At 54.5% G+C, this 57671-nt stretch carries 47 protein-coding genes, 3 tRNA genes and 1 pseudogene (2 of these 51 running past the window's edge); 22 read left to right on the forward strand and 29 right to left on the reverse strand.

Annotated elements, in window-relative coordinates; all coding sequences use genetic code 11:
- Positions 1-2709, forward strand: the 3' portion of a protein-coding gene (gene barA, locus DBR02_RS05205) for a two-component sensor histidine kinase BarA (RefSeq protein ID WP_107533626.1). It extends 51 nt beyond the left edge of the window; only the last 2709 of its 2760 coding nucleotides appear in the window; the start codon falls outside the window, past its left edge; the stop codon is at positions 2707-2709.
- A gap of 50 nt (positions 2710-2759) precedes the next feature.
- Here the strand turns inward: barA and DBR02_RS05210 are convergent, their stop codons facing one another.
- From DBR02_RS05210 to syd, 8 genes are all read right to left on the reverse strand, one after another.
- Positions 2760-3905 (reverse strand): glycerate kinase, encoded by a 1146-nt coding sequence (locus DBR02_RS05210; protein WP_107533627.1) that lies wholly within the window; start codon positions 3903-3905, stop codon positions 2760-2762.
- Between the two features lie 77 nt (positions 3906-3982).
- Positions 3983-5320 (reverse strand): glucarate dehydratase, encoded by a 1338-nt coding sequence (gene gudD, locus DBR02_RS05215; RefSeq protein ID WP_063869329.1) that lies wholly within the window; start codon positions 5318-5320, stop codon positions 3983-3985.
- Positions 5321-5335: 15 nt separating this feature from the next.
- On the reverse strand, positions 5336-6676 hold the full coding sequence (locus DBR02_RS05220) for an enolase C-terminal domain-like protein (RefSeq protein ID WP_107535619.1): 1341 nt from the start codon (positions 6674-6676) through the stop codon (positions 5336-5338).
- Positions 6676-8031, reverse strand: coding sequence for a galactarate/glucarate/glycerate transporter GudP (gudP, locus tag DBR02_RS05225; protein WP_107533628.1), 1356 nt, complete (start codon positions 8029-8031; stop codon positions 6676-6678). Before gudP ends, DBR02_RS05220 begins: the two co-directional genes overlap by 1 nt.
- A gap of 294 nt (positions 8032-8325) precedes the next feature.
- Positions 8326-8775: a flavodoxin gene (locus DBR02_RS05235; RefSeq protein WP_107533629.1), complete on the reverse strand. Its 450-nt coding sequence runs from the start codon at positions 8773-8775 to the stop codon at positions 8326-8328.
- 15 nt (positions 8776-8790) lie between these two features.
- Positions 8791-9576, reverse strand: a complete 786-nt coding sequence (gene truC / locus DBR02_RS05240; protein ID WP_107533630.1) for a tRNA pseudouridine(65) synthase TruC — start codon at positions 9574-9576, stop codon at positions 8791-8793.
- Positions 9573-9902 (reverse strand): YqcC family protein, encoded by a 330-nt coding sequence (locus tag DBR02_RS05245; RefSeq protein WP_107533631.1) that lies wholly within the window; start codon positions 9900-9902, stop codon positions 9573-9575. Before DBR02_RS05245 ends, truC begins: the two co-directional genes overlap by 4 nt.
- A 632-nt stretch (positions 9903-10534) precedes the next feature.
- Positions 10535-11080 carry a SecY-interacting protein gene (gene syd / locus DBR02_RS05250; protein WP_107533632.1) on the reverse strand — a complete coding sequence of 182 codons (546 nt, stop codon included), beginning with the start codon at positions 11078-11080 and terminating at the stop codon, positions 10535-10537.
- A 69-nt stretch (positions 11081-11149) separates the two neighbouring features.
- On the opposite strand from syd, the gene queF reads away from it, so the two are divergent.
- From queF to xni, 5 genes are all read left to right on the forward strand, one after another.
- On the forward strand, positions 11150-11992 hold the full coding sequence (gene queF / locus DBR02_RS05255; protein WP_107533633.1) for an NADPH-dependent 7-cyano-7-deazaguanine reductase QueF: 843 nt from the start codon (positions 11150-11152) through the stop codon (positions 11990-11992).
- Positions 11993-12108: 116 nt separating this feature from the next.
- Positions 12109-13473 (forward strand): nucleotide 5'-monophosphate nucleosidase PpnN, encoded by a 1365-nt coding sequence (gene ppnN, locus DBR02_RS05260; protein ID WP_107533634.1) that lies wholly within the window; start codon positions 12109-12111, stop codon positions 13471-13473.
- 504 nt (positions 13474-13977) lie between these two features.
- Positions 13978-15267 (forward strand): HAAAP family serine/threonine permease, encoded by a 1290-nt coding sequence (locus tag DBR02_RS05265; RefSeq protein WP_107533635.1) that lies wholly within the window; start codon positions 13978-13980, stop codon positions 15265-15267.
- 62 nt (positions 15268-15329) lie between these two features.
- Positions 15330-16697, forward strand: a complete 1368-nt coding sequence (locus DBR02_RS05270; RefSeq protein ID WP_022649219.1) for an L-serine ammonia-lyase — start codon at positions 15330-15332, stop codon at positions 16695-16697.
- A 112-nt stretch (positions 16698-16809) separates the two neighbouring features.
- Positions 16810-17565 (forward strand): flap endonuclease Xni, encoded by a 756-nt coding sequence (gene xni / locus DBR02_RS05275; RefSeq protein WP_107533636.1) that lies wholly within the window; start codon positions 16810-16812, stop codon positions 17563-17565.
- Positions 17566-17621: 56 nt separating this feature from the next.
- Here xni and rlmM read toward each other — a convergent pair whose 3' ends face one another.
- The 4 genes from rlmM to DBR02_RS05295 all read right to left on the reverse strand — a co-directional run bounded on the left by rlmM (position 17622) and on the right by DBR02_RS05295 (position 20644).
- On the reverse strand, positions 17622-18722 hold the full coding sequence (rlmM, locus tag DBR02_RS05280; protein WP_063451919.1) for a 23S rRNA (cytidine(2498)-2'-O)-methyltransferase RlmM: 1101 nt from the start codon (positions 18720-18722) through the stop codon (positions 17622-17624).
- Positions 18715-19110 (reverse strand): DUF423 domain-containing protein, encoded by a 396-nt coding sequence (locus DBR02_RS05285; RefSeq protein ID WP_003862756.1) that lies wholly within the window; start codon positions 19108-19110, stop codon positions 18715-18717. The genes rlmM and DBR02_RS05285 overlap by 8 nt, the downstream gene beginning before the upstream one ends.
- Positions 19111-19149: 39 nt before the next feature.
- Positions 19150-20067, reverse strand: coding sequence for a glycine cleavage system transcriptional regulator GcvA (gene gcvA, locus DBR02_RS05290; RefSeq protein ID WP_063869307.1), 918 nt, complete (start codon positions 20065-20067; stop codon positions 19150-19152).
- A gap of 349 nt (positions 20068-20416) precedes the next feature.
- Entirely contained in the window at positions 20417-20644 is a 228-nt protein-coding gene (locus DBR02_RS05295; protein WP_015571738.1) for a YgdI/YgdR family lipoprotein, read from the reverse strand.
- A 191-nt stretch (positions 20645-20835) separates the two neighbouring features.
- Between DBR02_RS05295 and csdA the strand changes: the two genes are divergently transcribed.
- Together csdA and csdE are read left to right on the forward strand one after the other, a co-directional pair.
- Positions 20836-22041 (forward strand): cysteine desulfurase CsdA, encoded by a 1206-nt coding sequence (gene csdA / locus DBR02_RS05300; protein WP_107533637.1) that lies wholly within the window; start codon positions 20836-20838, stop codon positions 22039-22041.
- Positions 22041-22481, forward strand: a complete 441-nt coding sequence (gene csdE, locus DBR02_RS05305; RefSeq protein ID WP_107533638.1) for a cysteine desulfurase sulfur acceptor subunit CsdE — start codon at positions 22041-22043, stop codon at positions 22479-22481. Before csdA ends, csdE begins: the two co-directional genes overlap by 1 nt.
- On the opposite strand, the gene tcdA is transcribed toward csdE, so the two are convergent.
- A complete protein-coding gene (gene tcdA / locus DBR02_RS05310) occupies positions 22472-23284 on the reverse strand; it encodes a tRNA cyclic N6-threonylcarbamoyladenosine(37) synthase TcdA (RefSeq protein WP_107533639.1) in 813 nt (270 codons plus the stop codon). The genes csdE and tcdA overlap by 10 nt on opposite strands.
- A 75-nt stretch (positions 23285-23359) precedes the next feature.
- Positions 23360-24457 (reverse strand): murein transglycosylase A, encoded by a 1098-nt coding sequence (mltA, locus tag DBR02_RS05315; protein WP_063451923.1) that lies wholly within the window; start codon positions 24455-24457, stop codon positions 23360-23362.
- Between the two features lie 208 nt (positions 24458-24665).
- Here mltA and DBR02_RS05320 point away from each other — a divergent pair.
- The 3 genes from DBR02_RS05320 to DBR02_RS05330 all read left to right on the forward strand — a co-directional run bounded on the left by DBR02_RS05320 (position 24666) and on the right by DBR02_RS05330 (position 25111).
- Positions 24666-24742, forward strand: a tRNA-Met gene (locus DBR02_RS05320).
- 171 nt (positions 24743-24913) lie between these two features.
- Positions 24914-24990: transfer RNA gene (locus DBR02_RS05325), tRNA-Met, on the forward strand.
- 44 nt (positions 24991-25034) lie between these two features.
- Positions 25035-25111 (forward strand) — tRNA-Met (locus DBR02_RS05330).
- Positions 25112-26072: 961 nt separating this feature from the next.
- On the opposite strand, the pseudogene DBR02_RS05335 reads toward DBR02_RS05330, so the two are convergent.
- Positions 26073-26451, reverse strand: a pseudogene (locus DBR02_RS05335) (integrase domain-containing protein); the annotation flags it as partial.
- 886 nt (positions 26452-27337) lie between these two features.
- The gene (locus tag DBR02_RS05345) at positions 27338-27547 is read right to left on the reverse strand and encodes a helix-turn-helix domain-containing protein (protein ID WP_107533640.1); all 210 of its coding nucleotides are present in this window, start codon (positions 27545-27547) and stop codon (positions 27338-27340) included.
- 569 nt (positions 27548-28116) lie between these two features.
- Here DBR02_RS05345 and DBR02_RS05350 point away from each other — a divergent pair.
- From DBR02_RS05350 to DBR02_RS26940, 7 genes are all read left to right on the forward strand, one after another.
- Positions 28117-29340, forward strand: coding sequence for a DUF2169 family type VI secretion system accessory protein (locus DBR02_RS05350; RefSeq protein ID WP_107533641.1), 1224 nt, complete (start codon positions 28117-28119; stop codon positions 29338-29340).
- Positions 29333-30613: a DUF4150 domain-containing protein gene (locus DBR02_RS05355; protein WP_107533642.1), complete on the forward strand. Its 1281-nt coding sequence runs from the start codon at positions 29333-29335 to the stop codon at positions 30611-30613. The genes DBR02_RS05350 and DBR02_RS05355 overlap by 8 nt, the downstream gene beginning before the upstream one ends.
- A gap of 13 nt (positions 30614-30626) precedes the next feature.
- Positions 30627-31739, forward strand: coding sequence for a hypothetical protein (locus DBR02_RS05360; protein WP_107533643.1), 1113 nt, complete (start codon positions 30627-30629; stop codon positions 31737-31739).
- A complete protein-coding gene (locus tag DBR02_RS05365; protein ID WP_107533644.1) occupies positions 31729-32181 on the forward strand; it encodes a hypothetical protein in 453 nt (150 codons plus the stop codon). The genes DBR02_RS05360 and DBR02_RS05365 overlap by 11 nt, the downstream gene beginning before the upstream one ends.
- A 401-nt stretch (positions 32182-32582) precedes the next feature.
- Positions 32583-32915, forward strand: coding sequence for a hypothetical protein (locus DBR02_RS26930; RefSeq protein WP_233157620.1), 333 nt, complete (start codon positions 32583-32585; stop codon positions 32913-32915).
- A 69-nt stretch (positions 32916-32984) separates the two neighbouring features.
- Positions 32985-33164, forward strand: coding sequence for a conjugal transfer protein TraG N-terminal domain-containing protein (locus DBR02_RS26935; RefSeq protein ID WP_254058665.1), 180 nt, complete (start codon positions 32985-32987; stop codon positions 33162-33164).
- A gap of 475 nt (positions 33165-33639) precedes the next feature.
- Positions 33640-33936, forward strand: a complete 297-nt coding sequence (locus DBR02_RS26940) for a conjugal transfer protein TraG N-terminal domain-containing protein (protein ID WP_233157619.1) — start codon at positions 33640-33642, stop codon at positions 33934-33936.
- 369 nt (positions 33937-34305) lie between these two features.
- Here DBR02_RS26940 and amiC read toward each other — a convergent pair whose 3' ends face one another.
- A complete protein-coding gene (amiC, locus tag DBR02_RS05375; RefSeq protein ID WP_107533645.1) occupies positions 34306-35559 on the reverse strand; it encodes an N-acetylmuramoyl-L-alanine amidase AmiC in 1254 nt (417 codons plus the stop codon).
- A 227-nt stretch (positions 35560-35786) separates the two neighbouring features.
- On the opposite strand from amiC, the gene argA reads away from it, so the two are divergent.
- Positions 35787-37118 (forward strand): amino-acid N-acetyltransferase, encoded by a 1332-nt coding sequence (gene argA / locus DBR02_RS05380; RefSeq protein ID WP_006811807.1) that lies wholly within the window; start codon positions 35787-35789, stop codon positions 37116-37118.
- A gap of 34 nt (positions 37119-37152) precedes the next feature.
- On the opposite strand, the gene recD is transcribed toward argA, so the two are convergent.
- From recD to rppH, 12 genes are all read right to left on the reverse strand, one after another.
- Complete coding sequence (gene recD, locus DBR02_RS05385) at positions 37153-38973, reverse strand: exodeoxyribonuclease V subunit alpha (protein ID WP_107533646.1); 1821 nt, start codon at positions 38971-38973, stop codon at positions 37153-37155.
- On the reverse strand, positions 38970-42512 hold the full coding sequence (recB, locus tag DBR02_RS05390) for an exodeoxyribonuclease V subunit beta (RefSeq protein WP_107533647.1): 3543 nt from the start codon (positions 42510-42512) through the stop codon (positions 38970-38972). The genes recD and recB overlap by 4 nt, the downstream gene beginning before the upstream one ends.
- A complete protein-coding gene (gene ptrA, locus DBR02_RS05395) occupies positions 42509-45391 on the reverse strand; it encodes a pitrilysin (protein WP_107533648.1) in 2883 nt (960 codons plus the stop codon). The genes recB and ptrA overlap by 4 nt, the downstream gene beginning before the upstream one ends.
- A gap of 139 nt (positions 45392-45530) precedes the next feature.
- The gene (recC, locus tag DBR02_RS05400) at positions 45531-48905 is read right to left on the reverse strand and encodes an exodeoxyribonuclease V subunit gamma (protein ID WP_063451928.1); all 3375 of its coding nucleotides are present in this window, start codon (positions 48903-48905) and stop codon (positions 45531-45533) included.
- A 12-nt stretch (positions 48906-48917) separates the two neighbouring features.
- Positions 48918-49241 (reverse strand): prepilin-type N-terminal cleavage/methylation domain-containing protein, encoded by a 324-nt coding sequence (locus tag DBR02_RS05405; protein ID WP_107533649.1) that lies wholly within the window; start codon positions 49239-49241, stop codon positions 48918-48920.
- Positions 49226-49624: a DUF2509 family protein gene (locus DBR02_RS05410; protein WP_107533650.1), complete on the reverse strand. Its 399-nt coding sequence runs from the start codon at positions 49622-49624 to the stop codon at positions 49226-49228. Before DBR02_RS05410 ends, DBR02_RS05405 begins: the two co-directional genes overlap by 16 nt.
- Entirely contained in the window at positions 49621-50181 is a 561-nt protein-coding gene (locus DBR02_RS05415) for a prepilin peptidase-dependent protein (protein ID WP_107533651.1), read from the reverse strand. The genes DBR02_RS05410 and DBR02_RS05415 overlap by 4 nt, the downstream gene beginning before the upstream one ends.
- Positions 50172-50636: a prepilin peptidase-dependent protein gene (locus tag DBR02_RS05420; RefSeq protein WP_107533652.1), complete on the reverse strand. Its 465-nt coding sequence runs from the start codon at positions 50634-50636 to the stop codon at positions 50172-50174. Before DBR02_RS05420 ends, DBR02_RS05415 begins: the two co-directional genes overlap by 10 nt.
- 184 nt (positions 50637-50820) lie before the next feature.
- A complete protein-coding gene (thyA, locus tag DBR02_RS05425) occupies positions 50821-51615 on the reverse strand; it encodes a thymidylate synthase (protein ID WP_006811817.1) in 795 nt (264 codons plus the stop codon).
- 6 nt (positions 51616-51621) lie between these two features.
- A complete protein-coding gene (lgt, locus tag DBR02_RS05430; RefSeq protein WP_107533653.1) occupies positions 51622-52494 on the reverse strand; it encodes a prolipoprotein diacylglyceryl transferase in 873 nt (290 codons plus the stop codon).
- Positions 52495-52754: 260 nt separating this feature from the next.
- Complete coding sequence (gene ptsP / locus DBR02_RS05435; RefSeq protein ID WP_063869276.1) at positions 52755-55001, reverse strand: phosphoenolpyruvate--protein phosphotransferase; 2247 nt, start codon at positions 54999-55001, stop codon at positions 52755-52757.
- A gap of 12 nt (positions 55002-55013) precedes the next feature.
- Entirely contained in the window at positions 55014-55544 is a 531-nt protein-coding gene (rppH, locus tag DBR02_RS05440; protein WP_063451936.1) for an RNA pyrophosphohydrolase, read from the reverse strand.
- A gap of 683 nt (positions 55545-56227) precedes the next feature.
- Here rppH and mutH point away from each other — a divergent pair.
- From mutH to DBR02_RS05460, 3 genes are all read left to right on the forward strand, one after another.
- Positions 56228-56920 (forward strand): DNA mismatch repair endonuclease MutH, encoded by a 693-nt coding sequence (gene mutH, locus DBR02_RS05450; RefSeq protein ID WP_063451937.1) that lies wholly within the window; start codon positions 56228-56230, stop codon positions 56918-56920.
- A gap of 128 nt (positions 56921-57048) precedes the next feature.
- A complete protein-coding gene (locus DBR02_RS05455; protein WP_003862794.1) occupies positions 57049-57267 on the forward strand; it encodes a YgdI/YgdR family lipoprotein in 219 nt (72 codons plus the stop codon).
- A 131-nt stretch (positions 57268-57398) separates the two neighbouring features.
- Positions 57399-57671: the beginning of an NADP(H)-dependent aldo-keto reductase gene (locus DBR02_RS05460; RefSeq protein ID WP_063451938.1), read on the forward strand. The gene runs 768 nt beyond the window's last position; the window shows 273 of its 1041 coding nt (coding positions 1-273); the start codon lies at positions 57399-57401; the stop codon falls past the right edge of the window.

A 57671-nucleotide genomic window follows, 5' to 3' on the forward strand; every position in this document is an offset into this window, starting at 1 on the left:
ACCGTTCTCATCGGTTTGCTGCTGAGCATTTTCTTTGTGGTGCATCGCTATAACGATTTGCAGAGGCAGCTTGAAGATGCCGGGGCCAGCATTATCGAACCGCTGGCCGTCTCCAGCGAGTACGGGATGAACCTGCAAAACCGCGAATCCATTGGTCAGTTAATCAGCGTGCTGCACCGCCGACATTCAGAGATCGTGCGCGCCATTTCCGTTTACGACGAACATAACCGCCTGTTCGTTACCTCGAATTTTCATCTGGATCCCACGTCGCTGAAAATCCCGGAAGGTACGCCCTTCCCGCGTCATCTCACGGTCCTGCGGCGCGGCGATATCATGATCCTGCGCACGCCGATTATCTCGGAAAGCTATTCACCCGATGAATCAGCCCAGTCGGATGCGAAGTCCAGCAATAATATGCTGGGATACGTGGCGCTGGAGCTGGATCTCAAGTCGGTGCGGCTCCAGCAGTACAAAGAAATATTCATTTCCGGCGTGATGATGCTGTTCTGTATCGGCATTGCGCTAATCTTCGGCTGGCGACTGATGCGCGACGTCACGGGGCCTATTCGCAACATGGTGAATACCGTTGACCGGATCCGTCGGGGTCAGCTCGACAGCCGCGTGGAAGGCTTTATGCTCGGCGAGCTGGATATGCTAAAAAACGGCATCAACTCGATGGCGATGTCGCTGGCGGCCTATCACGAAGAGATGCAGCACAACGTTGACCAGGCAACCTCCGACCTGCGCGAAACGCTGGAGCAGATGGAGATCCAGAACGTGGAGCTGGATCTGGCGAAAAAACGCGCGCAGGAGGCGGCTCGTATTAAGTCTGAATTCCTGGCGAACATGTCGCACGAGCTGCGAACGCCGCTGAACGGGGTGATCGGCTTCACCCGCCTGACGCTCAAAAGCGAGCTGAATCCAACCCAGCGCGATCACCTGCATACCATTGAACGATCGGCCAACAACCTGCTGACCATCATTAACGACGTGCTGGACTTCTCGAAGCTGGAAGCGGGCAAGCTGATTCTGGAGAGTATTCCGTTCCCGCTGCGCAGCACCCTGGATGACGTGGTCACGCTGCTTGCCCACTCCTCGCATGATAAGGGGCTGGAGCTGACGCTCAATATTAAAAACGACGTGCCGGATAACGTCATTGGCGACCCGCTCCGCCTGCAACAGGTCATCACCAATCTGGTAGGCAACGCCATCAAATTCACCGAGAGCGGCAACATTGACATTCTGGTCGAAAAACGGGCGCTCAGTAATAACAAGGTCCAGATTGAGGTGCAGATCCGGGATACCGGCATCGGCATTCCGGAGCGCGATCAGTCGCGTCTGTTCCAGGCGTTCCGCCAGGCCGATGCGAGCATTTCCCGTCGTCACGGCGGAACGGGCCTGGGGCTGGTGATCACCCAAAAGCTGGTGAAAGAGATGGGAGGCGATATCTCCTTCCACAGCCAGCCTAACCGGGGCTCGACCTTCTGGTTCCATATCAATCTCGACCTTAATCCGAACGTGCAGACCGACGGTCCGGTCACCGACTGCCTGAAAGGGATGCGTCTGGCCTATGTGGAACCGAATGCCGCCGCGGCGCAGTGTACGCTGGATGTGTTAAGCACTACGCCGCTGGAGGTGGTTTACAGCCCGACCTTCTCCGCGCTGGCGAACGATCATTACGATATCCTTTTGATGGGTATTCCGGTGACGTTTACCGGAGAGCTCACCATGCAGCAGGAACGCCTGGCGAAGGCGGCCTCAATGACGGACTACCTGCTGCTGGCTCTGCCGTGCCACGCCCAGCTTAATGCTGAAGAGCTGAAAAACGACGGAGCGGCGGCGTGTCTGCTGAAACCCCTTACCGCCACACGGCTGTTACCCGCGTTGACCGAATATTGCCGTCTGACGAATCAGCCCCTGCTGCTGGCGAACGACGAACGTAAGCTCCCGATGACGGTGATGGCAGTGGACGATAATCCGGCCAACCTGAAGCTGATTGGCGTGCTGCTTGAGGATCAAGTTCAGCACGTTGAGCTGTGTACCAGCGGCGCCGAAGCCGTAGAGCAGGCCAAACAGATGCAGTTTGACCTGATCCTGATGGACATTCAGATGCCGGGCATGGATGGCATCCGCGCCTGCGAGCTGATTCGCCAGCTTCCGCACCAGCAGCAGACGCCGGTGATTGCCGTGACGGCGCACGCGATGGCGGGACAAAAAGAGAAGCTGCTGGGTGCGGGCATGAACGATTATCTGGCGAAACCGATCGACGAAGAGAAGCTGCGCAGCCTGCTGCTGCGCTACAAGCCGGGTCACATTGGCGGGACATACACCATTTCAGCTGAATCGCCGGAAATCAGCGTCAACCAGAATGCCACGTTTGACTGGCAACTGGCGCTGCGGCAGGCGGCGGGCAAAGCCGATCTGGCGCGCGATATGCTGCAAATGCTGGTGGACTTCCTGCCTGAGATTCGAAATAAGGTAGAAGAACAGCTGGTGGGTGAAAACCCTGAAGGGTTGCTGGAGGCTATCCATAAACTGCACGGCAGCTGCGGCTACAGCGGCGTGCCGCGGCTGAAAAATCTCTGCCAGCTGCTTGAACAGCAGCTCCGCGCGGGTACGCCGGAATCAGATCTTGAACCGGAATTTCTGGAGCTGCTGGACGAGATGGACAACGTGACGCGGGAAGCGATGAAGGTGTTGGGGAACTAAGACAATAGCCCGGTGGCGCTTCGCTTACCGGGCCTACAGGAGCACGATCGTTAACGCGAAATCCCCTGCCCCACCTTTATGACCGCCGCAATGTTTCTTGCGGCCATCTGCACGTTCTGTTGCGCATTTTCCAGCGCGTCCTCCAGGGAACAGATAGTGTAAATCACGCTGAATACGGCATCCAGCCCATGCTCGTGCACCACGCCAACGTCCGCCGTCAGGCTGCCGGCAATGCCGATAACCGGTTTGTTGTAGCGTTTCGCGACTCTCGCTACGCCAACGGGTACTTTGCCGTGGATCGTCTGGCTGTCGATACGCCCTTCGCCCGTGATCACCAGATCGGCGTTCTCGACCTGTTCATCAAGATGCAGCGCATCGGTGACAATCTCAATGCCCTGACGAAGCTGCGCGCCGCAAAAAGCGTACAGCGCCGCCCCCATCCCACCAGCCGCACCGCCGCCCGCCAGGTTTAAAACGTCGATATCCAGATCCCGGGCGATGATTTTTGCGAAATGCGCAAGCGCGTCGTCCAGCGTCCTGACCATTTCCGGCGTCGCCCCTTTCTGAGGACCGAATACCGCAGACGCGCCAGCCTCGCCGATCAGAGGGTTGGTCACATCGCAGGCCACTTCGATTCGGCAGGATGCCAGCCGCTTGTCCAGCCCGCTGAGATCGATATGGGCAAGGCTAGCCAGTTCACCGCCGCCCGGCCCAACGTGCTGCGCTTTAGCATCCAGCAGTTTTACCCCCAGCGCCTGCACCATGCCTGCGCCACCGTCATTGGTCGCGCTGCCCCCAATGCCGATAATGATATGCTTAACGCCCGCGTCCAGGGCATGACGGATGAGTTCCCCGGTTCCCCACGAGGTGGTGATTAACGGGTTACGCTTTGCCGGAGCAACAAGCTCCAGGCCGCTCGCGGCCGCCATTTCGATAAACGCGCTTTTCCCGTCTCCGGATAAGCCGAAAAACCCTTCCACGCGTTCACCCAAAGGCCCGGTAACGGGAACATGGACAAGGCGCCCCTGCGTGGCGGCCACCATAGCCTCCACCGTCCCTTCGCCACCATCGGCAACCGGTAATTTGACGTATTCCGCTGAGGGGAAGATTTCGCGAAAACCGACCTCTATCGCTGTCGCCACCTCAAGCGCGCTCAAGCTTTCCTTATACGAGTCCGGAGCGATAACAATTTTCATAAGCCATCCTTACGCATGTTAGTTACGTTAAGCATACACCACGTAAGGGACCACTCATGGGAGCGGTCCCAATGCGCTTATCGTACCATGCACGGACGTTTATTGTCGAATGACCACTCAGGGATCAGGTACTGCATCGCCAGCGCATCATCACGTGCGCCCAGGCCGTGTTTCTGGTACAGCTCGTGCGCTTTCATGACCTGATCCATATCCAGTTCAACGCCCAGACCCGGCGTGGCGGGAACCTGCACCATGCCTCCCTTGATCTCAAACGGCCTTTTGGTCAGGCGCTGGTTGCCCTCCTGCCAGATCCAGTGGGTGTCGATGGCAGTAATGTTGCCCGGCGCAGCGGCCGCCACGTGGGTGAACATCGCCAGCGAAATGTCGAAATGGTTGTTGGAGTGCGAGCCCCAGGTCAGGCCAAACTCGTGGCACATCTGCGCCACGCGAACCGAGCCCTGCATCGTCCAGAAGTGCGGATCTGCCAGCGGAATATCCACCGATTGCAGCGAGAGCGTGTGCCCCATCTGACGCCAGTCGGTTGCGATCATGTTCGTGGCGGTTGGCAGTCCGGTGGCGCGACGGAACTCCGCCATCACTTCACGTCCGGAGAAACCCTGCTCTGCGCCGCACGGATCTTCCGCGTAGGCCAGCACGCCCTTGAGCTGCTTGCCAATGCCGATCGCTTCATCAAGCGACCAGGCGCCGTTCGGATCCAGCGTGACGCGCGCCTGCGGGAAACGCTTCGCCAGTGCGGTAATCGCCTCTGCCTCTTGTTCACCGGCCAGCACGCCGCCCTTCAGCTTGAAGTCGTTGAAGCCATATTTTTCATACGCCGCTTCCGCCAGGCGCACCACTGCGTCCGGCGTCATCGCTTCATCGTGGCGCACGCGATACCAGTCGCATTTTTCGTCCGGCTGGCTCTGGTACGGCAGCGGGGTGAGGTTGCGGTTGCCGATAAAGAACAGGTAACCGAGCATTTCCACTTCGCTGCGCTGCTGGCCGTCCCCCAGCAGGGAGGCAACGTTGACGCCCAGATGCTGGCCTAAGAGATCCAGCATCGCGGCTTCAATGCCTGTGACCACGTGGATAGTGGTGCGAAGATCAAACGTTTGCAGACCACGGCCACCCGCATCGCGATCGGCAAAAGTGTTACGCACGCTGGTCAGCACATTTTTGTACTCGCCCAGCGCTTTACCCACCACCAGCGGAATGGCGTCCTCCAGCGTTTTACGGATCTTCTCCCCGCCCGGGATTTCACCCACACCGGTGTGTCCTGAGTTGTCCTTGATCACCACGATATTGCGGGTGAAGAACGGCGCGTGAGCGCCGCTCAGGTTCATCAACATGCTGTCATGTCCCGCGACGGGGATAATCTGCATGGAGGTGACTACAGGGGTAGAAAATGTGCTCATCGTTCGATCCTTTTTTCAGTGACGTCCAAAAACAGGGCGCTTACGGTCAAATGTCCAGCCGGGGATAAGGTACTGCATCGGGCCCGCGTCATTGCGCGCGCCGCCCGGCAATTTTTTATACGCTTCATGCGCCTTGTGGATCTGATCCCAGTCAAGCTCCACGCCCAGCCCCGGCGCATCCGGTACGGCAATGGTGCCGTTTTTGATTTCAAGTGGATTTTTGGTCAGGCGCGCTTCGCCCTCCTGCCAGATCCAGTGGGTGTCGATGGCGGTCGGGTTGCCCGGCGCCGCCGCGCCAACGTGGGTAAACATCGCCAGCGAAATGTCGAAATGGTTATTGGAGTGGCAGCCCCAGGTAAGCCCCCAGTCATCGCACAGCTGCGCCACGCGCACCGCGCCGGAAAGGGTCCAGAAGTGCGGGTCTGCCAGCGGAATGTCCACCGCATTCAGCATCACCGCGTGCCCCATTTCGCGCCAGTTGGTGGCGATCATGTTGGTTGCGACCGGCAGTCCGGTGGCGCGGCGGAACTCCGCCATCACCTCGCGGCCAGAGAAGCCCTGCTCCGCGCCGCACGGATCTTCCGCGTAGGTCAGCACGTCGCCCAGCCCTTTGCACAGCGCGATAGCTTCATCGAGCAGCCATGCGCCGTTCGGATCGACGGTGATGCGCGCCTCCGGGAAGCGTTTTTTCAACGCCCGTACGCTGTCAATCTCCTGCTCGCCCGGCAGGACGCCGCCTTTTAGCTTGAAGTCTTTAAAGCCGTAGCGATCCTGCGCCGCCTCTGCCAGGCGTACCACCGCCTCAGCGTTGAGCGCTTCCTGATGACGCAGGTGATACCACTCGTGGCTGCCCGGCGAGCGTTCCAGATACGGCAGATCGGTTTTAGTCCGGTCGCCAATGTAGAACAGATAGCCCAGCACCGTTACCGCATCACGCTGTTTGCCAGGCCCCAGCAGCTCGCAGACGGGCACGTTCAGCGCCTTGCCCAGTAAATCAAGGAGAGCCGCCTCCAGCGCCGCCACCGCGTTAACCCGCAGTTCAAAGGTCCAGGCGCCTTTTCCGAAGGTATCAAAATCCGCCGACTGGTTGCCCTTATGCACGCGCTGGACCACCTTGTTCAGGCGGGCGACCTCCTGCCCAACTACCTGCGGGATGGCGTCGACCAGCGTCTGGTAAATCACCTCTCCGCCGGGCGCTTCCCCGACGCCGGTATTTCCTGCACTGTCGGTCAGCACCACGATGTTGCGGGTAAACCAGGCGTTATGCGCGCCGCCAATGTTGAGCAGCATGCTGTCCTGCCCCGCCACCGGGATGACCTTCATCTCCGTTACGATAGGGCTTGATTGCGTTGTCATCATCCGCGCTCCCCAACAGGTTTCAGTTCGATACGTTTGATATCGCCCACCAGCACCAGGTAACTGAGTACCGCCACCAGCGCATGGACGCCAACATAAATCAGCGCGCCGTTAAACGAGCCGGTGGTGCCGACGATGTACCCGATAGCGATTGGGGTGACAATGCCGGAAATGTTGCCAAACATGTTGAACAGACCGCCGCTCAGGCCGCTGATCTCTTTCGGCGCGGTGTCTGCCATTACAGCCCAGCCCAGCGCGCCAATGCCCTTACCGAAGAAGGCCATCGCCATAAAGCCGATGATCATCCACTCCGCGCTGACGTAGTTACAGAACACCATGGTCATGGAGAGCAGCATCCCGAGCACGATGGGCGTTTTACGCGCAATGTTCAGCGAACCGGTACGACGCATCAGCCAGTCGGAAATAACCCCGCCGAGGACCCCGCCCACAAAGCCACAGATGGCCGGTACGGAGGCGACAAACCCCGCCTTCAGAATCGACATGCCGCGCGCCTGCACCAGGTAAACCGGGAACCAGGTGATGAAGAAGTAGGTTAACGCGTTAATGCAGTACTGGCCGAGATAGATGCCGATCATCATACGTGAGCCGACGAGCTGCTTGATCTGCGCCCATTTCTGGCTAAACGGGACTTTTGCCTTTTGGGTTTTCTGATCCATGTTGATCAGCGCCCCGCCTTCCGCAATATAGTCCAGCTCTTTCTTGTTCACGCCCGGGTGCTGGTTTGGTTCGTGGATCACCTTCAGCCAGATGAAGCTGATGACGATTCCCAGCCCGCCCATGAAGAAGAAGACGTGTGACCAGCCCACTTCATGCGTCAGCCAGCCCATGATGGGCGCGAAAATGACCGTTGCAAAGTATTGCGCCGAGTTAAAGATGGCTACCGCCGTTCCCCTCTCCTGCGCCGGGAACCAGGCGGCCACGATGCGGCTGTTACCGGGGAAAGACGGCGCTTCCGCTAAGCCCACCAGAAAGCGGAGGGTAAAGAGCGCAATGATGATGCCGAAGCCGCTGAAGATATCCACGAAGCCCTGCAACAGGGTGAACATCGACCAGATAAAGATGGACCAGAAGTAGACCCGTTTTGAGCCGAAGCGGTCAAGCAGCCAGCCGCCAGGGATTTGGCCGATAACGTAGGCCCATGAAAATGCGGAGAAAACATAACCCATACCAACCGGATCGAGCCCGATGTCTTTTGCCATCTCAGAGCCGGCAATGGACAACGTGGCGCGGTCGCCGTAGTTGAAAGATGTGACGATAAACAGCATCACCACTATCCAGTAGCGAGCGTTGGTGCGCTTCTCAGCGCTGCTCGCCTCGTGGCTTAATGTACTCATTGTTGCACTCCTGAAACATAGCTTTCGCCTGGTTCATTCTGTACAGCACCTGTAGGGTAATCAGAATGAGAGATTGGTGTTTGGTTTTGGTACGGCATCAAGCCGTTTTATAGTGACGAGAAAAGTATATGAAGGAGTGATGCGTTCTCTCACCGTGCAGGAACACAACATTGAAGCATGCAGGGAACGTGGTTTGGGGCATAAGCCCAAAGTGATGGAAGATACTTCACGGAATTGAGGATTTGGTGCGGCTTCGTTGCCGGGTGGCGGCGACGCCTTACCCGGCCTACGAAACTATTTAAGAAGCGTTGCCCAGTGTTCAACCCACGGGTTCGACACGCTTTCCGGTTCAGGGTGCTCACCGGCGTCGATCAGCAGCATCTCGCCGACGCGCTGAGCGCTCTGTTCCTGCAACTGCGCATCGAACTGCTTGCCGCCGCCGCAGAAGTTTGCATACGAGCTGTCACCCAGCGCGATGATGCCGTAATGCACGTCCGGCTGGTAGCCAAGCCGATCTTTAATCCCCTGGAAAAGCGGCATGATGCTGTCCGGCAAATCGCCCTGCCCCGTGGTCGAGGTCACGATAAGAATGTATTTATCGGCGTACTTTTCCCAGTCAGCCAGCTCCGGATCTTCATAGACCGTGGCTTTATGGCCCTGATTGACGAGGATTGCTTCCGCTTCCTCCGCCACCAGCAGCGAGTTGCCGTACATCGTGCCGACAAAAATACCTACTTCAGCCATGCTTTGCTCCCGTCATTATTGCGCTTGCTGTTCATCCTGAACGTTGCCTGCGGCAAACTCAACCCTTTCATTTTCGGGGAGTTGTCCCAGCCAGCCAAACTGTGACAGCGCCTGCATCCAGACCTCATCCAGCCCCGCACGAATAGTCAGCGGTTCGCCGGTAAACGGATGCGTCAGGCGCAGCTCGCTGGCGTGCAGCATCAGCCGGTTACAGCCAAAATGCTCTGCCGCACTGCGGTTCTGGCGCAGATCGCCGTGCTTGCTGTCGCCGATAATCGGATGGCGCAGGTGCGCAAGGTGTCGGCGAAGCTGATGTTTGCGCCCGGTTTTGGGCAAAAGCTCAACCAGACCGTAGCGCGTGGTAGGAAATTTGCTGGTCGCCACCGGCAGTTCTGTGGTCGCCATACCGCGATACTCCGTCACCGCAGGCTGCGGGCCTTTATCCTCGCGGGCAAATTTATCGGCGATTTTATCCAGTTCCTCCACCAGCGGATAATCCAGCGTGGCGGAATCCGTCAGCCAGCCGCGCACAATGGCGTGGTAGCGCTTCTGGATCTGGTGCTGTTCAAACTGCTGCGACAGCAGGCGCCCGGCCTCGCTGGAAAGTCCCATCAGCAGAACGCCAGAGGTTGGCCGATCCAGACGATGGGCAGTGAAGACGTGCTGACCAATTTGATCGCGCACGGTTTGCATCACCACCACTTTCTCATCGCGATCGAGCCAGCTTCTGTGTACCAGCCAGCCGGACGGTTTATTCACCGCCACCAGCCACTCATCCTGATACAGGATCTCAAGCGTCATGCATCGTCACCGGCGAAAAGCGTATCCAGCTTTTCCAGCTCAACCAGCATAACGTCGCGCACCGGGTGGGTCGCCTCCAGTGCCATTTCGTAATAGGGGGAGACGGCAAACGCCTGGGGCAAGGCGTGTCCCCCTTCCAGCAGCGCGTGCATACGCGGAATTAATACCCACTGGAGCCATTCGAACGGGGACAGCGTATCCAGACAAAACGGTTGGGTGCTGGCGAACGCTTCTGGCTGCGGCGCATTGTCCTGCCACAGCTGATGCTGGCGCATAAGGGCTTCGATGGCGTGCAATTGCGCACGAACGCTATCGTGATGCGTCATAGTAACCTCAACTGAAAAACGGAATGGCGCGAAGCATAGCATTGCGGAAGACAGAAATAAAAAAAGGGAGCACTGTAAAAACAGTGCTCCCGGTTCGTTTCGCAGCATTCCAGCTACAATACGTGCTCCCTGCTCATCCGTGACAACTTTTCCTGATGCCCGAAGGCCTGGTCATCCCTTTACCTTTTGCTTCCTGCTCACATCGTCCTGATGTGTAGGTTTCATCCTGAAACGTCCTGGCCATCCTGACCCACCGACCATCCTGACCGGCTCTCGTTCTCCTTCCTGGAGGTGTCCCTTACGCATCCTGCGTGATCCACTTTGCTTCATCCTGAAGCCTTCCTGCGGCGTCGTCCTGACGTATCCCTGATAAGAAACGCCATCATCCTGATGTTCGTTTCTTGCGTCGGCATCCTGTCGACAGAGATAGAATCCGCTATTCTGCGTCGTCTTACAACCCACCTTGTGCGCAGTGTAAGCCAGGCGAAACGGGCGTTATCGATTAAGGAAATCGCTAACCTGTTGAAAGAAAAGTTAATATTAATCTTAAATCCATAAGACAATGCTAATTGTTTCGGCGATGTCTCACAGAGCGTGTAAGAGATCTCTCACACGCCCAGTAGCATCATGGATTACAGAAGCGGCTCAAGGCGGGTGAGGAAATCCGCAAGTGAAGGCGCGAGAACGTCGCGATTGCGGGTGCCGAGCGTCTCTTTAATCACCTCGCCAGAGAGGTTGCAGACAGAAATGACGTCCAGTTCACTGTCGAGCGTCGCAATAAAGAGAGTCGGAGAGAGCTTAAGGCGTTTTTGCGTGACCAGGTGACCAATGAGGTTTTCCTGAACGCGCTGAAGATCGTCTTCGCTCCAGGTTTGCAGCAGCGTCAGCGGCTGTCGTGCAAAGCATGCCGTCATATCCCCGGCAAACTGCGTGGTATAAAACGCATGAAGCGCAGGTTGTACCACAATGTCCATGGCGCGTTCAACCGCATTTACGTTCTGCTCGCCCGCGAACGGTTTCGGTTGCCAGAGTACGTAATCATCCTGCGAAGCGATAATGCACGGTGACGGCACGCCATATAATTCAGTGCTTTGCGGCCACATCCCCCGCTTTTCATGCCAGGCATCGCAATAGCGGGTCGTGAAGCTCGTCAGGGCATTTGCAGTTTCGATATCCACCGATTTCTCTCTTCTTGTAAGACAGGATAAACTCAGCCCCTAAGTGTACCTGTAAAGTGGCTATGAAACATGTCTTACGAAAATCATCAGGCGTTAACGGGCTTAACGCTGGGTAAATCGACCGATTACCGCGACACCTACGACGCAAGCCTGCTTCAGGGCGTGCCGCGCAGCCTGAACCGCGATCCGCTTGGCCTTCACGCCGATGCGCTGCCGTTTGTTGGCGGCGATATCTGGACGCTGTATGAACTCTCCTGGCTGAACGCGCGCGGGCTGCCGCAGGTGGCCGTGGGCCACGTTGAGCTGGACTACGCCAGCGTGAACCTGGTCGAGTCAAAAAGCTTTAAGCTCTATCTCAACAGCTTCAACCAGACCCGATTCAACAGCTGGGACGAGGTTCAGCAAACGCTGGAGCGGGATTTAGCCGCCTGCGCGCAGGGGAACGTATCCGTCTCGTTATACCGTCTGCACGAGCTGGAAGGACAGCCCATTGCCCATTTCCACGGCACCTGCATCGACGACCAGGATATTGAGATAGAGAGCTACGAATTCAGCGCCGACTACCTCGAGAACGCGGCGAGCGGAAAGCGTGTGGACGAGACGCTGGTCAGCCACCTTCTCAAATCCAACTGCCTCATTACCCACCAGCCGGACTGGGGCTCCGTTCAGATTCAGTATCGCGGCCCGAAAATTGACCGGGAAAAGCTGCTGCGTTACCTGGTGTCGTTCCGCCACCACAACGAATTCCACGAGCAGTGCGTGGAACGCATCTTCAATGACATCCAGCGTTTCTGCCAGCCTGAAAAGCTGAGCGTTTATGCCCGCTATACCCGTCGTGGGGGTCTGGATATCAACCCGTGGCGCACCAATACCGATTTTGTGCCTGCCACCGGACGGCTGGTACGCCAGTAAGATAAATATTTTCACAATATGCGGGCGGTATTCCGCCCGAAGTGTTGTGAAACGTCATAAGCCAGGGCTATTGTAATCAACAGGGAAAGACGATAATCGTCCCATAAGGAGCTCACTTGATTACACATATTAGCCCGCTTGGCTCTATGGATATGTTGTCGCAGCTGGAAGTGGACATGCTTAAACGCACCGCCAGTAGCGACCTTTATCAACTGTTTCGTAACTGTTCACTTGCCGTACTGAACTCCGGAAGCCTGACCGACAACAGTAAAGAGCTGCTGTCCCGCTTCGAAAGTTTTGATATCAACGTGCTGCGCCGCGAGCGCGGCGTGAAGCTGGAAGTGATCAACCCGCCGGAGGAGGCTTTTGTCGACGGGCGTATTATTCGCTCACTTCAGGCCAACCTGTTTGCCGTGCTGCGCGATATTCTGTTTGTTAACGGACAGATCAGCAACGCCGGTCGTTTCCAGCATCTTGATCTGGAAAGCTCCGTTCATATCACCAACCTGGTCTTTTCCATTCTGCGTAACGCCCGTGCCCTGCACGTGGGCGAGGCGCCGAACATGGTCGTCTGCTGGGGCGGTCACTCCATTAACGAAACCGAATACCTGTACGCCCGCCGCGTGGGGACTCAGCTTGGCCTGCGCGAGCTGAACATCTGTACCGGCTGCGGCCCTGGCGCGATGGAAGCGCCGATGAAAGGTGCGGCAGTAGGACACGCGCAGCAACGCTATAAAGATGGTCGCTTTATCGGCATGACCGAGCCGTCGATTATCGCCGCTGAGCCGCCTAACCCGCTGGTTAACGAACTGATTATTATGCCGGATATCGAAAAGCGTCTTGAGGCGTTTGTCCGTATCGCGCACGGCATCATCATCTTCCCGGGCGGCGTAGGCACGGCGGAAGAGCTGCTTTATCTGCTGGGGATCCTGATGAACCCGGCCAACAAAGACCAGGTTCTGCCGCTGATCCTGACCGGCCCGAAAGAGAGCGCCGACTACTTCCGCATGCTGGACGAGTTTATCGTGCATACGCTGGGTGAAGACGCGCGCCGTCACTACCGCATTATCATTGACGATGCCGCAGAAGTGGCCCGTCAGATGAAAAAAGCGATGCCGCTGGTGAAAGAGAACCGTCGTGATACCGGGGATGCCTACAGCTTTAACTGGTCCATTCGTATCGCACCGGATCTCCAGATCCCCTTCGAGCCGTCGCATGAGAACATGGCGAACCTGAAACTCTATCCGGATCAGCCGGTGGAAGTGCTGGCTGCCGACCTGCGTCGCGCCTTCTCCGGCATTGTGGCGGGGAACGTGAAAGAGGTGGGGATCCGCGCGATTGAAGAGTTCGGGCCGTATAAGATCCACGGTGACCCGGAGATGATGCGCCGTATGGATGACATGTTGCAGGGCTTTGTCGCCCAGCACCGCATGAAGCTTCCAGGCTCCGCCTATATTCCGTGTTACGAAATCATCAAGTAAAGCGTCATTTCCTTCCACTCAAGCCGGATCGTCATCCGGCTTTTTTATTAGTGATGCAATTCATAGCGCTCTTAAATGTTATTAGCAAATCTGACGCCCGCGCAAACGATTACCTGGTTTCTGAAACCGTAAATAATCAGCCTTAATCAAAATTACCCGCCAGAAAATACTAAAATCCCATTTCTTTACAGCGAAAGACACCTATCTCGCGGGCCAGCCTTTTCTAAAACATGTTGTTAATGGTAGCCTTCGCGCCCGTAAATTCTCTTTGATGTTTTTTTAACAGATAATTGGTCTAAAGATGCCCACATCATAAGTGGATTATTGCATTTGGGATCGCGATCACTGATAGATTCATAACTAGAATGTATCTTTCCGCCCGCCAATAGTTACGGGCAAAAATTATTAAAAAACCGTCACTGAACGAATTTCATATTACCGTCAGGCACTTTTTCATCGGATTTGACTAAAAACCTGACAATTTGCTTCCTCCAGGAGATACAGATGGAAACCACTCAAACCAGCACCGTTGCTTCGATTGATTCCCGAAGCGGTTGGCGCAAAACGGATACCATGTGGATGCTTGGCCTTTACGGCACGGCAATCGGCGCTGGTGTACTGTTCCTTCCTATCAACGCGGGCGTCGGCGGTCTGATCCCGCTGATCATCATGGCAATCATCGCTTTCCCGATGACCTTCTTTGCACACCGCGGCCTGACCCGCTTCGTGCTGTCCGGTAAAAACCCGGGCGAAGACATCACTGAAGTTGTTGAAGAACACTTCGGCGTCGGCGCAGGTAAGCTGATTACCCTGCTCTACTTCTTTGCGATTTACCCGATTCTGCTGGTTTATAGCGTCGCTATCACCAACACCGTTGAAAGCTTCATGATGCATCAGCTTCAGATGACCCCGCCGCCGCGCGCGATCCTCTCCCTGATCCTGATTGTTGGTATGATGACCATCGTGCGCTTCGGCGAGCAGATGATTGTGAAAGCGATGACCGTGCTGGTATTCCCGTTTGTTGCGGCCCTGATGGTGCTGGCGCTGTACCTGATCCCACAGTGGAACGGTGCTGCCCTGGAAACCCTGTCTCTGAGCAGCGCATCCGCGACCGGTAACGGCCTGCTGCTGACCCTGTGGCTGGCAATCCCGGTAATGGTGTTCTCCTTCAACCACTCACCAATTATCTCCTCCTTCGCGGTAGCGAAGCGTGAAGAGTACGGCGACGGCGCAGAGAAGAAGTGCTCCAGCATCCTGGCTCGCGCGCACATCATGATGGTACTGACCGTAATGTTCTTCGTGTTCAGCTGCGTGCTGAGCCTCTCCCCGGCGGATCTGGCGGCGGCGAAAGAGCAGAACATCTCTATTCTGTCTTACCTGGCAAACCACTTTAACGCACCGCTGATTGCATGGATGGCACCGATTATCGCGATTATCGCCATCACCAAATCCTTCCTGGGCCACTACCTGGGCGCACGTGAAGGCTTCAACGGTATGGTGATTAAATCTTTGCGCGGTAAGGGCAAGAGCATTGAAATCAACCGTCTGAACAAAATCACCGCGCTGTTCATGCTGGTGACCACCTGGGCGGTAGCTACCCTGAACCCAAGCATTCTGGGCATGATTGAAACCCTGGGCGGCCCGATTATCGCGATGATCCTGTTCCTGATGCCGATGTACGCGATTCAGAAAGTGCCTGCGATGCGCAAATACAGCGGCCATATCAGCAACGTCTTCGTTGTTGTGATGGGTCTGATTGCCATCTCCGCTATTTTCTACTCGCTGTTCAGCTAATACCTCCTGCGCCGTCTGCGGACGGCGCACTCCTCCCCTCTGACTGAAGCAATGGACGCATCATGATTAGCGTATTCGATATCTTCAAAATCGGTATTGGTCCTTCCAGCTCTCACACCGTCGGACCAATGAAAGCCGGTAAACAATTCACGGATGACTTGATTGCACGCGGCATTTTGCACGACATCACCCGCGTGGTTGTCGATGTATACGGTTCCCTTTCCCTGACCGGTAAAGGCCACCATACCGATATTGCCATTATCATGGGCCTGGCGGGTAACCTGCCGGATACCGTTGATATTGACTCCATTCCTGGCTTTATCCAGGACGTAAACACCCACGGTCGTTTGCTGCTGGCCAACGGCGAGCATGAGGTTGAATTCCCGGTTGACCACTGCATGAATTTCCATGCGGATAACCTGTCGCTGCACGAGAACGGCATGCGCATTACCGCGCTGGTCGGCGATAAAGCGGTTTACAGCCAGACGTATTACTCCATCGGCGGCGGGTTTATCGTCGACGAAGACCATTTTGGTCAAACCAACGGTTCCGCCGTTGAGGTGCCGTACCCGTACAAAAACGCGGCCGATTTACAGCGTCACTGCCAGGAGACGGGGCTCTCTCTCTCCGGCCTGATGATGAAAAACGAGCTGGCCCTGCACAGCAAAGAGGAGCTGGAACAGCACTTCGCTAACGTCTGGGAAGTTATGCGCAGCGGTATTGAGCGCGGGATCACCACCGAAGGCGTACTGCCGGGTAAACTGCGCGTTCCGCGTCGTGCGGCTGCGCTGCGCCGCATGCTGGTCAGCACCGACAAAACCACCACCGATCCGATGGCCGTCGTCGACTGGATCAACATGTTCGCGCTGGCGGTGAACGAAGAGAACGCTGCGGGTGGCCGCGTGGTGACTGCGCCAACCAACGGCGCGTGCGGGATTGTTCCGGCGGTACTGGCGTATTACGACAAGTTTATCCGCGAAGTGAACGCAAACTCACTGGCGCGCTATATGCTGGTTGCCAGTGCGATTGGCTCTCTGTACAAGATGAACGCCTCCATTTCCGGTGCGGAAGTGGGCTGTCAGGGTGAAGTGGGCGTAGCCTGTTCTATGGCGGCGGCGGGTCTGGCTGAACTGCTGGGCGCAAGCCCTGCGCAGGTCTGTATTGCTGCGGAAATCGGCATGGAGCATAACCTGGGGCTGACCTGCGACCCGGTCGGCGGACAGGTACAGGTACCGTGCATCGAGCGTAACGCGATTGCCTCCGTGAAGGCGGTGAACGCGGCACGTATGGCGCTGCGCCGCACCAGCGAACCGCGCGTCTGTCTCGATAAGGTTATCGAAACCATGTACGAAACCGGTAAAGACATGAACGCCAAATACCGCGAAACCTCCCGCGGTGGCCTGGCGATGAAGATCGTCACCTGCGATTAAGCCGATCAGGAAGCCTCGTTTTGCGAGGCTTCTTCCTGTTTTCCCTCAAGCTATTCGTTTCCCCCTGCCGACAGTGATACCCTTTATCCATTAGCTTTAAGGGAGAATATCTGTGGCAGTTCATTTACTTATCGTCGACGCGCTCAACCTGATACGCCGGATCCATGCGGTACAGGGCACCCCCTGCAAGGACACCTGCCTGCACGCGCTGGAGCAGCTTATTCGCCACAGCGAGCCGACGCACGTCGTGGCCGTGTTTGACGACGAAGCGCGCAACAGCGGCTGGCGGCATCAGCGTCTTCCTGACTACAAGGCCGGACGCGCGCCGATGCCGGACGATCTGCACGCCGAAATGCCCGTTATTCGCGCCGCCTTTGAACAGCGCGGCGTTCCCTGCTGGGGCGCGCACGGCAACGAGGCTGACGATCTGGCCGCAACGCTGGCGGTGAAAGTCGCGAGTGCCGGGCATCAGGCGACCATCGTTTCAACCGACAAAGGCTACTGCCAGCTGCTCTCTCCCACGATCCGCATCCGCGACTATTTCCAGAAACGCTGGCTGGACGCGCCCTTTATTGCCGGGGAGTTTGGCGTCTCGCCGGAACAGCTGCCTGACTACTGGGGGCTGGCGGGAATTAGCAGCTCCAAAGTACCGGGCGTCGCCGGCATTGGACCAAAAAGTGCCGCACAGCTGCTGACAGAGTTTCAAAACCTGGAGGGCATTTACGCCCGGCTGGATGAGGTACCGGAAAAGTGGCGCAAGAAGCTGGAGGCACACAAAGAGATGGCGTTTATCTGCCGCGAGGTGGCGACGCTACAGACGGATTTACAGCTGGACGGGAATTTACAGCAGTTAAGGTTAGAGCGTTAAAACGATTCACGGTTTTGTAGGCCCGGTAAGCGTAGCGCCACCGGGCATTACAGACGTTATCGCTCGTCGCGACGCCCGCCCACGGCCGCCCACCAGCGTCGAATGTGCACCGTCACTTCTTCACGATCGTGGTACAGCTGTCGTGCCTGGATTTCCGCGTTAATGCCATGTTCGTCCAGCTGCTGCTGAATATAGGCCAGGTTCTGCGACACCTCTTCGTAGCGCTTTTTCATCGGCAGCTTGAGGTTGAAAATCGTCTCACGACACCAGCCGTTTACCAGCCAGGAGGCCATCAGCGCCGCGACTTTCGCCGGTTTTTCTACCATGTCGCACACCATCCAGGAGATGTTGTTGCGGTTCGGGCGATAGCGGAAACCGTCCTCGCGCAGCCAGGTGACCTGCCCGGTATCCATCAGGCTTTGCGCCATTGGGCCGTTATCCACAGATGAAACCCACATGTTGCGTTTCACCAGCTGATAGGTCCAGCCGCCAGGGCACGCCCCGAGATCGACCGCATACATGCCGTTTGCCAGGCGTTCGTCCCACTCGTCGGCCGGGATAAAGACGTGGAACGCCTCTTCCAGCTTCAGGGTTGAACGGCTCGGCGCGTCCGCCGGGAAGCGCAGACGCGGGATCCCCATAAAGAACGGCGAGTTGTTGGTGGTATACGAGTAGCCTGCGTAGCAACACCCTGGCGCAATAAAGAAGATATGCACGACCGGACGCTTTGGCGTTTCGTAGTTTGTCAGCACGCCCGCATCGCGCAGCGCCGCGCGCAGCGGCACGGTGAACTTGCGGCAGAACTTCATCAGCTCTTTGCTTTCGTTGGTGTCGGCCACTTCCACGCGTAAATCGCCGCCCTTCTCCACCACGCCTTGTAGCATGCCCACAATCGGCGTGATGCGATCGTCCGGCGGGAGATCTTTCAGCAGTTCGCCCGCGACAAACATCTGGCGGGCGAAAATCAGCGAGCTGAACGGCAGCTCGCGCGCCAGCTTGTCGGCATCATCAGGCTGATAGCATTCAAATACCACATAGCCCGCGTTCTCTTTGACGCGAGCAAATCCGAAGACTTCACGCTTCCCCGCTTTATCGGTGATTTCCGCGGCGCACTCTTTCTCAAACCCCGGGCGACAATATAAAACAACCTTATTCATGAACAACGCCCTTGCGTTTCAGACGGATAGCTCCGATAAACATTAATACCCACCCCGCCAGGAAGCTGACACCGCCGACAGGTGTAACAAACGCCCACAGGCGTAAATGCGACAGCGCCAGGCAGTAGAGGCTGCCGCTGAACAGTACGGTACCCAGCGCCAGAAAGACGCTGCTCCAGTAGAACCAGATGCTGATACGGCGTTGCATCGCTACTGCCAGCCCAAATATTGCCAGCGTGTGGAACGCCTGATATTCAAGGCCGGTCTGGATCCAGCCCATCTCCACAACGCCCAGAGATTTGCTTAACACATGCGCGCCAAACGCGCCCAGAGCTACAAAAATAAAGCCACTTACCGCGGCGAAAATCAGCATGAATCGGCTGGTCATGTTTAAGTCCTGAATTAATGCGTGCCCGGCACACAAACGTTATTGTTCATACCTGAAGCGGAATTTTTCTTGCTCGCTTGCCGCTTTCGCCAGTATCCACTGCCGGAAAGCGGCTATTTTACCCAGTTCTGCCTGACTGTCATGACAAACCAGATAAAATGCATTCTTGCTGACCAGAACATCGTTAAACGGGCAAACCAGACGGCCTGCCTCAATTTCAGACTGGGCCATCACGTTGTTTGCCAACGCCACGCCCTGCCCGTGAATGGCAGCCTGTAGCACCATCGCGCTGTGGCTAAAAATGGGCCCCTGCTGCACGTTTATATGATTAAGACCTAACTGACGGGTATAAGTTTGCCAGTCGCGACGCGACGCATCATGCAAAAGCGTATGTTTCGCCAGATCGGCGGGCGTTTTGAGCGCCTTGTCCCCCGTCAGCAGCAGCGGCGAACAGACCGGCAGCAGATATTCTGCGTATAATTTCTCTACACGCAAGCCCGGCCAGTTGCCGCGACCGTAAAAAATCGCCACGTCCACATCATCTGCCAGCTTGTCTTCCTGACGGTCAACGGCCTGGATTCGGACATCGATTCCCGGATAAGTTGAGTTAAAGCTTGAGAGTCGCGGCACTAGCCATTGAATGGCAAAACTGGGCAATAAACTGACAGTCAGGGCACCTTTTGCGCTCCGGGCCTGAAGCTTGCGGGTGGCTTCCGTCAGCTGGGAAAAAATCTCTTTAATATCCTGAAAATAGCTCTGCCCCTCTTCAGTCAACAGCAAGGATCGGTTGCGGCGACGGAACAGCTTAAGCCCCAGAAAATCCTCCAGAGACTTGATTTGATGACTTACTGCGGCCTGTGTCACAAAAAGCTCATCGGCTGCGCGGGTGAAGCTGAGGTGGCGTGCTGCGGCATCAAAAACACGTAATGCATTAAGGGGTGGCAATCGCTTGGACATGGTTATCTGGCTTAGATGTTAACAGGATTTAACATATAGGAAACAACGTTTAACCTATTAGTTTTTTTTATCTGAGCCATTATAATTTGTCCGTTGAGGAACTACCAGCAAATACCTATAGTGGCGGCACTTCCTGAGCCGGAACGAAAAGTTTTTTTGGAATGCGTGTTCTGAAGGGCTTTTGGCTTACGGTTGTGATGTTGTGTTGTTGTGTTTGCAATTGGTCTGCGATTCAGACCACGGTAGCAACGCTACCAATTTTTCACTTCCTGTACATTTACCCTGTCTGTCCATAGTGATTAATGTAGCACCGCCAACTTGCGGTGCTTTTTTTTCGCTTATCTTGCTATTAATGCTCGATTTCTTTCATCTCTTTCACGTCACTGCGGTTGATCTGCTGTTTGTTCCCGTTAGCATCTTTGTATGAAATCATCCCGGTATCATTATCGGTTGTCGGTTTCCCTTCAGAGACGATAGATCGACCATCGTTGGTATGCATTACATAGTTATTACCAGAACAGGCGCTCAGGGCAAAGGTCAACGCACAGGCAGAAATGATTGCAGCTGTCTTTTTCATGATTATCTCCTTTAGCAATTAATGCTATTCAAACCTCGATTTATAACAGGCTAAAACATCCGCCTAACACTATTTAGCATAACCTGCTTTTTCAGACTCGCCAGGATAAGCAGACAAATCTGATAGATATCAACTTCCTTGCCCTGTCGATAAATTTGCGCGACGATCGAAGAATCGATATGAGGAATTCCATGAACGCTTTCAGTCCTGCGCAGTTTCGCGCACAGTTTCCCGCGCTGGCCGATGCCGGTATTTATCTTGATAGCGCCGCCACGGCCCTTAAGCCGCAGGCGGTGATTGAGGCAACCCGCCAGTTTTACAGCCTGAGCGCCGGGAACGTGCACCGCAGCCAGTATGCCGAAGCGCAGCGCCTGACGGCGCAATACGAAGCCGCACGGGATCAGGTCGCGCGCCTGATCAATGCCGACAGCGGTGAGAGCATCGTCTGGACGCGCGGTACCACCGAGGCCATTAACATGGTGGCGCAATGCTACGCGCGTCCGTTGTTGCAGGCCGGAGATGAAATCATCGTCAGCGAGGCAGAGCACCACGCCAACCTGGTGCCGTGGCTGATGGTGGCTGAACAAACCGGGGCGCGCGTTGTAAAGCTCCCGCTGGGTGCAGACCTTCTGCCGGACGTGGCGCGTCTGCCGGAGCTGATAACGCCGCGAAGCCGTATTCTGGCGCTGGGGCAGATGTCCAACGTCACCGGCGGCTGCCCGGATCTGGCGCGCGCCATTAAAATTGCCCATGCCAGCGGCGTGGTGGTGATGGTCGACGGCGCGCAGGGAGTGGTGCATTTCCCGGCTGACGTTCAGGCGCTGGATATCGATTTCTATGCGTTCTCCGGGCACAAGCTGTACGGGCCAACCGGTATCGGCGCGCTGTACGGTAAATCTGAACTGCTGGCCCGGATGACGCCGTGGCTCGGCGGCGGCAAGATGATTACCGAAGTGACCTTTGACGGCTTTAAAACTCAGGATGTACCTTACCGCCTGGAAGCCGGTACGCCGAACGTGGCCGGGGTTATCGGCCTCAGCGCGGCGCTCGAATGGCTTACAGAAACGGACGTGGTTCAGGCTGAAAGCTGGAGCCGGGGCCTGGCGACGCTGGCGGAAGAAGAGCTTAAAAAACGCCCGGGGTTTCGCTCGTTCCGCGTACAGGACTCCAGCCTGCTCGCCTTTGACTTCGCGGGCGTACACCATAGCGACATGGTGACGCTGCTTGCCGGGTACGGCATTGCCCTGCGTGCCGGACAGCACTGCGCCCAGCCGCTGCTGGCAGCCATGGGCGTGAGCGGCACCCTGCGCGCCTCGTTTGCACCGTACAACACAAAAAGCGATGTCGACGCGCTGGTTTCCGCCGTCGACCGCGCCCTGGAATTACTGGTGGATTAATGACACATGCAGCCTTAGCCGGGCACCCGTTCGGCACCGTTATCACTGAAGAGACGTTGAAACAGACCTTCGCCCCGCTCACGCAGTGGGAGGATAAATACCGTCAGCTGATCCTGCTGGGTAAACAGCTTCCCACCCTGTCAGACGATCTGAAGTCACAGGCGAAGGAGATCGCAGGCTGCGAGAACCGCGTCTGGCTTGGGTTTAGCGTATCCGGTGAGAAGCTGCATTTCTTCGGCGACAGCGAGGGACGCATTGTTCGCGGCCTGCTGGCGGTGCTGCTGACCGCCGTCGAAGGGAAACGCGCCGCAGATCTGCTGGCGCATTCTCCGCTGGCGCTGTTTGATGAGCTGGGACTTCGCGCGCAGCTTAGCGCCTCGCGCGGTCAGGGGTTGATCGCGCTCAACGACGCGGTGCTGGCTGCCGCACGTCAGGCCTGAGCCTGACGTTCCGCCTTCGCCATCATCTTCTTCAGGGCGTGAGAGACCGCCACAAAGCCGAAGGAGGCGGTCACCATGGTGGCCGCACCGAACCCAGAGGCGCAGTCCATCCGCTTCGGCCCTTCCGCCGTGCTTTTCATCGCACAGACCGAACCATCCGCCTGCGGATAAACCAGCGCTTCGGTGGAGAACACGCAGTCCACGCCCAGCTTGCCTTTGCTGTTCTTCACCACGTTGAAGTCGCTTTTTAGGCGCTCGCGCAGCTTAGCGGCCAGCGGATCCTGAATGGTTTTCGCCAGGTCAGCCACCTGGATCTGAGTCGGATCGATTTGTCCGCCTGCCCCGCCGGTGGTCACCAGCGGCACCTTATAGCGACGGCAGTAAGCGATCAGCGCCGCTTTCGGGCGCACGCTGTCGATGGCGTCAATGACGTAGCTGTAGCCTTTGCTCATGTACTCCGCGACGTTATCTGCCGTCACAAAGTCGTCAATCACCGTTACGCGGCACTCCGGGTTGATCAGACGAATACGATCCGCCATCACCTCAGACTTCGCCAGACCGACGTTATCACGCAGGGCGTGGATCTGACGGTTAGTGTTAGTGACGCAGACGTCATCCATATCAATCAACGTAATTGCGCCAATGCCGGTTCTCGCCAGCGCTTCTGCCGCCCACGAACCCACACCCCCAATGCCCACCACGCAGACATGCGCATCCGCGAACAGTTGCAGGGCTTTTTCACCATATAACCGTGCCGTGCCGCCGAAACGCTGGCGCCAGGCATCGCTGATTACCACAGACATAAAACCTCAGATGTAAAAAGGGTGAGGTATTCCTCACCCTGAACCGTAATCCGTCTTGCGCTCAGAATACCACAATCAGCCGCTGAATACGTTTCCGGTACCCGGCGCAGTCTTCAGCACCCACACGCGTCCGTAGTGGTTATACCAGCCTGCACGGTGCCCGGCATCCGGGCCGATGCCCTGGTAAATATCGAAGTGCTGGCCTTTTATCGCCCCGCCCACGTCCAGCGCCACCATCAGGCGCAGCTCATACTTGCCGTTGAACTTGCCGTTGTTGTCGAGGAGAGGCACTTCCGCCAGCAGCGTGGTGCCCGCCGGGATAATCGAACGATCCGAGGCCACCGAGGCGCGGCCAATCAGCGGTACGGCGCTCGCCCCTTTCACCGGCGCAAAGTTCTGCGGCTTGAAGAAAACAAACGATGGGTTCTGCTCAAGCAGTTCACGCACTTCCGCTTCGCTGTGCTTTTCGCCCCACTCGCGGATCGCCTGCATCGACATGTCTTCTCGTTTTACTTCACCACGGTCGATGAGCACCTTACCGATGCTGCGGTAGGCATGGCCGTTTTTCCCGGCGTAGCTAAAGAAGTTCAGCGGCGAACCGTCGCCAAAATCAATATAACCGCTGCCCTGCACGTCCATGATGAAGTTATCCATCAGCGAGTTGCTGTAGGCTAGCACGTAATTTTCGCTAAGCGCGCCGGCGTAGATCTCGGCGCGAGACGGCAGACGACCGCGTTTTGGCGGCATACGGTAAATCGGATACTGGAATTCGCCCTGACGCGTGTGTCGCGCCTGGACAACCGGCGTGTAGTAGCCGGTAAACTGGACGTTACCGTAGTTATCGGCCCCTTCCATCTGCCAGGCATCAATACCAAACTGGCGCATATTGCGCGTATCACCGCCCGCCTTCAGCCAGTCCTGTACGGCACTATAAACGTTGTTCTGTGCGCCATACAGGCGCGGCGACGCTTTGCGGATCTGGTACACCTGCTCGGAGAAATCCCCGGCATTGATTGGAGCACCCACGGCATCGGGCTGGTTAACTAAAGAGAAAGGCTGGGATAACTTCCCGTCTTTATACTGTTGACCGCGATCGGTCGGTTTGGAAGAGCAGGCCGCAAGAATCGCTACCATTGCGCCTGTCATCAGATACTTCGCCCAACGTCCTTTCATTATATCTCGTCTTTTAGTTGCCCATTTCCGCGTGATGAAGATAACAAACCCACCGTATGAATGAAATGCAATCGCCTTCCCTTTGGCAAATTCTGGACAAAAAATAGTCCAAAGTGGCTATTCCCGTTCATTTTGCATACAAAATAATGAATTATGCGAAAAAGGGGTTGCATCACAAACCTATCCGAGTATAGTGCGCTTCCACGGACGCGGGGTGGAGCAGCCTGGTAGCTCGTCGGGCTCATAACCCGAAGGTCGTCGGTTCAAATCCGGCCCCCGCAACCAATTAAAATTTGATGAAGTATCTTCTACGACTGTAGAAGTTTTTGCGAAGTAGTTCGAATCACAGCAAGGCGACGACGCAGTGAATCCTTAGGAACTTACTCCAGTAAGTGACTGAGGTGAACGAGGAAAGTCAACGCAGATGTGGTTTGAAATACGAAGCAAAAAGACGGACGCGGGGTGGAGCAGCCTGGTAGCTCGTCGGGCTCATAACCCGAAGGTCGTCGGTTCAAATCCGGCCCCCGCAACCAATCAAATTTGAAGAAGTAAATTTCTACAAGTGTAGAAAGACGGACGCGGGGTGGAGCAGCCTGGTAGCTCGTCGGGCTCATAACCCGAAGGTCGTCGGTTCAAATCCGGCCCCCGCAACCAATTTATTGTTTTAAGGCGTCCGTATAAGGCCTTAGAAAACAAGAAACCGCAAAGCCATCAACGGCTTGCGGTTTTTTTTTCGTCCGTTGATATTTCACAGTGGATCGGGAAACGGAAAAAATGGGTGGATAAATGAGTAAATCGTTCAGGAAGAACTTCTTTAATAAACCATATTTAAGTTACTTGCGGAAGGAACCGCCTGATTTCAGTAAAATACAGCCCTCTCACCTTTGTGAAAACAGCCTCAGGGCTTGCCTTATCAAGGAATTTTCATGGCTGTCTTTACACCAGTCCACTTTCCTCGACAGAAGTCCATAACGCAAATCTCGCCACAAAACCCTATTATCTATTTGATGATCGTGGTCTGTGCTTACAGATCAAACCCAATTGCAATAAATTCTAGCGTTGTCACTATACCCGTCCGTTCACAAAAATACCGACAGAAATCAGTCTAGGGCGGTATCCCACATTATTTCTTACGGATGCCCGTAAAGAGCATCAGAAATTGTAGACGCTGCTGGCAAAAGGAATTGATCCCAGAGAGCTGGAAAAGCAAGCTGAAAATCGGGTTAAACACAATGATGAAGCACGTTCCCGTGTTATGGCCGAGAAATGGCACAACACTAAAAAGGAAGCGTCACTGAAAAACACAAAAAAATCTGGTCGTCACTGGGAAAAATGAGTTCCCGTCCATTATAGATATTCCAGTTAGTTATACTAAGTCGCCCTTTACCTTTACCCGACCTTTTACCTTTTGCTAGCGTAATTATCAGCAAAATATTGTCATGCTGCATCAGAATCCTGTTAACAGGTTATACCTTTCGTAATTACCATTATTGAGAGGAAACCGTTCGAAAACATATAAAAAGCCCGAAATTAATAGAAAATCATCAAAAGCTATCTGGAGCAATAATTTTAGATGAAAACCGACAGATAACCAAATTTTTCAAGTTAACGGCTATCAGTCAGTATCCCTTCGCCTGTAGACCTGCACCACGTACCGCCCGCCCCCGTCACAATGTCCCAAATCCATCTCAGTCATCTACAGCGCTTTCTTCTTACAAAACCCCTTTTCCAGATAATGACGGATCGCATCATGTCCATGCATAGCGCAACGAGTGCGGGGAATAAACGCCCTTTAACCCGAAACGTAATGTATGACTGTGCCAGTATTTCATGGCGATTTTCAAGTCCGGCTTATTTATCAGCCTGCCGTGGCGATCTTCTGCCACAACCAGCGTTTTTCTGACAGCGAAAGCATCCAGAATAATTGTCTCTTGAGGCCGCCCGCCTTTGGTGCCGAATACCACGGTCAACCGGGTATCACCGCGCTCCAGCGCTAACCGCTTCATTTGCCGCTCCAGAATTCCCATATTTTCCCCTTTTCATGAATGCCGCAAGCTCATCCCCAAAACCCAACACTGATACAGCTTTCCCCGGCGCGTAGGCCGATAGCCCCTGTTTTTTTGTCGGGGCTACGAACGATACCTGAGCGCCGGGGCGACAGCCGTTGAGGTGTGGTAGGGCTTCGGTTGTGCTCTCTGAGCAGCCGCCCGCCTTAGCGGGTTATCCCCCGGAGCGTCCTAATCCCCCTCCGGTATCGGTTCATGTTCTCCTTATCGGTCAAATGGCCTGAAAAGGCGGTGTCAGGAACCAGCCGTGAGCTGGCGCAGTTAAGTTTTCTGGTACAGGTAGAAAGGGCTACGTGCGTCACTTTCCCGCTCAGCGCGGTTAAAGTGACGCACGGGTCTGGCACAGTGTTTTTAAAATCGCAGGCTGGTGCAGTTTTACGGCCACTCGGCAGCAAAGCCTGACTGAAATGCAGGCCGCGGCCCGTAAGGTAAATGGCACTGGTTGTTAGCAGGTATAGCTATGGCAGCAGATATCTGGCAAGGAAGAATAACATCAGCAAACTGGCGCAGTGAAAGGGTGTATTGGGTGTAAATTTTAACCTCTGCCGCAGTATCTGCGGCCCGGCATTTTTGCAGAGGCCCTGCCGGTAAGGCGACCATCCTGATTCATCAGGCGCTTCTTTCAGGTCATAAAGCGTTGGGCGTTGTCAACGACAGCATGGGGCAGGAGGGAGACTACGCATGTGCCGATGGTGCAGAAAGGAAAAACCGTTTTTGCGTCAAAAATAATTTTTGCGAGCCTGCACTGTCGCGCTTCGCTTGCCTTCTCCCGAGCTTCTGACAGCAAACCCATCAGAAGATCGTGAGAGATGATTTAATCATTTTCAGGCTTACGGTAGCGGGAAGACCGTGCAATCCCTAACGCTTCAGCGATCAACCTCTCACCTTTGGGCCTGTGTCTTATCAGCACGTTTGTCAGCGTGGAGGATGCCAGCCCGGCCTTGCGGGAAACAGCGGACAGCGACGTTCCGCGCTTTTTCAGTGCCGCGATAATGTCGGCAGAATGCCAGTCCGGCTGCATCATGCCGCCACCCCGTCAATAAATTTTACGCGGTCAGTGGTACGCGACCAGCGCGGTAGCTAAAGAAGAAAAACAAACTCAACGGAACTTCCTCTTTAAAGAGAGATTGTATTACACTAATTACAACTGTTAATATTATTTAAATTAATTATTCAGAATATTTTCATTCACACAATAACTTTTCATCTGACACTATTTATGAAGTATGGTATCAAAAAATAAACGTTTAAGATAGTCTATATAAACATCATCACTTTATTATTTTCACGCTTTATGAATATTAAAAAACCATTCACCTTACATATAAGACAATCTGCAAAACCCTAAATAAACATCATCCAAAATAAACGCAAACCCAACATTCATCACAAAAACCAAAATAAAAATCATTAAAATAGCCATACCCCGCTACATTTCAACAGGAGAAACTCTTTTCGTAAGAGTCATGCAAACACGAATGTTAACACTAGTTATGCAGAAGGGTATTCCTTGCCCCCTAAGAATTTGCAAAATTCTACACTGTAGCAAACGATGTTCCGAGTATCTTTCTTGATTTAGACTAAGGTCATAAAATGGAATTCAGAAACCTGACGCCATTTTCCGTCAGTCATTACAAAATGCTGGATAAATTGGATCATGAATCTCACGTAGTCATAATGAAAGTGGGATTTCAACTGGTAAAAGTAGCAGAAGGACAATATCTGGCAGAAATTATTGACAAAGAGCCGTTACCACTTTGTATTCAGGATGAGTACAAAGGTCGGGTGAATAACTCTATGGTTCTGCAAGAAAGCGATTTAGCGCCATATAAGCCAGCCTGTGATGTCATAATAAACGCCATAGCCTATGCTCCAGGAGCGAAACCATGTATCAATTTCTCTGTGGGAGTAAAGTTAAACTCGGCGGAGGGGGAGACGTTATTGAACAAGCGCCTATGTGTTACCGGAGAACGCCAGCTTATACGAAAGCCCGGCGGAACATGGTATTTCAGTGAACCAGTATCGTTTACCTCTCTACCATTAGACTATCGTTTTGCTTTTGGAGGTGAATGTGTCATATATCCTGAAAATGTTAAAGCAGCAAAACGCATCCCGTCCAACTATCGACTCACAGAAACACAACTTGCCCAGCATCCTGAGCATGAACATCGCCCTATAGCGCACGAAGTATGTACCACAAATCCGCTGGGAATGGGCTATTCAACCCCTTGGTATCTTTCCGCTACAGAGAAACAATCTGTTATCGCTCCCCAAATAATGAATGCTTTATATCCACTACAGGCAGAGCATTTTCAGCAATTGTTTGAAGGCCATGCAGAACAGAGCAGCCCAGAATATCAACCTGCCGGATTTAGTATTATCTGCCGCAGTTGGCAGCCCCGTCTGACGCGAGCCGGGACTTATGACCAGACATGGCTGGAAACACGCCATCCATATCTGCCTGATGATTTTGATTTTGGCTACTGGAACTGTGCTCCAGAAGACCAGCAAATCCCTTTTCCATCATCTGGTCTGGAAATAGAATTAACAAACCTGACAACGGAGGGATTTCTGAAGACCGAATTACCTCATCATCAGGCTCTATTGTTATTACGGATGGAAAGTGGCCTGCTTCTGCCCAAAATGATGTTATTGGATACACTGTTAATTGACACAGAAAACATGACTATCGCCACTACCTGGCGCTGTCTGGTCAGTACCACAATGCCTATAAGAATGCTGGAGGCTCGCTATGAAATGGAGCCGGACAAATTAAAGGAGAAATTTTTACTGCACAGAGAGATTGCACATGGCTGAAAATTATATCGCCCGGAAGAATGGTCAGTGGCAGGTAATAAGCATTTTACCGGATGTCTGCAAAACGCCAATGGGCCCCTTGATACCACCCGTACCTTACGCAGTGATGTCTGAACTGAATAATGCCGCCAGAATTGTGCCTTCTGTGCGGGTAAACGGAGGAGCATTGGTTGTTTTTGAGCAGAGTTTTGTACCATCCACCCTTGGTGATGAAGCAGGAACAGCAACCGGTATAAAAAGTGGTACGACAGGAAGCCAGTGTGTCCCAAAAGAACACAGTAAATCGGTGCGTTCGGGTGGGAAACCAATACTGCGCCACGATGACGAATTCTGGATGAACAGCGGGAATACCGTAGGGAAGATTACCGGTCAGCCCCCCCTGGCAAGTCATTCCGCAACAGAAGCAAACCCACCGCCAATACCAGAAACGCAGGATGAGCAATCTTTATGGGACACCATTAAAGATTTTCTAACAACAAAATACGATAAAGTGCCGGATAACTTTGGCCGTGGCGCGTGGCTGGCTGCCGGAGCGTTGAAGAACGGTAATGTAGATTCTTATGAAAGTATGGCAAGAGCTGCAGGGCCGGAGACCTTACGGGGATTTGAATCCACCTATGGCAACGGAGTCGTTCAGGTTATCAGCACTGTTGGCTACCCTGGCCTGATTAACGCTGCTTCCGGCATCAGGCGGACTACCAGCGCAATTAAAGAGGCAAGACAACTTTCCAAAAAGAAAACTATCCCAGAAAAACAACAAAAAGACGGCGGAGGAAAGTCTAAAGGAAAGAATAAAGATGATAAGAAAGGCCCCTGTTTGATAGGCTCTTATGCAACACTGCAATGCCCACCAGGCAATGACAAACATCATATCGTCCCTGATTACACACTCAGAAAAGGAACCCGCCCCGAGGCGATAAAAAACCAGAAGCGTATTCAGGGAATGCCCACGCTTGCTGAAGGTATGAGCATTTGCCTGAACAAGCTGGAAGATCAGAGAACCGGGCGCAAGGAGCATAAAGATGCGCACGATGTCGATCCAAAGATTGCTGCTATCGGCCTGCTATCCCCTGTTCCCGGTACAGTGAGTCTTTCAGATGTATTATACGAAAGTATTTTTGCTGTATCAAAAGTCAAACCAGAATGTAAATTACAGATCACGGCCGTAGTGGAAGCTCAGTTTGCTATGGTAGATGGCGATACCCTACTTCGCTCCACCCATTCATTACCCAAACCAGAAGCCATTGCTGTACTGGGTACCATTGCGCGTTAATCGGAGAGAAATAATGATTATTGATAAGTTTATTGAACTGACCTGTGGACGGTTTGTTGATGGTAGAACCATTGCCCTGACATCTACAGAGGGGGGATTGGAATATGGCGTTAAGCACGCCGAAATAAACATCTGGAGCAGTGATGAGGCAAAACCTGTATTCGAGTCCACGACTATCAAAGCCAGTGTTGAACAGTGTATTCACTATAAATCTGAACGGGATAACTTTAATGGCATATGCGTATTATCGTCGGCAGCAGCAGATTCTGTAGTATTTTTCATTCAGAATGGTAAAGCACGTAAAGAAACAATTAAAAAACTACTGGATAAACCAATAGCGACCTGTATGCATGCACTGACTGTTATCGATGGAATGCTCTATACCTGTGGTGATGACGGAACCGTATTCCGAAGGGAAGAGAAAAGTAAATGGGTACCCGTTGATGCGGGTGTCAGGCCGACGATGAGTTCCTTCGATGCCTCAATCCTAATGCGTAAATTTGTAAAAGAAAAAAAGAAAGCTGGTCAGACAGAACCGCATCCCCTAATTGAATGGATGGATACAGAACAATATAAATACACTGACGGACGCAATCTTTACGCCATCAACGGGCGCAGCCAAAATGATATTTATGCTTGCGGCAGCATTGATACTCCCAAAGGCAAAGTTGGCATTCTCTATCATTACGATGGTAATAAGTGGAGTAAATTGGATATCCCTGAAACAAACACACTGTGCTCTATATTTGTTGATGATAATCGTATACTAGTCGGTGGATATGACGGCCACTTATTAGAAAGTCAGGATGGTTATAATTTCAAAGATGTTAGTAAGCCTGATGATTTAATGATAATTAATGAATTTGCCAAATATCATGACACACTATATCTAGGAACAAGTGACGGATTATTTCAGTATAAAAACGGTGAGATATCCACTCCAAACATTACAGCCGACATAGCGCTTATTGACAATGAAATACTCACTGAGTCGCTGAATATTGATATTCATGATGCCTATTTACTTCTGGTTGGACGTTTTTCCTCATATCGCTATTGCTTTACAACCCGTCAGTGCGAATTATTAATCAGATTTACTGGGCGAGGAGAAGAAAATGATGAATAACGATCATAATAAATTAAAAGCAGATTTGATGAAGCCATTTTATTTTTTGGTAGATGCTATTCGTACTCGTATTGGTTATAGAAATATTAACCAATGGGTTAACGAGTTGGAAATATACTTTCATATCGATAAACACAGCCTATTGCCAATGCTGATAATGAAAGAACATTCTTATCATATCCAACATACTGGGTTGACGCTTACGTTTTCACATCCTCATGCTGTCTATACAGCAGAAGGTGATCCTGATCGTTGGATACTCCGGAAATGTGAGTTTCTTTTTAGTTCGCCCATTCATCCAGTTTGGACTGATCAACCTCCATATGGTCTCGACATTGCGAAAGAAACACCTGATAGCATATCTTTTAAACTAAGTAATGACTCAACAGAACTCAATGACCAACTGACTCAATCTTATTATTTAATGATGAGCATGTTGTAGCTGTTACATGGTTGCCAGCAATGAAAGGAATAGAAAAAATCATAGTATTAAAATTAGGAACTGATAGTGATTTTATATTTATGATCAACAAAGAACCTTAAACACACACTAAATTATGTAAACTTCCACCATTACATATGAATTACGTTCATATCAAGGGTGGTCGCTCTAGCGATCACCAAGCCAAGCGTATTAAGTATCAAAACCATAATAACCTTTAGTACAGGAAACATTGCATGCCTTAATTCATTTCACCCTTAATAATTACTGTATAAATGGTAAAAACGGCCTCTTGACTTACAGGGGGGGGGTATGTATAAAAACAGAATTTTCTCAAACAAAATAATTTTACCATCTATCCTGACAAATGAAGTATTCTCTTTGGCGAAGAGGGTTGACTAATGACGACTCACAGTTATCTGGAATATGTATTAACTATACTCGGCTGGCTCATCAATATCGGAATCTGGGACACGATTACCGCAACTGGCCTATTTACCCTTCCCCTTCTGTTCAGGCTATTTACTTTATGGCTTAAGGCCCACGAACAAAGCAGCAATAAGAGCAATGCTGGTGCGTTAACTCTCACATGGATGGTAAACATGATATACGTAGCGTTACTGGTAATTATATTCACCTGCATCCCGCTGCTGAATATCGACATCACTACAATGAAATATGATATTCTTCGCTTAAAACAGTGCAACTTCTCTGTTCCCACCATACCGGAGTAATCCGGCTATGCACCGCTGGTCAGTGATATCAGTGGCAAAACGGCATCCGTTCCGATCTGGTGGCATCTGGTGCATACCCTATCAAAAGGCATAACGACCACAGCAACAGCTACACTGCCCTGCAAACCCGATCTGCGCCAGCTGCGTTTTGATATACAACGTACCCGTATCAGCAATCAATTACTCAGCCAGGAATTGCTGTATTTTGCCCATGAATGCTTTGCGCCGTCACGGGTAAGACTGAAATAGCGTGAAATAACACTGTCTGAATCAGAAATCAATGATTTGGCGTGGATGGGTTCCCGCTGGTTTCTGACACAATTAGGATACTACGATACCTTTCACGCCCGTTCCCCACGCCCTGCATGGACTTAAGAACATGAGCGCGATGCGGGATTATTCAATTCGGGCAACGGTGGATACCCCATCTGTAAATAATGGTGGTCGGATACGGTTCGGGGGCTACGCTCACAGCTCATCGCACTGGTAAAACCTGAAATATGGCAGGGTTGCGCCAGTTACCTTACTGCAGGAACGATTACGAGGAGGCAATATTACGCACCATAGCCAGCCCGCACAACATAACAGCATCACAGAGCGGAACCATCTATTCAGGGTACGGCAGCAACGTCGATCCGACGCTGAACAATCAGATAACCCATAATACAGGCTTCGTCATCAACATGCTGAAGTCCTTCTTCCTCTTTCCCACCTATGATTCTTTATGACAGGCATTACCCATGGTGCAGGTGCTTTTGCTGATGGCGCTGGTAGCCAGTATCCCTCTAGTCACACTGTTTTCTGCCTACAGCCCGAAAACGGTAATTACCGTACCTTCGCTCAGTTCGGGCTAATTTTCCTGTCGTTCTGGTGGGAGTTGACACGGTGGCTCGATACATCACTACTGGAGCTGATATATGGCAACGACATGCAGAACTGCATTGGAATGCAAAATTCCGGGGATAGTTTATTAATGCAATTCGTTCTGGGAGCGATGTTTATAGTGCTGCAGATGTTCTGAATGGGGGCCGTTAGCTGGGCTGGTATTTGGACAGGAAACTCGCTGGACGGGCTCTGATGTTTACCCAGAAAGGTATGAAACCAGGCAGAAAAAAGAATTCTTCGACTTATAGCAGCGAAGAAGATTCATATTCTTGCTTAAGAGTTTGTCCTGATTGTCAATCCATCAATTTTTACCCGTTGATTCTTTACAAGGGATGAGTGGGTGGCTGTAGTATTGTTCGAAATATTTTACTTTTTTCAGATACTTGGCTTATGGAGTTGTCAGGGCCCCCGCAACCAACACTTCTAAAACAATAAACACCCTTAAGGGTGTTTTTTTGTATCTGCCGTTTGTGAAAATGCCGGGCAAGATACCCGGCATGATGCCCTACCCTCGCCGCGCCAGCGTTTCTCCGTCTGAGAAATAGGCCTGGATACCCGCCAGAATCGACTCCGCCACTTCCTGCTGGAATTTAGCCGTCTTGAGCTTGCGTTCCTCTTCCACGTTACTGATAAACGCGGTTTCGACCAGTATGGACGGAATATCCGGCGCTTTCAGTACCGCAAATCCGGCCTGCTCGACGCTGTTTTTGTGCAGCTTATTGACCCGGCCCAGCTTGCCCAGCACCGCTTTACCAAACTTCAGGCTGTCGGTAATGGTCAGCGACTGCACCATATCGAACATCGTATGGTCGACGTAACGATCGCCGCTTTTGCTCACCCCACCGATTAAATCCGAGGCGTTCTGCGTATCCGCCAGGTATCTCGCGGCGGTACTGGTCGCCCCTTTTGTAGACAGGGCAAATACCGATGAGCCGCTCGGCTGGCGGCTGGTGAAGGCATCCGCGTGAATAGAGACAAACAGATCCGCGCGCTGCTTCTGCGCTTTCGCCACGCGGACCTTCAGCGGGATAAAGACATCTTCGTTGCGCGTCATGTAGGCGCGCATATTGCCCTCTTTGTCGATTAACGCCTTCAGACGACGGGCAATTTGCAGCACCACATCTTTTTCGCGGGTGCGATATTTCCCGACGGCGCCGGAATCTTCCCCGCCGTGGCCAGGATCGAGCATGATCACAATCGGTCGGTCGCGCCCCGCCCTGCCCGGCTTCGGCCCGCTTTGTGCTGGTGGAACCTGCCGGTCGAGATCGCCTTTGTTGTAATCCTCAAGGAGTGCCAGGAGCGGATCCTGAATATCCGTGGCATTCGCCGGATAGAGATCCATTACCAGACGCTCCTTAAAGGCGGCAACAGGCGCAAGGGCAAAGAGCTGCGGCTTCACGTTCTGCTTCAGCTCAAACACCATGCGCACGGTTTGCGGATCGAACTGCCCGACGCGCGCCGATTTGATAAACGGATCGTCGCCGCGGATCTGAGCCGCCATGCCTTTCAGCACGGAGTTGAGGTTCACACCTTCGAGATCAACCACCACACGTTCAGGATTGCTGAGGGCGAATTGCTTATATTTCAGCACGCGGTTGGACTCAACCGTCACGCGCGTATAGGTCGACGACGGCCAGACGCGCACCGCGACTACCTGGCTTGTGGCGGCAAGACCCACCTGGCTGACGCTAAGCAACCACATCGCCCCGGCCCCTTTTAACAGGCGGCGGCGGCTTATTGCTGAATTGGATCCCGACATGCTTCTCCCGAGCAATAAAACTGATTAATGAATAAAACGTCTGAATTGACCGAAAACTTTAACGAATGACGCATAAACTGTCATCTATAAAAGGGTAAACAATCATACGTTAACGCACGGATTACTTATCATTTTCTGTGGGTCGCAGAAAATTTAGGCTTGCACGGACGGCCACAATCGAATAAAAATACAGAAATTACGAATAAACATACATTAAGGGTTGTGTCATGGTTAAGGAACGCAGAACCGAACTGGTCCAGGGATTCCGCCATTCTGTTCCCTATATCAACACCCATCGGGGAAAAACGTTTGTCATCATGCTTGGCGGCGAAGCCATTGAGCATGAAAACTTTTCCAGCATCGTCAATGATATTGGCCTGCTGCACAGCCTCGGCATCCGTCTGGTGGTGGTGTATGGCGCACGTCCGCAAATCGAAGCCAACCTCGCCGCGCATCATCATGAGCCGATTTACCACAAACATACCCGCGTGACGGATGCGAAAACCCTCGAGCTGGTCAAACAGGCGGCGGGCCTGTTGCAGCTCGATATTACCGCCCGCCTGTCGATGAGCCTGAATAATACGCCGTTGCAGGGCGCGCATATCAACGTGGTGAGCGGCAATTTTATCATTGCTCAGCCGCTCGGCGTGGACGATGGCGTGGACTACTGCCACAGCGGTCGCATCCGCCGTATTGATGAAGAAGCCATTCACCGTCAGTTAGACAATGGCGCGATCGTTCTGATGGGCCCTGTTGCCGTCTCCGTAACGGGTGAAAGTTTTAATCTGACCTCGGAAGAGATTGCTACCCAGCTGGCCATCAAGCTGAAAGCCGAGAAAATGATTGGGTTTTGCTCTTCACAAGGCGTCGTGAATGATGAGGGCGTAATTGTGCCAGAACTTTTTCCGAATGAAGCTCAGGCACGCGTCGAAGCGCTGGAAGCACAAGGCGATTACTATTCCGGTACGGTGCGTTTTCTGCGCGGTGCCGTCAAAGCGTGCCGCAGCGGCGTACGCCGCAGCCACCTGATCAGCTATCAGGAAGACGGCGCGCTGTTGCAGGAGCTGTTCTCCCGGGACGGTATTGGTACGCAGATTGTGATGGAGAGCGCCGAGCAGATCCGCCGCGCCACCATCAACGACATCGGCGGTATTCTGGAGCTGATCCGGCCGCTGGAGCAGCAGGGCATTCTGGTTCGCCGCTCCCGCGAGCAGCTGGAGATGGAGATCGACAAGTTCACCATCATCCAGCGCGATAACCTGACCATTGCCTGTGCGGCGCTTTATCCGTTCCCGGAAGAGCAGATTGGAGAAATGGCGTGCGTTGCGGTGCACCCGGATTACCGTAGCTCTTCCCGGGGCGAACTGCTGCTTGAACGCGTGGCGGCACAGGCGCGCCAGATGGGTCTGAGCAAACTGTTCGTGCTCACCACCCGCAGCATTCACTGGTTCCAGGAACGCGGCTTCACGCCGGTGGATATTGATTCACTGCCGGAAAGCAAGAAAGAGATGTACAACTATCAGCGCCGCTCGAAGGTATTAATGGCGGACCTGGGGTGACAGGTAGCCCTTTCCTGTTGGAAAGGGCGTTCATTCAGGCAGATTCAAATATCGCGCTTAATCCGCTCCTGCGCTCGGTGCGGGTGGCAATCGCCTGTCCCAGCACGCGTTCATCCGCATACAGCGACAGACGCTGACGCGCACGGGTAATGGCGGTGTAGACCAGCTCACGGGTTACGACCGGTGAAAGCTGTGTCGGCAGGATCAGCGCCGCATGGTTGAACTCGGAGCCCTGAGATTTGTGTACCGTCATCGCCCATGCCGTTTCATGCTCCGGCAGGCGGCTGGGCTGAACGGACTTCACGCTGCCGTCCGGCAGCTGGAACCACACGCGCAGACCGTTGCCGCGATCGAGCGCAATGCCGATATCCCCGTTGAACAGCCCCAGCGCACTGTCGTTGCGGGAGATCATCACTGGCCTGCCCTCATACCATCGCGAATGCAGCTGACGGTTAATTCTGCGTTTCTGCACAAGCAGCTGCTCCAGCCTGTCGTTCAGACCCGCGACGCCAAACGGCCCTTCGCGCAGTGCGCACAGAAGCTGGTATTCGCCAAATGCGGCGATGACCTGCTCGGGCTGACTGCGCTGCTGCACGCAGCTCAGAAAATGCTGGTAACCCTGGAGAGCCTCCTCAAGCATTGCCTGATACTCTTCCCCGCTTTGCAGCGATTTCTTTTCTATGTCAGTGAAGGAACCGTCAAACACCGTGCGCGTGGCATGCCGATCCCCACGGTTTACCGCCGCCGCCAGCTGGCCGATGCCGGAGTCGCTGCCAAAGCGGTAGCTTTTTTGCAGCAGGCACAGGCTGTCGCGCAGCGCGCCCGCGACGGGTGAGCGATCGGGCTCAAGCGAGCAGCCGGTCAGGCGGGCAAGCTCCTGCGCCCGCGCGGCGGTATAACCATAGCTGGCGTAGGTACAGATATCTCCCAGTACCGCCCCGGCTTCAACGGAGGCGAGCTGGTCGCGATCGCCCAGGAAAACCACGCGCGCATGCGGCGGCAGAGCATCGATCAGGCGCGACATCATGGTCAGGTCGATCATAGAGGCTTCATCCACCACCAGCACGTCCAGATGCAGCGGATTGCCCGCATGGTAGCGCAGACGCTGGCTACCCGGCTGAGCGCCGAGCAGACGGTGCAGCGTACTTGCTTCACCCGGGAAAAGCGCAAGCTGTTCCTGCGTCAGCGGCAGCCGTTGCATCGCGCCGCCCAGAGATTCGGTCAGACGCGCCGCGGCCTTTCCAGTGGGCGCCGCCAGACGAATACGGCATCGCTGCTCGCCTGAAAGCTGGATCAGGGCGGCCAGCAGTTTTGCTACGGTCGTTGTTTTCCCGGTCCCCGGGCCGCCGGAAATCACCGAAATCCGTCGCGTCAGGGCGACAGCCGCCGCCACTTTCTGCCAGTCCGTGGCTTCACCAGAGTCAAACAGACTGTCCAGCGTCTGGCGAAGCTGCGCTTCATCGCAGGGAAGCGGCGCGTTGGTCTCACTAAAGAAACGCGCTACCGTCAGCTCGTTTCGCCACAGGCGGTTCAGGTACAAGCGCTCACCCGAGAGGATCAGCGGTGCCTGGTTTTCTCCCGGCCCGACGGCCGATGATTCGCACAAAATTTTCGGCCAGTCCACCGTCTCACCCAGCAGCGCAAAGCAAGACTGGAGGACAGGGGGCATTTTTTCATCAATCACCAGACGCGAGAGCGGCAGACACACATGCCCCTCTCCGGCGTCTTTACTCAAAAGGGCAGCGGCAAGCATCACGGCGGGCTGGTCAGCGGCAATCATCATGGCAAACTGCACGTCCAGCTGACGCAGCACGCGTTGCTCTACCGCATCCAGCAATAAGTCCTGCATCGTCATGCCATCTCCTCCGCGTTTGCTGCAAACAGGTTATCCATTTTATCAATCAGTTCGGCGTCCGGACGAGTACTGAAGATCCCGGAGTGCGGATCGGCAGCGTCGACCCCGCGTAAGAACAGGTAGATGACGCCACCAAAATGGTCATCGTAGCGATAATCCGCAATACGGTGGCGCAAATAGCGGTGCAGCGCCAGGCTATAGAGCTGATATTGCAGATCGTAGCGATGCATTTGCATGGCTGCCGCCATCGCCTGTTGGGTATAGGCTTCGCTGCTCTCGCCCAGCCAGTTGGATTTGTAGTCCAGCAGGTAGTAACGCCCTTCGTGACGGAAGACCAGGTCGATAAACCCTTTCAGCATGCCCTGTACCTGACGGAAGTTCAGCGGCGGGCAGCCGGCTGATAGCGGATCGTACTGACGGATGAGCGCATCGAGCGCGTCGGCCTTAAGCGGACCTTCGACAGGCAGATAAAACTCCATCTCAACCTGCTTATTTTTGGCCGTTAGCTGGCGAAGCGAGAAGCCCTGCTCCGTCAGCGGCGCCTGCAAAATGGCGTTGATCCAGTCTGTGAGAACGGGCTGCCAGTGCGCGTCATAGCCTCCGCTCTGTAGCATCCTCAGCACCCACTCCTCACTGACAGGCTGGGTAAAATCCAGCTCCTCAAAGAGGCTGTGTAAAAAGGTGCCCGGCGACGCGCCGCGCGGGAACTGATGCGGGGTTAACGTTGGCTCAACCGGCACCTCTCCCACCCCTGCGGCATCCACGTCCAGCTTCGGCATGAGATCCTGCGCAATACTTTGCCCGTGCTGTTGCAGGCCAGAATAGCTGGTGACTCGCCAGTCGTCGGCAAGCACCCGCGTGATCTGGCGCGCGTTAAGATCGGTGGCGGTCTCTTGCGCCATTTGCCAGCGGCTATTGTCTGGCAGAGTGGGGATATGTAGCGCGATATCGTCACCGCAAAGCGACTCAATGCAGTGGCGCAGCCCCGCCGCATCTTTCGGCTCGCCACGCTGAATAAGCCGCCCTAACGCGCTTAAATGGAAATCGCTCTCCCCCGTTTTTTCTCCGCGACGGCGAAATACGGGCGCGACGCCCAGGCTGCAATGCCAGACAGAACGGGTCAGCGCCACGTATAGCAGGCGCAAATCCTCCGCCAGACGCTCCGCTTCCGCCAGCTCAACGCTGGTTTCCGCTTTGCTGAGATCGAGCACCGCATCGAAAGTCTCGCGGTCATGGTAAAAGGCCTGATCCTGAACGCGGTAGTTCGCGATGAAGGGCAGCCAGACCAGCGGATACTCGAGACCTTTCGATTTGTGAATGGTGACGATTTGCACCAGATGCTTATCGCTCTCAAGACGCATCTGCTGGCTTGAGGCGTTACTGTTGGGATCCGCAATTTGCTGCGCCAGCCAGCGCACAAGGGCATGTTCACTTTCAAGCTGGGTACCCGCTTCCTGCAACAGTTCGCTGATGTGTAAAATATCGGTCAGACGCCTTTCACCGCCGGATGTCGCCAGCATATTTTCGGCAATCTGACGCCGCGTCATCAGCTCGCGAAGCATCGCCATGACGCCGCGTTTTTGCCAGCGCTCACGGTAATGGACAAACTCTTCCACTACCGTATCCCATGCGTTTTCGTCATGGTTAAGCACGTCGATATCCCGCGCGTTCAACCCCAGCATTGAACTGGCCAGCGCGCTTCGAAGCGTATTTTCGCGTTCCGGCGCCAGCACCGCCTGAAGCAGCCAGAGCATTTCCTGGGCTTCCAGCGTGTCGAACACGCTGTCGCGGTTAGAAAGATACACGGAGGGAATATCAAGCAGCGTAAGCGCATCGCGGATCAACGCCGCTTCCTGACGGCTGCGCACCAGCACGGTGATATCAGAGGCTTTAACAGGATTTGCCTGTTCCCCCTTCCACAGCAGCGCCTCGCCGCGCGCGCCTGCGCTCAGCCAGTCACGGATTTGCGCGGCGCAGTGCTGGGCCATCGCCGCCTGATAGTCGGCAACACCATAGCCTTCCCCCTCAAGCAGCCAGAAGGTCATGGCGGGTTGCACCGCACCGCTGACTTCAAAGCGTAAGGTCGCGTTATTTGGGGCAGATTTCACCGGCAGGAAAGGAATTTCATTGAACATGAACGCCGACTCCATGCGGCTGAACAGCGCATTGACGCTCTCAACCATCCCCGGCGCGGAGCGCCAGTTCGTGTCTAACGTGTAGTGCGCGACGACCTCGCTGCGAGCTTTCATATAGGTAAAGATATCGGCCCCGCGGAAGGCATAAATTGCCTGTTTAGGATCGCCTATCAACAGCAGGGCAGTGTCGGGCTGCTGTCGCCAGATGCGGCGAAAAATGCGGTACTGCTGGGGGTCGGTGTCCTGAAATTCGTCAATCATCGCCACCGGGAATCGGGTACGGATCGCGCTGGCGAGCGCTTCACCATTCTCGCTGGACAGCGCCTCGTCCAGGCGGCTCAGCATATCATCGAACCCCAGCTCGCCCCGGCGACGTTTTTCCCGCGCGACGGCCTGGCGGATCTCCGTCATGGCGCGGGTGATCATCAGATCGTTGAGCGTTAATGGCTCAGCAATCAGCGCTTCAATCGCCACAAACAGGGGATGCTCGGGCACAATGCCGTCGGCTTTAGTCCGCTCGGTCAAAAAGCGCTGCGAAAATTTTTCCAGTGCATCCGGAAGCTGGTAGCCCCGCGTCTCCTCCTGGGCCCAGGCGCTGATCTTTTCGATCCACTTCCCCTGGTTCCCTCGGTTGAACTTGCGTCTGTCGATGCCTGAGTTTTCGATGATCGCATCAATTTCACCGACCGACTCATTCCACTTCTGCTTAAGCGCGGTAATTTTGGCGACAATCTTTTCATGGCGCGAGGCCAGCGTTTCATCGGCAGGCGGCGGGGATTTGATGACCGGCGCTTCGCCTTGCAGGTAACGGTCGATGGCGCGAAGAAGATCTTCCGGACCTTTCCACAGGGCGTGAACCGCTTCGGCAATGTCGCGCTGCAACGGATAACAGTGACGCCGCCAGAAATCCGCGCAGGCCTGATAGCGAAGCTCGGATTCATCTTCAATAAGCTGTTGCTCAAAGAGCATGCCGGATTCAAACGCATTCAGGCTCAGCATGCGCTGACAAAAACCGTGAATGGTGAAGACGGACGCCTCGTCCATTTGCCGTTCGGCCAGCAGCAGCCATTGCGCAGCCTGTTGCTTATCGGCGATCTCGTCCAGCAGGCTCGCGTAGAGGGGGTTATCCGTGGTCTGGCGCAGACAGGCGATGCGCAGTTCATGAATGTTACTGCGAATACGGCCACGCAGCTCGGCAGTGGCCGCTTCGGTGAAGGTGACCACCAGCAGCTCCTCCACGCTTAACGGGCGTGAAAAAGCGGCACTGCCGCCGAGCCCTAACAGCAGACGCAGATAGAGCGCGGCGATGGTATAGGTTTTTCCCGTTCCCGCTGAGGCTTCAATCAATCGCTCGCCCTGTAGAGGTAAACTTAGGGGATCAAGCGGCTCAGCGGTATGGGTCATTCTTTTTTACTCCAGGGCATAGACTGCTGTAGTGCGCTGACGCTCTTCCAGACGGTCCACTCTTTCGATTTTACGTAGTCCGTTTTCCCGTTCTGGCTGCCAGAGACCTGAGAGAGGATGGCCATACCCTGCGGTTTTACCACCGCCTGGTGGAAGAAATCGGCAACCTTTTGTGGCGTCAGCTGTTTTATTTCGGCCACTATTTTATCACGCGAATCAAATTTCATATTACCGCGATCGAAATCTTTGCTCAGCTGCGAGGCTTCTTCGCCCAGCGTCTGCGGCGGCTGCATCACCTGCGCGATAACGGCCTGCTGGATCTGGGCAAACTCCTCCGGCTTCATAGCCCGCAGTTTTGCTTCCGCCTGCGGGAAGAACGCCTGATAGCGCTGCCACAGGTAAGCGGGCTGCTTGTCGCTGCTTTGCAGAAGGAAGCCCAGCCCCCACTGGCGGCCCACGTTCATGGAGAAAGCGAACACCGCGTAGCCCAGTTGCTCCTCGGTGCGCAACTGGTTGTAGAACCACGGCTGAATAATTTGTCCAAGCACGGCGCTCTGGGCAGAGCTGGTAAATTCATCATAACCGGTAGGTACAAACACCGCGGCCAGCGCGGAATCGGTGCTGCTCCCCGCTTTTTCGAAGATCGCGTTTTGCTTTTTCTCTACCAGCACGTCCTGGTTACGGCACCACTCATCGCCTTTTGAACCCAACTGCGTACGGACGTTTTGCGCCAGCGTTTTAGCCTGCTCTTCGCTCATATTGCCCACAACCAGGAACTCCGGACGGGTATTGGTTTTCAGCGCATCACGGTAAGCCAGAACCTCTTTTAAGGTCACAGAGGGCAGTAACGCGCGGCGATCTTCGCGCTGGAAATAAGGAATTTGCGACAGCATCTGCGCCGGCATAATCGCCTGATCGTAGGCTTTCCCCTTCTCCGCAGAATCCATCATCTGCGCATACCAGGACTTAGCCTGCTCAAGCTGTTCTTCCGTAGGCGTGTAGCTGAAATAGCCCTCCAGCAGCGCCTGGAACAGCTGCGGCAAACGCTGGGTATAGCCGTTGGCATTCACCATCAGGCCGTTATTGGCGTTGGTCGAGAAGCTGATGCCGCCAACGGCAGCCTGGTTGCTGAGCTGATCGAGGGCAATACCGGCCAGATAATCGTTCAGCGCAAACAGCACCTGATTTCTGGCGCTATCCATTGCTTTCGGGTTGCGCAGCACCACGCTGACATCCGCTTTTGGCTCGTCGGCGAAATAGCGGCTTGGGGTGTAGACCACCCGCAGCGTCGGCTCATCAACAATCAGTTCCGGGTGCGGATACGCCTTTGCGGGTTTGATCAGCGTGAAATCATCCGGGATGTAGGGGTTAAGCTCCGGCAACTTCAGCGCAATCTCACCCGCCTTTTTCTGCCAGCCCGCGAAGGTCTGTTCGCTGATTTTTTCAACCTGATACGGAGCATCCACGAAGTAGGCCATTTTGTTGTGCGGTTCGTTCGGGCTGATATACCAGACACGGGCATTCTGTGGGGTCATCATCGCCAGACGCGCCTTGAGCGCCCCGGCGTCATACTGGTCGGCAATATTTACCGCATCCAGCGTATGTTCCACGGGCACGCGGATCATGGTATCTGCCAGCCACTCAACGTAGTCCATGTCACGCGTGATAGAGGGATAACGGAAATCGAGATCCAGCACGTGCGCCAGCTCGTCAAAGTAGCGTTTATCGACGCCTTTCTCGCGCAGCAGAGAGAGATAGCTAAAAATGGCCGCAACGACATCGTCACGGTGAGCCAGCCCTTTATCGGTTAGCGTCGCGGAGATTGCCAGCACGCCGCTGTTACCGTTTACGACGGGATCGGAGTCAGCGCGAATACCTTCCACCAGCCCCTGCTTTTGCAGCCAGTCAGAGAGCGTGCCCGGGCTGCGGTTGCCGATAAGATAGGTCACCAGCTCGTCGGTTTTGCTGCGGAACTGCGCCGTGTTGTTATCAATACGGAATTCAACGCGTAAAACCTTGCGGGGCAAGGCCGGGACATAGTGAATAACGATGCCTTTTTGCGCGTCCGTGACAACCGGCACGTTAATCTGCGGCCGCTCGATATTTTTATTTGGCACCCTGCCATAGGTTTGCGCCGCCATATTTGCCAGCGCTGGCAACGGTTTATTACTGTAGATCACCGCTTTCATCAGGTTGGCGGAGTAGTATTTGTCGCGAAACGCATGCAGCGCATCGAGCACCGGGCTACCCGGTTTGTCGCTCAGCGTTTCAAGATTGCCGCCTGAGAAGCGCGAACCCGGGTGCGCCGGGTTGATGGTTTCTGCGCTGACCTGCGCCATGCGCATACCGTCTCGCGTGCGCGCCATGGTCAGTTCGGCGTTCACGGCGTTGCGTTCCCGGTCGGCATATTTTTTATCCAGCAGCGGTGCGGCGATGGCATCCGCCAGACGGTCGACCGCGCCATCAAGCGCATCATTTTCCACTTCCAGGTAAAACGCGGTGCGGTACGGCGCGGTACTGGCGTTGTGGCTGCCGCCATGCATTTTCAGAAATTCAGACAGGCTGTCAGGCTGTGGGTATTTTTTAGAGCCCATCAGCGTCATGTGCTCAAGGTAGTGCGCCAGTCCCGGATGGGCTTCAGGATCTTCCAGCGAACCCACCGGCACAACCAGCGCGGAGAGCGATTTCACCGCCTGAGGGTCGGAAACCAGCAGCACGGTCATCCCGTTATCAAGACGAATCGCCTGATACTGACGGGTGTCCTTTTCGCTCTTACGGATTGTTTCCTGGACGGGTTGCCAACCGGAATCGGCCTGAGTGACGGGAGCCCAAAGGGCGATAAACAAAACAAACGCTTTTAACAAGGTGCTGCCTGGCATTACGACCTCTTTATCACGGCTACATCATTAACAACGTGCGTGCTGGACACGCCAGCATCTCTTTCTCTGGGTACATCAGTCCGTGATAAGAGGTGCATCATAAATGAACACCTCATGCTGCGCAATTTTTATACAGCACTCAGGACTGATTAAATTTGTACAACGGTAACAGGTAGCGTTGCGCCTCTTCCGTGATAATGTCGAAATATTCTGGCTCCAGCGTTCGCCATAAACGTTGATACCAGACATCGTCGCCCTCGCCACGTACCATCATGTTCCCTTCGTAGGCCTGCAAAAACTTGCTGCGCGCTTTCTGGAGCGAAGCCTCATCCGTTAACATGGCATCATTCTGCGCGTCGTAACAGGCTTTTATCCACGCCCCCCCACTTTCAGGCAGTAAAAGTAGTGGTTTGTTCATGCCCTGACGGTAGCCTTCAATATAAAGCGACAGATACGTCAACGCCTGATCAGGCTTCATGGGCGGGAAGCGCCACTCGCCGTCCTTACGTACAAACAACCGGCTTTCGCCTTCGTGACCATTCGCACAGTAGACAAGATGTTCGAGCCAGAGTTGCAGGCCATGTGAAACGCTGAGCATGGAGGGGCGCCAGCGCAGCAGCCCGTCAGACTGCACGTGCGTGAGCCAGCCGCTGAGGTGGATACCGTTACAATCGAGATCGATTTCAATGCTGCTCGCCGGCTGCCGACACGCGATAACCCGGTCAGCAAGGGCTTGCATCTCTTCGCACTGGGCATCCCAGACGATTTCGCCGAACGCGCCATACGGAAGTAATCCCGACGCCCTGAAACGTCTGAACAGTTTGCTGGCATCTTCTTCGTCAACCAACGCATTCAGAAGCTGGGAATTGAGCTTAAACCGCTCCAGCCCATCAAGAATAAACGGTTCCGCATCGGGGATTTCGCTCTCTTCCGAGCGGAAGTTCACCTGCAAGCGTTGCTGGAAAAAAGCCCGAACCGGATGCGCCCAAAAGCGCTGTAGCTGCTCAAACGTGAGGGTGTCTATGGCGAGCGGTTCGAGCGCCTGAATAAAATCGGTTTGCGGTGTTCCCTCGTTCTTCGCGGCGGGAAGCCACTCGCGGGCGTAGCTTTGCAGTTCATCAGGAACGTAATTGACAGGATCAAACGGCATTCGGCTATGGTGACAGGTGATATGCGCTTTCACCCGACGTTCGCTTTCGTCGCAGTTACAGGCTTCATCGCCCGGCAGATAGTGACTCTGTCCGATGTAGTCCACCAGCTCCTGCACCAGCACCGACGGGAAACGCTCGCTGTTATCCTGAATTGAACGCCCGATATAGCTGATATAGAGCCTGCTTTGCGCGGACATCAGCGCCTCAAGGAAAAGATAACGGTCATCATCGCGGCGGCTGCGGTCGCCCCGCTTCGGCTGTGCGCTCATGAGATCAAAGCCCAGGGGAGGCAGCGCGCGTGGATAAATACCGTCGTTCATGCCAAGCAGACAAACCACTTTGAACGGGATTGAACGCATCGGCATCAGGGTGCAGATATTCACCGGCCCTGCAAGGAAGCGCTGGCTGATGCGCTCCTGGTCAAGGCGTTGCGTCAGCTCATCACGCAGAAGCGAAAGGGGAACCGCCTCGTGATAGTGCGAATTTACCCCCTCATCCACAATGGCCTGCCACTGCTTCTCGATAAGCGCCATGGCAGCCTCTGTTTCGCTGTCCGGCAGGAAGAAATCATTCAGCATGTCGCGGCAAACCGGCAGCCACTCTTCAAGCGGGCGGGGCTGCATCAGCGCGCGGCGCCAGCGGTTGAGCTGCATCAGCAGCGAGGCCAGGTGACCTACCAGTTCCGCGATTAACCCGCTGGACTCATCGTACGGCAGCACGTCATTCCATTCGCCGTGGATGCTCTCCATCGCATACCCCAGCAGCATGCGGGTAAGGCCAAACTGCCAGGTGTGCTGGCCGGTTGGTGGAAGCTCGAACTCCTGAACGTTGTCATCGTCAATTCCCCAGCGGACGCCGGATTCGTTGACCCACTGACGCAGGTAGCGCAATCCCTCTTCGTTAATGTCGAAACGTGCGGCCAGAACAGGCACATCCAGCAATGCCAGCACATCCTCAGAGATGAACCGGCTATCGGGCAGCGAAAGCAGGCTGATAAAGGCCTGAAGCGCCGGGTGTGACTGACGAGCGCGGCGGTCTGAGATGGCGTAGGGCAGATAGCGGTCACCCGTTGCGCTGCCAAATACCGCCTGAATAAACGGGCTATAGCTGTCGATATCCGCCACCATCACCACGATATCGCGCGGTGTCAGGGTTGGATCGTCCTGCAACATGGCCAGCAGGCGGTCATGTAGAACTTCAACTTCACGCTGTGGACTATGGCAAACGTGGATCGCGATACTACGATCGTCAGGATCCAGTTTTCGCTTCTTATCGCTTCGCGCAAACTCCTCGGCAGTGATCCCGGCAACGGCACGGTTCTCTAAATCCAGAATATCGAGCTGAATATTGTGCAGCAGGCTGTCGGGCGTAATATCCGCAAACGCATCCACGTCCCCCTCTCCCGAGGAGGTGATATCTGAAAGCAGATAAATATAGTCGCGCCCCAGCTTGCCCCACGAGGCAAGCAGCGGGTTCGGCAGGTTCTGAATCCCCTCTTCATCGAAAAGCTGCGCCGCGTTTTCAGTGTCCTTAAACAGCGGCACGGCACGTTCCTCAAAGAGGCGTTTTCGCTGGCGGGTGACCAGCCGTGAAAGCCAGCGCGGATCCTGAATATCTCCCCAGTAGTGCCGACACGGGTTGGTAAAAAGGATATGGATATCAGTGTGCTTACCGAGCGCTTTGAGCGCGTTCAGGTAGACCGGCGGCAGCGCGGAGATACCGCAGATGAACACGCGTGACGGCAAACGGGCTGGCCGTTCTGCGGTGTTCTCGAGTGTTGAGATAAAGCGATCGTACAGGTTAGCACGGTGCCATTTAGGCTGACCGAGCTGCTCGGTATGCTCGACCAGCGCTTTCCAGAGCGGCGCCTGCCAGATTTGCGCTTCCGGCAACCCATCGACTAATTCTCCCGCTTCCCAGCGAATCAGCCATTCTGCACGGTAAACCAGATACTGGTCGTAGAGGTCGGCGGTGCGTGAGGCCAGTTGAAACAGTTTGCGCTTGTCGGTGTCATCATTCAGGTAGTGGCGCAGCATGGCGAACTCTTCATGCTCCAGCATGTCCGGCAGCAGTGTCATCAGTTTCCAGGCCATGCTTTGTTTGTTGAATGCGCTCTGCTCGGGAATATCCGGCAGGACGCGAACAAACATCTCCCAGATAAAGCTCGCGGGCAGCGGAAAATCGATGTTCGCCGCAATGCCAAACTTCTGCGAAAGGGACATTTGCAGCCACTGCGCCATACCGGTGCTCTGCACCAGCACCATTTCTGGCTCAAACGGATCGTCGAGACGCTCTTGCTCAACGATATACTCCATCAGTGCTTCCAGCACATCCAGACGATTTGAGTGGTAAACCCTTAGCATAAACGCTCCCGACTACCGGCTAACCGGGCAATGCAGACGCGTCAACGCGCCCTGCGGCCCCATAGGAGAAATAAGTGTGACCGTGATGCTGACACATCCGGTCTGTGTTGTCTGCCCCCGACTGACCTGCCAGCCCGGCGGGAGCATCGACGTTGAGATCTGCGTCTGATTCCACGCATGATGCCATAGCTGACGATACTGGCTAAGCGCCGCATACCGGGCCGCCAGCGCGCGATGATATCCGGATAACGCCGTCACAACCACAACCAGCAACATCATTGCCAGCAAAACCTCAACCATGCTAAATCCTTTTTGTCTGCTCAGGGTAACTGACATAGCGCTTTTTCCTTAAGGGGGCAGAAATCGCTCCAGCCGTGGGCAGAAAAGCGTATTTGTCCTTCCGTGATTTCTCCGCCCTGCCAAAGCAACAGATCGTCAAATCCGGCAATAAGCAAAGCCCGATCCCTGAGCAGCCTTAAACAGACCCGCCAACGCTGCGTCTGCTTGCACTGAACCTCTGGCCGTAAAGCCCAGCGCTGAACGCGTCCCCACTCCAGCGCAGACTGCACGGCAGCCTGCTGGCGAACGGACAGACTCTCATTACTCACCACAGCATTAAAAGTTTTCAACTGCTGGTTTAATCCGGTGAGGATCAGCGTGCCGAGCACCAGCAACAGCAGGACCAGCACCAGCGATGACATGCCCCGCTGACGATTCACAGATTGAACCCCGTTACGGTGTGGTGGGCTGAAAAGGGTGTGGTCAGTTCATCTTTGCGCCGGGCGCGCAGCTCGACATTGATTACCGGTGCAAAACCAGCATGGTCGGTTTTGGTGATCATGAACTGCTCGATCAGGATCCGATCGGGGTCGGTGAGTTTATCCCACCCCTTACCTTCACAGGACGTCGCGCCCCGCAGCGTTTCAAGCGCGCCGGCTTCAAGCCGAAATCCCGTGCTGTCATTTTCTGACGCGGAGGTATCCCACTGACCGTTGCTGTTTACATCCCACTGCACAATTGCACAGCGCCCTTGCCTGCCGATGATTAACCCTTGCCCCTGACAATGCCCTGCACAATATCCTGCTCGCTGGAGCTGTTTACCGATCGCAAGCAGGCGTTGCCACACCTCCTCTTCCAGCTCTCGTTGCCCGGATTGCAGTAAAACACCCCGCTGGAGCCCGGGTAAAAAACGTGACGTGCTGAGTAACAGAATGCTGCTTATCGTCATCGCAATCAGGACCTCCAGAAGGGAGAACCCTTTTTGTTTTACTGGCATAGACTTTCTCCTGCGGCATTACACAGCCTGATACGCCCACCATTTGAGACAACAACCCACCACGCACCGGCGCGGCTCTGCACGCGAACATGTCCGGCCCATGCGGTATCCCTTAAGCCGTAAAATCCCAGCGCAGGCGTGACGTCGCTCAGCGTGACCTCCGGCCATAACGGTTTCATCACGAACGGGCCGCCGCTGTTGCAGCCAGGGACTACAGCGCTGATAAGGCAGGCCTGATTCCCGTCAGCGTGAAGTGCGATCCTGTGCACGCTGTTGTGACGATTTGCGTCGTTTCGCAAAAACACCAGGTAATCCCGCACCTGACAGACTGTCTGCCAGAGCCGCTGCCGCTGTTGCCAGCTGTCCCAGCCATAAAGTCCCGTCGCGCTGAGGATCACGACCAGCGAGATGGCGACAAGGGTTTCGATAAGCGTAAAGCCATGTTCGTTTTTCATGGCGGGAGTGTCGCGGAAAGGCAGAAAAGGCGCGAGCGTCAAACCAGAACATTACGAGCCGCTTTCAGGAGAATGTCGTCTGTTGCAACGCATTGCATCCTCTCTGGAAACAGGCTCGAAAAACAAAACGAGCACGAAAAAAAACCGGCGCTCAAGAGCACCGGTTGTGTCAGGATCCGCCGTATCAGATGGCGACAGGCGCTTTAATGCCGGGATGCGGGTCGTAGCCTTCAATCTCGAAGTCATCAAAACGGTAATCGAAAATCGAATCCGGCTTACGTTTGATCACCAGTTTCGGCAGCGCGCGCGGTTCACGCGTCAGCTGGAGATGCGTCTGTTCCATATGATTGCTGTAGAGATGGGTATCACCGCCCGTCCAGACAAAATCGCCCACTTCAAGATCGCACTGCTGCGCCATCATGTGCACTAACAGCGCGTAGCTGGCGATGTTAAACGGCAGGCCGAGGAACACGTCGCAGGAGCGCTGATAGAGCTGGCAGGAGAGCTTGCCGTCCGCCACGTAGAACTGGAAGAAGGCATGGCACGGTGCCAGCGCCATTTTGTCCAGCTCACCCACGTTCCAGGCAGAAACGATGATACGACGCGAGTCCGGGTCATTCTTCAGCTGGTTCATGACGGTCGTGATCTGGTCGATATGGCGACCGTCCGGGGTTGGCCACGCGCGCCATTGCTTGCCGTAGACCGGCCCCAGGTCGCCGTTTTCGTCTGCCCACTCGTCCCAGATGGAGACATTGTTTTCATGCAGATAAGCAACGTTGGTATCGCCTTGCAGGAACCAGAGCAGTTCATGAATGATCGAGCGCAGATGGCAGCGCTTCGTCGTCACCAGAGGAAAGCCTTCTTGCAGATTGAAGCGCATCTGGTGGCCAAAAATGGAGAGCGTACCGGTGCCGGTGCGGTCGTTTTTCGGCGTGCCCTCGTCGAGCACTTTTTTCATCAATTCAAGGTACTGTTTCATGGTTCCTCAGGAAAGTTGTTGCTGTGGACGACGATACGCCCAAATCATCATAATGGCACCCGCGACAATCATCGGGATGGAGAGGATCTGCCCCATGCTGATGTACTGTACCCATTCGCCGGTAAACTGCGCATCCGGCTGGCGGAAGAACTCGACGATGATACGGAATGCGCCATAGCCAATCAGGAACAGACCAGAGACAGCCCCCATTGGGCGCGGTTTGCGGATGTACAGATTCAGGATGATAAACAGCACCACGCCTTCCAGCGCCAGCTCGTAAAGCTGAGACATATGGCGCGGCAGAACGCCGTAGGTATCGAAAACAGACTGCCACTCAGGGTGCGAAGGCAGCAGCGCGATATCCTCTGCGCGCGAGCCCGGGAAGAGCATGGTAAACGGCACGCTCGGATCGACACGCCCCCACAGCTCACCGTTGATGAAGTTGCCCAGACGCCCTGCGCCCAGCCCAAACGGGATTAACGGCGCGATAAAATCAGCCACCTGGAAGAAGTTACGTTTAGTGCGTTTGGCGAAGATCACCATGACCAGGATCACACCAATCAGCCCGCCGTGGAAGGACATGCCGCCGTCCCAGACGCGGAACAGATAGAGCGGATCGTTCAGGAATACCGGGAAGTTGTAGAACAGGACATAGCCGATACGGCCGCCCAGGAACACGCCGAGGAAGCCAGCATAAAGCAGGTTTTCCACTTCGTTCTTCGTCCAGCCGCTGCCGGGACGACTGGCGCGACGGCCAGCAAGCCACATGGCAAATACGAAGCCCACCAGGTACATCAAACCGTACCAGTGAAGCGCTACGGGTCCTATTGAGAAAATTACCGGATCAAATTCCGGAAAATGCAGATAACCACTGTTCATCTGTCACCACAAGATGTTGTTATTCCGCTGAAAGTGGACAGCGGCTGAATTGCATTCCCGCCGTTGGCAGGTGCTCCAAAGTTGCGAATCATAGCATAAGGCAGGCGCGGAGGATGCGCCTGAGATGTAAAAGATGTGTATAGGGTTTGATGCGCGCAGGTCCCTTCACCCTGGCCCTTTCCCCAAACGGGCGAGGGGATTGTTAGCTGCTCGCATTCATTTGTGGGGTTCCCTCCGCCCTGAGGAAGAGGGGAAAGGCGTTAGCGACCACCGCGGATCAGGCCGCCCATACCGCGTCGTTCCATAAATGCCGCCACCTGGTGACGAACCTCAGCTGCCAGCTGCGCGTCAAGGCTGCGCTCAGCCAGCTCGCGGGCATCATTGACGTCAATATGACGCAACAAATACTTCACGCGCGCTACCGCGCGGCCGTTCATCGACAGATGGCGATACCCCAGACCAATCAGGATCGCGACGCACATAGAGTCTCCGGCCATTTCACCGCACAGGCGCAGATCAATACCGTACTGTTCAGCCTCACGGGCGATCATCGCCAGGGCACGAAGCATCGCCGGATGCAGGCTGTCGTAGATGCTGGCAACGCGGGTGTTGTTGCGATCGACCGCCAGAATGTATTGCGTTAAGTCGTTGGTGCCGACGGAAATAAAATCGACGCGGGTCGCCAGCTGCGGCAGCATAAAGACCATTGAGGGCACTTCGAGCATCACGCCGATACGCGGTTTCGGAATCGCATAGCCGATCATCTCTTCCACTTCGCGCCCGGCGCGTTCTATCAACCGCCGCGCTTCGTCGATCTCGTCAATACTGGTGACCATCGGCAGCAAAATGCTGAGATTCCCCGTGGCCGCGTTGGCACGCAGCATCGCACGAACCTGAATAAGGAAGATTTCCGGCTGATCGAGGGTAATGCGGATCCCACGCCAGCCGAGGCAGGGGTTCTCCTCGCTGATGGGCATGTAGGGCAACTGTTTATCCGCGCCGACGTCCAGGGTGCGCAACGTTACGGGTTTGTCGTTGAACATCTGCAACATGCCCTGATACTGCGCAACCTGCTCCTCTTCTGAAGGGAAGCCGCTTTGCAGCATGAACGGGATTTCGGTGCGGTAAAGGCCAATGCCGTCGATGCGGCTGCCGAGCTTTTCTTCGTGCTCGGGGCTTAAGCCAGCGTTGAGCATCACCTTTACCCGCTCACCGCTTTTGAGCTGCGCGGGCAGGTTGACGTCATCTTCCGCCAGCTTGCTTAATTCATTCTCTTCACTGATAAGGCGCTGGTACTCCTGGAGGAGAACCGGCTCAGGATCAACCAGCAGCTCACCGCGATACCCGTCCACCACCAGCGTGCGGCGATGCAGCACGGAGGGCTGAATATCCGCGCCCATAACGGTCGGGATACCGAGCGCACGCACCATGATGGCGGCATGGGAGTTAGCTGCGCCATCGCGCACCACCACGCCCGCCAGCCTGTCCTGCGGTAACTCCGCCAGCGTCGTCGCCGAGAGTTCATCGGCCACCAGCACAAACCGGCTTGGCCAGGCATTCGCCCCCTGAATGGTATCATCGAGGTGGAAAAGCAGACGTTGCCCAAGCGCGCGTAAATCACCGGCTCGCTCTTTCAGATAACCGTCAGTCAGCACCGCAAACTGTTCGGCAAATTTTTCGATGACCTTTTTAACCGCCCACTCTGCCACCGAACCTTTATCGACCTCGGCAAACAGCTCACGGCGCAAGCGCGCATCGGAAAGCAGGTGTGAGTAAAGATCGAAAATGGCCGCCGTCTCTTTTTGCGCACCAGCGGCAAAGCGTTTGCTGTAGCGACGAAACTCATTTGCCGCCTCTTCCAGCGCGGCGGTAAGCCGCTCGCGCTCAAGCGCTTCATCCAGCGTAGAGGCTTCGTAGACCTGCTCCATCAACGGTAGCGTGGCATCCATCCAGCCTTCGGCGATAGCGACACCCGGCGAGGCCGGAAGCGCGCGGATACGCGTATGACGATACTGGCCAAAAAGGGCGGCCAGCTGGGACTGGGAGAGGATCGCCGCCATCTGCGTTGCCAGCGTGACGAGGAAGGACTCCTCGCTTTCGTCGTACTGGCGCAACTCTCGCTGCTGAACAACAAGCACGCCAAGCAGCTGACGGCGCTGAATAATCGGCACGCCAAGAAAAGCGCGGAAACGCTCCTCTTTTACGGAAGGGATATATTTAAAGCTGGGGTGTTTTTGCGCATCGGCAAGGTTGATTGGCTCCGCCAGTCGCCCGACCAGGCCAACAATACCTTCATCAAACGCGAGCGTGACGGTGCGTCCCCGTGGTTTTTTTAAACCGCGGGTTGCCATCAGGTAGTAGCAACGTCGGTCATGGTCGGCCAGATAGACCGAACAGACTTCGGTTTCCATCGCAAGACAGATGTCCGTCACCAGAATATTCAGCGCCTCGTTGAGGCGAGGCGCACTGGCAACCTTTTCAACTATTTCTCGCAAGCGGGTGAGCATGATTTGCGTAGCTTAACCTCTTTTACGTCGCCAGGCAGGTGCGCTCTGTGGCTTCGGAGGCGTCTCCTGAAGCTGCATAACGGCACTTGCGAACTCTTTCATCACCCTACGGTAAACATCGCGCTTAAAAGACACGACCTGACGAACCGGATACCAGTAGCTTACCCAGCGCCAGCCATCAAACTCCGGCGTGCTGCTGGTTTGCATATTGATATCTGAATCGTTGCCCACCAACTGCAAAAGAAACCACTTCTGTTTCTGGCCGATACAAACCGGCTTTGTGTCCCAACGCACCAAACGTTTCGGTAACTTGTAACGCAACCAGTTGCGGGTCGAAGCCAGGATGCGAACATCTTTGCGGCTTAAACCAACCTCTTCAAACAGCTCCCGGTACATCGCTTGTTCTGGGGACTCTCCAGGATTGATCCCGCCTTGCGGGAACTGCCAGGAGTGCTGACCATATCGCCGGGCCCACATCACCTGACCCTGACGATTACAAATTACTATTCCTACGTTTGGGCGGTAGCCATCGTCATCAATCACCGGACTACCCCAAACTAAATCTGATATATGAATGATTGTTTCACACTACAGGGAGGCGGTAAACCACTCTCTTACAGGCCTGCAACCTAATAACATTTGAATAACTCACAAATTTGTGAGGAGTTATAAACAGATGAGGACGACTGAGACCATTTTTATTCACCTTTTCTGTGGATATAGTTGTGAAGAAGTACGGAATTACCGATGAACAACCTTGTAGACCGACGAAACGCCCGTTTACGCCATTCATAATAAATCTTTTAAATTCAGACCATTACAGTTAAAAACAGGGCATTAAAGGCGATTAACGTGACGATCGTCACATCAAAGATCCTCCTGCTGATGAAAGATCGAACAGCGTCGGTTTTATCCACAGATTGTGCCAATAAGTTAGGCACAATTTGTGTGAAAATTCGATTTTCATCGCACGTCAAGGCTGTAAATTGAAACAGTAGTGGTGGTTATACCCAGTTATCCCATTTTTCTGTGGATAACATGGTGTAAGATCCTGTTTATTGTCAGTGACCAGAATTGCACAACCTGTTTTTTAGCCATGCCACGCTGCTTTTTATCCTAAAAAACCTGATAAAAACCAACCACATGGAATATGTACTCAGAAAAAGGTAAACTCTATCCACAAGGGATAAAATATCAGCTCATTTTTTAACCAAAAGGTTGTTAGCATGCATTCTCTCGCCCCACTGCTCTCCCCTCCCGTCAGTGAAGCTCAGCTGCTCCAGCAGGCACAGCGTCTGGCAGGCTATTCGCTGGGTGAGCTGGCCGTGATGGCGGGGCTGACGATACCTAACGATTTGAAGCGCGATAAAGGCTGGATCGGCGTGTTGCTTGAACGCTGGCTGGGCGCAAGCGCGGGCAGTAAACCGGAGCAAGATTTTGCGGCGCTGGGCGTTGAGCTGAAAACGATCCCTGTCGATAGCCAGGGGCGGCCGCTGGAAACGACCTTTGTCTGCGTGGCGCCGCTGACGGGGAACAGCGGAGTGACCTGGGAAACCAGCCACGTCAGGCATAAGCTGAAGCGGGTATTGTGGGTACCCGTTGAGGGCGACAGGCAGATCCCGCTGGCAGAACGTCGCGTTGGCGCCCCGCTGCTCTGGAGTCCGGATGAAGAAGAGGAGAGGCAGCTTTCCGAAGACTGGGAAGAGCTGATGGATATGATTGTGCTGGGACAGGTTGAGCGGATCACCGCCCGGCATGGCGAAGTGCTGCAACTCCGTCCAAAAGCCGCCAACAGCAAAGCGCTTACTGAAGCGGTAGGTGCACGGGGCGAACCGATCCTGACGCTGCCGCGCGGTTTCTATCTTAAAAAGAATTTCACCGGGGCGCTGCTGGCACGCCACTTCCTGTTGAAAACATAGTTTTTTACCAATTTTGCGCTCCGGCTAACATAATCTCCTCCTTTTTAAGATTTCCCCCCTTTCACCTGTCGTAATATCAGGTTATTACTACACTATGATTTGATACGAGCCAGGTGAGGATGAGAACGATGAAAAAATGGGCAGTAATTATCTCAGCAGTCGGTTTAGCGTTTGCGGTATCGGGTTGTAGCAGCGACTATGTCATGTCAACGAAAGATGGTCGCATGATCCTGACCGATGGCAAACCCGAAGTCGACGACGATACCGGTCTGGTGAGTTACCGCGATCGCGAAGGCAACCAAATGCAAATTAATCGCGACGAAGTATCCCAGATCATCGAGCGATAAACAGATAAAGGTCAGTAGCTTGCTGGCCTTTTTGATTTTTTCCTTCCCCTTTTGTCTTCCCTCTGCCATGTTTATATTCCTTTGTCGGGAGGTTCCTGACGCAGTCTGTATGTCTAAAAAGGAAACCGGCTATGCATTATCACCGTATCCCCCACAGCGCTCTGGAGATCAGCCAACTGGGGTTGGGCACCATGACATTTGGTGAACAAAACAGCGAAGCCGATGCCCATGCACAACTGGATTACGCCGTCAGCCAGGGCATTAACCTGATTGACGTGGCGGAGATGTACCCTGTTCCTCCACGCCCGGAAACACAAGGCCTTACCGAAACGTACGTCGGCAACTGGCTGGCGAAACGTGGCAATCGCGAAAAGCTGGTTCTCGCCTCTAAGGTTAGCGGCCCT

This window comes from Enterobacter cloacae complex sp., from assembly GCF_900322725.1.
Taxonomy (GTDB): Bacteria; Pseudomonadota; Gammaproteobacteria; order Enterobacterales; family Enterobacteriaceae; genus Enterobacter; species Enterobacter quasihormaechei.

Bases quoted from the DNA above. Each gene is read 5' to 3' on its own strand.
- DBR02_RS26930 (WP_233157620.1), top strand. From the start codon at position 32,583: ATGACGACTCACAGTTATCTGGAATATGTATTAACTATACTCGGCTGG.
- DBR02_RS26940 (WP_233157619.1), top strand. From the start codon at position 33,640: ATGACAGGCATTACCCATGGTGCAGGTGCTTTTGCTGATGGCGCTGGT.
- thyA (WP_006811817.1), bottom strand. From the start codon at position 51,615: ATGAAACAGTACCTTGAATTGATGAAAAAAGTGCTCGACGAGGGCACG.
- queF (WP_107533633.1), top strand. From the start codon at position 11,150: ATGTCTTACGAAAATCATCAGGCGTTAACGGGCTTAACGCTGGGTAAA.
- recB (WP_107533647.1), bottom strand. From the start codon at position 42,512: ATGACCCATACCGCTGAGCCGCTTGATCCCCTAAGTTTACCTCTACAG.
- DBR02_RS05345 (WP_107533640.1), bottom strand. From the start codon at position 27,547: ATGATGCAGCCGGACTGGCATTCTGCCGACATTATCGCGGCACTGAAA.
- lgt (WP_107533653.1), bottom strand. From the start codon at position 52,494: ATGAACAGTGGTTATCTGCATTTTCCGGAATTTGATCCGGTAATTTTC.
- DBR02_RS05405 (WP_107533649.1), bottom strand. From the start codon at position 49,241: ATGTCAGTTACCCTGAGCAGACAAAAAGGATTTAGCATGGTTGAGGTT.
- rlmM (WP_063451919.1), bottom strand. From the start codon at position 18,722: ATGAATAAGGTTGTTTTATATTGTCGCCCGGGGTTTGAGAAAGAGTGC.
- DBR02_RS05270 (WP_022649219.1), top strand. From the start codon at position 15,330: ATGATTAGCGTATTCGATATCTTCAAAATCGGTATTGGTCCTTCCAGC.
- DBR02_RS05285 (WP_003862756.1), bottom strand. From the start codon at position 19,110: ATGACCAGCCGATTCATGCTGATTTTCGCCGCGGTAAGTGGCTTTATT.
- DBR02_RS05220 (WP_107535619.1), bottom strand. From the start codon at position 6,676: ATGACAACGCAATCAAGCCCTATCGTAACGGAGATGAAGGTCATCCCG.
- gudD (WP_063869329.1), bottom strand. From the start codon at position 5,320: ATGAGCACATTTTCTACCCCTGTAGTCACCTCCATGCAGATTATCCCC.
- truC (WP_107533630.1), bottom strand. From the start codon at position 9,576: ATGACGCTTGAGATCCTGTATCAGGATGAGTGGCTGGTGGCGGTGAAT.
- DBR02_RS05245 (WP_107533631.1), bottom strand. From the start codon at position 9,902: ATGACGCATCACGATAGCGTTCGTGCGCAATTGCACGCCATCGAAGCC.
- amiC (WP_107533645.1), bottom strand. From the start codon at position 35,559: ATGTCGGGATCCAATTCAGCAATAAGCCGCCGCCGCCTGTTAAAAGGG.
- DBR02_RS05420 (WP_107533652.1), bottom strand. From the start codon at position 50,636: ATGAAAAACGAACATGGCTTTACGCTTATCGAAACCCTTGTCGCCATC.
- DBR02_RS05295 (WP_015571738.1), bottom strand. From the start codon at position 20,644: ATGAAAAAGACAGCTGCAATCATTTCTGCCTGTGCGTTGACCTTTGCC.
- DBR02_RS05350 (WP_107533641.1), top strand. From the start codon at position 28,117: ATGGAATTCAGAAACCTGACGCCATTTTCCGTCAGTCATTACAAAATG.
- recC (WP_063451928.1), bottom strand. From the start codon at position 48,905: ATGCTAAGGGTTTACCACTCAAATCGTCTGGATGTGCTGGAAGCACTG.
- DBR02_RS05415 (WP_107533651.1), bottom strand. From the start codon at position 50,181: ATGCCAGTAAAACAAAAAGGGTTCTCCCTTCTGGAGGTCCTGATTGCG.
- mutH (WP_063451937.1), top strand. From the start codon at position 56,228: ATGCATTCTCTCGCCCCACTGCTCTCCCCTCCCGTCAGTGAAGCTCAG.
- DBR02_RS05360 (WP_107533643.1), top strand. From the start codon at position 30,627: ATGATTATTGATAAGTTTATTGAACTGACCTGTGGACGGTTTGTTGAT.
- DBR02_RS05355 (WP_107533642.1), top strand. From the start codon at position 29,333: ATGGCTGAAAATTATATCGCCCGGAAGAATGGTCAGTGGCAGGTAATA.
- tcdA (WP_107533639.1), bottom strand. From the start codon at position 23,284: ATGTCTGTGGTAATCAGCGATGCCTGGCGCCAGCGTTTCGGCGGCACG.
- csdE (WP_107533638.1), top strand. From the start codon at position 22,041: ATGACACATGCAGCCTTAGCCGGGCACCCGTTCGGCACCGTTATCACT.
- ptrA (WP_107533648.1), bottom strand. From the start codon at position 45,391: ATGCCAGGCAGCACCTTGTTAAAAGCGTTTGTTTTGTTTATCGCCCTT.
- DBR02_RS05265 (WP_107533635.1), top strand. From the start codon at position 13,978: ATGGAAACCACTCAAACCAGCACCGTTGCTTCGATTGATTCCCGAAGC.
- mltA (WP_063451923.1), bottom strand. From the start codon at position 24,457: ATGAAAGGACGTTGGGCGAAGTATCTGATGACAGGCGCAATGGTAGCG.
- ptsP (WP_063869276.1), bottom strand. From the start codon at position 55,001: ATGCTCACCCGCTTGCGAGAAATAGTTGAAAAGGTTGCCAGTGCGCCT.
- DBR02_RS05365 (WP_107533644.1), top strand. From the start codon at position 31,729: ATGATGAATAACGATCATAATAAATTAAAAGCAGATTTGATGAAGCCA.
- DBR02_RS05210 (WP_107533627.1), bottom strand. From the start codon at position 3,905: ATGAAAATTGTTATCGCTCCGGACTCGTATAAGGAAAGCTTGAGCGCG.
- argA (WP_006811807.1), top strand. From the start codon at position 35,787: ATGGTTAAGGAACGCAGAACCGAACTGGTCCAGGGATTCCGCCATTCT.
- DBR02_RS05455 (WP_003862794.1), top strand. From the start codon at position 57,049: ATGAAAAAATGGGCAGTAATTATCTCAGCAGTCGGTTTAGCGTTTGCG.
- DBR02_RS05235 (WP_107533629.1), bottom strand. From the start codon at position 8,775: ATGGCTGAAGTAGGTATTTTTGTCGGCACGATGTACGGCAACTCGCTG.
- recD (WP_107533646.1), bottom strand. From the start codon at position 38,973: ATGACGATGCAGGACTTATTGCTGGATGCGGTAGAGCAACGCGTGCTG.
- gudP (WP_107533628.1), bottom strand. From the start codon at position 8,031: ATGAGTACATTAAGCCACGAGGCGAGCAGCGCTGAGAAGCGCACCAAC.
- csdA (WP_107533637.1), top strand. From the start codon at position 20,836: ATGAACGCTTTCAGTCCTGCGCAGTTTCGCGCACAGTTTCCCGCGCTG.
- gcvA (WP_063869307.1), bottom strand. From the start codon at position 20,067: ATGTCCAAGCGATTGCCACCCCTTAATGCATTACGTGTTTTTGATGCC.